Origin of the sequence: Streptomyces sp. NPDC021749 (assembly GCF_040640655.1) — a bacterium.
Taxonomy (GTDB): Bacteria; Actinomycetota; Actinomycetes; order Streptomycetales; family Streptomycetaceae; genus Streptomyces.
In genome coordinates, this window is record NZ_JBFACE010000051.1 from 1 (window position 1) to 48,812 (window position 48,812).

Consider the following 48,812-nt stretch of genomic DNA (forward strand, 5'->3'; position numbering starts at 1 on the left):
GCAGCCTGCATCTGGCACAACTGGACCACCGGCGCCAAGATCAAACGATCCCTGATCGCCTACGACCACTAAGAACATCGGACTCAATCATCTAGGGGCTCAGGACATTTTCCTTTCTTTTTCAAGAGCGTCCCCGGAACCGATGCCCAGCCGTTCGTCGAGCCAGTCGAAGACGCGCTGCTCGAAGCGGGCGCGGCCCAGCGGTTCGCAGTGCAGGTGGGCGCCTTCGGCCTCCGTGAAGCGGATCAGTTCCCCGGGGCCCGGAAGCGCCTCGTGGAGGCGTGCCGACGCGCCGGGCCAGAAGTGTTCGCCCTCGGGGTCGGTGATGAGCAGCGGGGTGGTGATCCGGTGGGCCACCGGCAGCACGGTGTACCGGGAGACCTCGGTGAGGAGGTCGAAGGGCGACTCGATGCCGTACGGCTTGGCCCGCCAGCGCCACATCGCCCCCAGCGTGGGGGACTCCGCCATCGCCTCGTGCAGGAGGCGGTCGAAGGTCTCACGGTCGCCGGATTCCCACAGTGCGCGCAGCTCAGGGCCCAGATGCGGCCACCAGCTCGCCGCCACCTCGACGACCCCGGGATCGGCGACCGCGGCGGCGATGCGGTGCTCGAACGCGAGCGCGCGGGGCACCCAGTAACCGGCCTGGCTGATCCCGGCGAGGACCAGCCGCTCGGCGTCGACGTCGGCGCGCGCGGTCAGGAAGTCGACGACCGGCGTGATCACCTTCTCCCAGTCGGGGCGGAAGGGGACCCCGTGCTCGAACAGCAGGGACTGCTGGCCGGGGCCGTCGAACAGCAGGGCGCGGTACCCGCGGTCCACCGCGGGCGCGCCGAGCAGCGTCCAGGCGGCCGAGATCGGGCCGTCGCTGCCGTTGTTGACGATCACCGTCGGCAGCGCTCCCGTACGGTCCGGCGGGCCGAAAAGGTAGCCGGGCAGCGTGCGGTCCTCGTACGGGATGGTGACCGGCTCGGCCGGCGGGTCCCCTGCGGCCGCGAAACGGCCGAAGCAGGTGCGGTGCTCCGCGAAGAGCTCACGGAGCCGGGCCTCGGGGTCGGGGCAGGCATCGACGGCCGCCAGCGCCATGCCGAGGTATCCGGCCGCCCGGAGGTACCCGTCCCGCGCGCTGACCGCGCGCCCCTGGGCGGCGCACTTCTCCGCCCGTGCGCGGACCGTCCGGCCGAGTCCGCCCCAGGCGCGCACCCAGGCCTCGCCCTCGCTCGCGCCGTCGCCGTTCTCGTCGCCGTTCCCGTCGTCCGCGTCCGCGGTGAGGGTGGCAGCGGTGGACAGCACCTCACCCACGTCCGCGCCCCGGCGCCAGGCCGAGCCCAGCGCGAGCAGGATCTCGTAGTTGAACTGGTCGTTCGCGCTGAAGCGGTACGTCATACGGCCTCTCCCGTGACGGTGCGCGGCCCACCGAACCCTTCCGCCCCCACACGCTTTCTCCCAGCGGCGGAACCGTCCGTTCCACCAGCCTAGGAGCGGCCCCCGCACCCCGCCCGGCCCCGCCCCGTGCGTAGCGATCACCGCACTCTGCGCGACTTCGCCCCGCAGCCCCTGGCCTGGCATGATCGCGGGCATGGCTGAACGCGTGATCGCCGCCTGTGACGGCGCCTCCAAAGGAAACCCGGGACCCGCGGGCTGGGCCTGGGTGCTCGCCGATGACGGGGAGACCGTCGTCCGCTGGGAGGCCGGTCCCCTCGGCACCGCCACCAACAACGTCGCGGAGCTCACGGCACTGGAACGCCTGCTCACGGCCACCGACCCGGCCGTGCCGATGGAGATCCGGATGGACTCCCAGTACGCCATGAAGGCCGTCACCACCTGGCTGCCCGGCTGGAAGCGCAAGGGCTGGAAGACCGCCTCCGGCAAGCCTGTCGCCAACCAGGAACTCGTCGTCCGCATCGACGAACTGCTCGCCGGCCGCACGGTGGAATTCCGCTACGTGCCCGCGCACCAGGTGGACGGCGACCGGCTCAACGACTTCGCCGACCGCGCCGCCAGCCAGGCCGCGACCGTCCAGGAGGCCGCCGGCAGCGCCCTCGGGTCGCCGGAGCCGCCGGCCGCACCGGACAGCGTCCGCCCGGCCGGCACCCGTCGCCGCACCACCTCCGGGCCCGCGGCGAAGACGGCCTCCTCGCCGCGCCGCCGCCCCTCCGGGACTTCCGGCCGCACGCTCAAGGCGAAGTTCCCCGGCCGCTGCCGCTGCGGGCGCTCGTACGCGGCCGGGGAACCCATCGCGAAGAACCCGGACGGCTGGGGCCACCCGGACTGCCGCGACGGCGTGGGCGCGGCCGCGGACTGACCCGGCCGCCCTCCACCGGGCTCCGGTAGGCGAACCAGGGCAGGAAGAACTGGGTCGTCGGGCCGACCGCGAGCGCGTACAGCACGGTGCCGGCACCGACGCTGCCGCCGAGCAGCCGGCCCACGACGAGCACGGTGATCTCGATCAGCGTCCTGACCAGCCGGAGCGAACGCCCGCTGGCGGCGGACGCACCGGTCATCAGCCCGTCCCGCGGGCCGGGGCCGCACCGCGCACCGACGTAGACAGCGATGGCGAACGCGTTGAGCAGGACGCCGCCCGCGAGCAGGCCGATCCGGGCGGCGAGCCCGGGGTGCTCGGGGAGGAGCCGGAGGCCGAGGTCGGACGAGGCCGCCAGGACCACGATGTTGGCGAAGGTGCCGAACGTCGGCCGCTGCCGCAGGGGGATCCAGAGGAGCAGGACGAGCGCCCCCACGAGACCGGTCAGGGTGCCGAAGCTCAGGCCGGTGCGCTCCGCCAGCCCCTCGTTCAGCACGCTCCAGGGACTGAGGCCCAGCCCGGCCCGCACCATGAGCGCAAGGCTGCCTCCGTAGAGGGTGAGCCCGAGGAACAGCTGGGGCAGGCGCCGCGACGGGCGCTCACCGAGGGGGACGTAGGTGAGCGGGGGAGGGGACGGCAACGGGGGCGGTGAGGGAGGCACGGCCTCCTGATGACGACGGTCCGGGTCCATGGTGGTGATGCCTCTCTCCAGGCCAATGAGGCAACTCTGTAGAGTGATCGGCCCGGAGAACACGGCCAATTGCAGGGGAATGGTGTGGTGGACGCAGATCCGTCGCGTTCCGCGGCCGGGGCGCCCCGCCCGGGCCGGACCGTGGGGGCCCGGCAGCTCGCCGCGTTGCTGCCCGACCCGGCGGGGGCCCGGCCCGCCTACCGTCATCTCGCCCAGGCCATCAGCACGTTGGTCCTCGACGGCCGCATCGCCCTGCACACCAGACTCCCCGCCGAACGGGAACTGGCCGTCGCGCTCGGCACGAGCCGGACCACCGTCACCGCCGTGTACGACCTGCTGCGCGAGGGCGGCTACGCGCGCAGCCGGCAGGGTTCGGGCACCTGGACGGACCTGCCCGAGGGCCGCACCCCGCGCGGCATCGCACGGCTCCTCGGCCCGCAGGACACCGCGATCGACCTGGCCAGAGCCGCCCCCGGGCTGCCCGAGCAGACACTCGTCGACGCCCTGGCCGAGGTCGCCCCGCGACTGGCCGAGCACGCCCCCACTCCCGGCTACCACCCCTACGGCCTGCCGGAACTGCGCGCCGCCCTCGCCGAACGCTTCACCCGGCGTGGCCTGCCCACCCTCCCGGAACAGATCCTGGTGACGTCCGGCGCCCAGCACGCCCTCACCCTCGTCATCGGGCTGCTGTGCCGGCCCGGCGACCGGGTCATGGTGGAGAACCCGTCCTACCCCAACGCCCTGGAGGCGCTGCGTCGCGCCCAGGTCCGTACCGTGTCGGTCCCGGTGACCGACGAGGGCTGGGACATCGAGATCATCGAGTCCACACTGCATCAGACCGTGCCCCAACTGGCCTATCTGATACCGGACTTCCACAATCCGACCGGGTGTCTCATGCCCGAGCCGGACCGCGTCCGCACCCTGCGCGCGGCCGGGCGCTCCGGCACCTGGCTGGTCATCGACGAGACCCTGACCGATCTCGCCCTCGACGTTCCCGCCCCGCCGCCGTTCGCCTCACACGCCACGCCCGGCGGAACCGGCAAGGTCATCACCATCGGATCGATGAGCAAGACCCACTGGGGCGGTCTGCGCATCGGCTGGCTGCGGGCCCCCGCCCGGCTGGTCACCGAACTCGCCGGTCAGCGCGTCGCCACCGACATGGGCGGTTCCGTCGTGGACCAACTGCTGGCCCTCGCCCTGCTGGCGCGGGCCGCAGAGCTGCTGCCGCCCCGCCTGGAACAGCTGCGCCGGCAACGCGCCGCCCTCGCCGCGGCGCTGGCCGAGCACACCCCGCGGTGGACTTGGCGCCTGCCGCCCGGCGGCCTGTCGCTCTGGGCCGACCTGGGCGAGCCGGTCGCCTCGGCCCTGGCGGAACGGGCGCTGGAGCACGGCGTCCGGATCGAGGGCGGTGCCTACTTCGCCACCGACCCGGGCGTCTTCGAACAGCGCCTGCGCATTCCCTACACCACCCCGCCGGACACCCTGCGCGAGGCGGTGCGGCGCATGGCCACCGCCCTCGCCGCCGACCTCACGGTCCCGTCCGCCGCCCGTCGGCCCCACTGGGTGGCGTGAGCGCCGCCGCGGTGGCCCGTACGAAGCCCGTCGGATTGTCGAGCATGATGTTGTGCCCGCAGTCCGGGACGGCGACGACCCGCACCCCGGCCCGGGTGAGGGCGTCGGCGCCGGGAAGCGGGCCGTCGGCCTCCGGCAGGAGGTAGCTGCGCGGGATCGCCAGCGTCAGCAGCAGCTCCCGCATGGTCGGCGAGGTCCCGCGTACGAGGTGAGTGGCACTGCGGTGCAGCGCTTCCCGGCCGGCCAGGCGCATGGTGGACCACCAGTGCGCCCCCGCCCGCTCGCCGAACTCCGCCCAGCCGGAGGCCAGGAACTCCTCCTCGGAATACGAGGCGATGTCCCGGCTGCCCCCGGTGCCGCGCGCCGCCACGAGCGGATCGAGATTGGCGTCGACGAGCACCAGACGGGACACCAGCCGCGGATGCCGGGCGGCCAGCACGATGGCCACCGAACCGCCCATGCTGTGCGCGATCAGCTCCGCACCGGCGACCCCTGCCGACTCCAGGGCGGCGGCCAGGGCATCGGCGTGCGACTCCAGGGTGTAGTCGAAGTCCGTGGGGCGGTCGCTGATGCCGTGCCCGAGCAGATCGATGAGCAGGGAGCGGTGGCCGGCCAGCCGGGGGTGCACCGCCACCTCGGCGAAGTAAGGGAGCGACGCGGCGCCCAGTCCGTGCACATAGACCCGGCAGGGACCGGCCCCCGGACATTCCACCCACCGCATCCGGTCGCCCCCCGGCGTCACCACGGCACTCCGCACAACCTGCTCCCCTCGCAGCGTTTCCCTTGCCCGCGTCGCTCCACGCGGCGGGCACCGCAGGGCACCGCATGCCCGTGCACAAGGTCATTCTGCCGGGCCCCTGCCGCGCCGTTCCGGAAGGGCCCCGGGCCGCCCCGGGTACCCCGATCAGGCCAGTTCCGGCTGAATGGCCTGCTGAACCCGGCCCGTCCCGGGGACGATGGTGAACAGCGACGATGTTCCCGGCACCAGGAGCCCCCATGACCACGGACCGCCACGGGCACGTGATGAGCGACACCGGTACCGAAGCCCTCCGCCACTACGAACAGGCCCTGGACGACCTGCTGTTCTTCCGGCCGCGGGTGGCGGACTCGGCCCGGGCCGTGCTCGCCGACTCGCCGCGGTCGGTGATGGGCCAGGCCCTCGCCGCGTATCTGGGCGTGCTCGGCACCGAGGAGAAGGACGCGGCCGAGGCCCGTACGGCCTTCCACGGCTTCCTCGCCGGCCTGGACGAGGGGAGACTGACGCCCCGTGAGCGGATGCACCTCGCCGCCGCGACGACCTGGCTGGACGGCGACATGCACGGCGCCGGGCGGATCCTCGGCGACCTCACCGTGGCCTTCCCCCGCGACGTGCTCGCCCTCATCGCCGGGCACCAGCACGACTTCCTCACCGGCGACGCCCAGCGCCTGCGCGACCGGGTCGGCGGGGCGCTGGACTCCTGGGACGAGCAGGATCCGCACCACGGCCCGCTGCTCGGCATGTACGCCTTCGGCCTGGAGGAGTCCGGCCACTACGAACGCGCGGAGGAGACCGGTCTGGCCGCCCTCGCCCAGCACCCGGACGACGTCTGGGGCATCCACGGCGTCGCGCACACCTACGAGATGCGCGGACGCTTCGCCGACGGCATCCGCTTCCTGGACGACCGCACCGGCAACTGGTCCGGCGACACCCTCCTCACCGTCCACACCTGGTGGCACTACGCCCTCTTCACCCTGGAGACCGGCAACACGTCCCGGGTCCTGGAGATCTACGACGCGGCCCTGCACCACGACGGGTCCCCGGGCGCGGCGATGGAACTCCTGGACGCCGCCGCCCTGTTGTGGCGGCTCCATCTGGCGGGCGAGCAACAGGGCGCCCGCTGGGCCCGGCTCGCCGACGCCTGGGAGCGCCGCGCGGACGGTCCGCACTACGCCTTCAACGACGCCCATGCCGTCATGGCCTACGTCGGCGCCGACCGCATCGACCGGGCGGAGCGCCTCGTCAAGGACCGGGAGAACTGGGTGACTTCGGCCCCCGCGGTCTCCAACCGGTGGATGACCGCGGAGATCGGCCTGCCGGTCTGCCGCGCCCTGATCGCCTACGGCCGGCACGACCACGCCGCGGCCGTGGAACACCTGCTGCCCGTCCGCCACCGCCTCAACGACTTCGGCGGCAGCCACGCCCAGCGGGACGCCCTCCAGCGGACCCTGGTCGAGGCGGCCTTGCACGCGGGCCGTACCGACCTGGCCGGCACGCTGCTCAGCGAGCGCAGTAACCTGCGCCCGGTGTGCCCGTACAACTGGTCCGCCAAGGCCCGCCTCGCCGACCTGCTCGGCGACCCCGCCCGGGCGGCCGCCGCACGCCGGCGCGCCACGGACCAGGCAACGGACCAGGCAACGACCTGAGCCGCACGAGACCAGGGGCAAGAAGTCATGGACAAATTACTCAGGTGGCTGGTGTGGGCGATGGGAATCGCCTGTGTGGCGATCGGGGCCTTCCATCTCGTGCTGGGAATCGCCTCGGTACCGGGCGAGGGCTCGGCCGGCCCGACCGTGGACAGCCGGGAGCGGTTCTACAACGCGGTCTTCCTCGGGTACGGCCTGGCCTGGATCTGGGCGGCCCGGCAGTCACCGATCCCGGCGAAGGCGGTGCGCGCGCTCGCCGGGATCTTCCTGCTCGGCGGGCTCGGCCGGCTGCTCTCCCTCGCGGTGTACGGCCCGCCGCAGTGGTTCCAGGTCCCGCTGACCGTTCTGGAGCTCGTGCTGCCGCCGGTGTACTTCTGGCTGGCGGGCGCGGAGGAACGGGCTCTGGCGGCGACCGCCGAGGGGCGGAACCGGGCGGCGACCGGGAAGCCCTGACCGGCGACCGTGCCGGACGCCTGACAGAACAGATTTTCGAATCGCTCGGTACGCTGGAGGCATGGGCACGCAACTCCAGGGCTCGCTCTTCGACCAGACCGACGAGATCCGACTCGGCCCGCTGTACGGCATACGCCGGACCGAGCTCGGCGACGGGGCCTGGATCGATCTGCTGCCCGGCTGGCTGAGCGGCGCGGACGCCCTGTTCGTACGGCTCGCCACCGACGTTCCCTGGCAGGCCGAGCGCCGCCAGATGTACGACCACGTCGTGGACGTCCCGCGACTGCTCGCCTTCTACCAGGCCGACGACCCGCTGCCGCACCCCGTCCTCACCGAGGCCAGGGACGCGCTCTCCGCCCACTACACCGACGAACTGGGCGAACCGTTCACCACGGCCGGGCTCTGCTACTACCGCGACGGCCGGGACAGCGTGGCCTGGCACGGCGATCGCACCGGCCGCGGCAGCCGGGCGGACACCATGGTCGCCATCCTGTCCGTGGGCGCGCCGCGGGACCTGCTGCTCCGGCCGCGTCGCGGCGGCAGCAGCGTCCGGCGGCCGCTCGGGCACGGCGATCTGATCGTCATGGGCGGCTCCTGCCAGCGGACGTGGGAGCACGCGATACCCAAGAGCACCCGGGCGGTCGGACCGCGGATCAGCATCCAGTTCCGGCCGCACGGTGTCCGCTGACCGGCCGGCCCGCCCGATGGCCGGCGACGCTGCCCGTGCCCGGCCGGCGACCCCGTTTTCACGACAACTTCCGCCGCGCGCTGACCGAAATGCGCCCCTCGGGCAACGTGGGTGCCGTCCTATCGGTCCTACCGCGCGGACTTCATCCTTCACCTTCCTTTGGGGGCAGAAATGCGACGGTTGGCGACAGCGGCCACGGTGGTCGTCCTGACGGGCGCCGGGGTGCTCGGGACGGCCGGAATGGCCGGCGCCGCGACCGGCCCGGCGGGCACGCACAGCACGGTCACCGCCTGCACGACGAACTGGGGGAGCCTCGACAAGTCGGCGACCGACGCGAGCGCCCAGCCGCTGAAGAACATCACCACCAGCCAGAACACCTGCTACGACCGCATGGTCTTCGACCTCGGCGGCGCCACCGGCAAGGTCGGCTACCACGTCGGCTATGTCGACGCCTTCCACCAGGACGGATCCGGCGAGAAGATACCGGTCCAGGGCGGTGCCATCCTCCAGGTCTACGTCTCCGCGCCGAGCTACGACCCGACGACCGGCAAGCAGACCTACGCCGGGACGGCCGGCAAGCCGCTGCCGGGCGTGAACATCAGCGGATACCGCACCTTCAAGGACACCCGCTTCGGGACGAGCTTCGAGGGCCAGACGCAGATCGGCCTCGGTGTCCGGGCCAAGCTCCCGTTCCGGGTGCAGCAGTCCGGCAACCAGCTCATCGTGGACGTCGCCCACACCTGGTGAGCCGGTCCCGGGCGGTGATGCGGTGACGCACGCTCCGCCAAGCGGACCCGGGTCGGCGCGGCCCGGGTCTGGCCACCGGGGCGTACGGGCATATATGCCTGTGCTGAGGCCCGTGCGCCTGCCGGTGCGGGTGTGGCGGGCCCCCGGGATCCGCGGAAGGAGCGGTGGCGATGGAACGGACCACGTGCTGTGTGGTGGGCGGCGGTCCCGCCGGAATGGTCCTCGGCCTGCTGCTGGCCCGGGCCGGCGTGGAGGTCACCGTCCTGGAGAAGCACGGCGACTTCCTGCGCGACTTCCGCGGCGACACCGTGCACCCCTCGACGCTGGCGCTGCTGGACGACCTCGGCCTGGGCAAGCGGTTCGCGGCCCTGCCGCAACGCCGGGTGACGAGCGTTCAGCTGCCCCTCGGGCCGGGCCGTTCGCTGGTCACCGTCGGCGACATCGGGGCGCTGCCGGGCAGGTTCAACTACATCGCGATGGTGCCGCAGTGGGACCTGCTCGACCTCCTGGTGGACGAGGCCCGGCAGGAGCCGTCGTTCTCCGTCCGGATGAACACCGAGGCGACGTCGTTCCTCATGGAACGGGGCCGAGTCACCGGCGTGCGGTACCGGACGTCCGACGGGCGGACCGGGGAGCTGCGGGCCACCCTCACCGTGGCCTGCGACGGCCGCGGCTCGCTGGCCCGGATGCTGCCCGAACTGGGGCTGGAGGAGTTCGCCTGCCCGATGGACGCCTGGTGGTTCCGGCTGCCGCGACGGGACGGCGATCCGCACGGGCTCGTGGGCGGCGTCGGCGACCGCTTCCTCACCGCCATGATCGACCGTGGCGAGTACTGGCAGTGCGCCGGACTCATCCCCAAGGGAACCGACCCCGAACGCCGCGCCGCCGGCCTGGACGCGTTCATGGGCCAGTTCACCCGGGCCGTTCCCTGGCTCGCCGACCGGGCGCACGCCGTGCAGTCCTGGGACGAGGTCAAACTGCTCGACGTACGCCTCGACCGGCTGCGGCGCTGGCACCGGCCGGGGCTGCTGTGCATCGGTGACGCCGCGCACGCGATGTCACCCGTCTTCGGCATCGGCATCAACCTCGCCGTGGAGGACGCGGTGGCCGCCGCACGGTACCTCGTCGAACCGCTGCGCGCCGGGGCGGTGGGCCTGCGGGACGTGCGCGGTGTCCAGCGCCGCCGGTGGCCGACGACGGTGCTCACCCAGGGCCTGCAACGGGTGGCGCACACCCGGGTCATCGAGCCGGTGCTGACCGGCCGGCCGCCGTTCGGCAACCCGCGGCGCGCCGAGCGGCTGGCCGAACTGCTCACCAGGTCACGCTGGTTGAACCGGGTGCCGGCGTACTTCCTCGCCTACGGCGCCCTGCGGGAACGCCCGCCGGCCGCCTCGGTGCGCTGACCGGCCCGCCGCACCGGCCGGTTCGTCGGTCCCGAAAAGCGTTTGACGTCTGCCGCCGCCCGGCGGTCGGATGACGCCCCATGAGCAGCACAGGGCAGATCCCTCCCGGCCGGTACCCGCTCGACGACGACCTCGTGGGGCGGCTGATCGCCGGGCAGTTCCCGCACTGGGCGGGGCTGGCGCTGGAGCGGTTTCCGTCCGGTGGCACGGTCAACGCCATGTACCGGCTCGGCGACGACATGGTCGTACGGCTGCCGCTGGTGCAGGGCGGGGCCCCGGACGTCTCGACGGAGCAGGAGTGGCTGCCCCGCCTTGCGCCGCTGCTCCCCACCGTCATCCCCGAGGTGCTCGCGGCCGGGCAGCCCGCCGAGGGATATCCATGGCCGTGGTCGGTGTACCGGTGGCTGACGGGGGAGAACCCCGAGGCGGGCGCGTTGAGCGAGCCGGTGCCGCTGGCCAGGGATCTGGCCGGGTTCGTGGCGGCGATGCGGAGCCTCACCTTCCGCGGGGCGCCGGCGGCCTACCGCGGCGGGCCGCTCGCCTCGCTCGACACACAGACCCGGTCGGCGATCGAGGCACTGCGCGGGATCCCGGAGGAGGCCGTGGACTGCGATGCGGTGGCCGCCGTATGGGAGGACGCGCTGCGGACCCCGCACTGGGACGGGCCGCCGGTCTGGCTGCACGCCGATCTGATGCCGGGCAATCTCCTGGTGACCGGCGGCCGGCTGACCTCCGTGATCGACTTCGGATGCATGGGGGTGGGCGATCCGGCCTGCGACCTGTTCCCGGCGTGGAACCTGCTGCCGGCCGACGCCCGGAAGGTCTTCCGCGAGGCGCTGGACGTGGACGAGGCGACCTGGATCCGCGGCCGGGCCCGGACGCTCTCCCAGGCGCTGATCGCGCTGCCGTACTACCGGCGGACCAACCCGACGATGGCGCGCAACGCCCGGCATGTGATCCGGGCGGTGCTGGGGGAGGGCTGAGGTTTCTGAGGTGGACTGGGCTTTCTGGGCGAGGCTGAGGTTCCTCAGCCCTCCTCCACGCCGTCGTCGGGCACCCAGCGCAGCACATCACCCGGCTGGCACCGGAGCGTGCGGCAGATCGCGTCGAGGGTGGTGAACCGCACGGCCTTCGCGCGGCCGTTCTTCAACACGGCGACGTTGGCGGGCGTGATGCCCACGGCAGCGGCGAACTCGCCGACGGACATGTTGTGTTGGGCGAGCTGCACTTCGAGGTCGACGATGATCGCCATCAGACCACCTCGGCCATCTCGGTCTGCAGATCCGTCGCCTTGCGCAGGAGGCTGCGCAGGACGACGACGAGCATGGCGAACGCCGCCCCCACGCCGACGCTCGCGAGCGCGGCGCCCAGGGCCCCGATGACCCGCATGCCGTCATCGGGCGAAGGGATCTCGGCCAGGGCCAGATGCCCGCTCACCCCGAGCGCCAGCAGCGTCGCCACGACCGACGCTCCGATGATGGTGTCGACCCAGCGGAAGGCCAGCGGACTGAAGAGCGCATCGCGTCGGACCATGGCGAGCAGCATCCACACCGCGACGAGCGCGACTTGGACGCAGCCGACGCCGACGATGGCGACCGTCACGTACGGCGTGGCGAACGGGGCGTAGGGCGGGAAGCGGTCGACCTCATCGGCCGCCGTCGTCGGGATGACCACGATCTGACCGAAGAGGCCGACGAGGATCGCCGCGGCGATGCCGGCTCGGAGCGCGAGGATGAAGAAGCGATGCATCTATCGATTGTCGATAGTTTTCGATCGAAAATCAATCGATGAGGGCTCCGGCCCCGTCGAGGATGCGGCGCAGGCCGAACGCGAACTGGTCGTCCGGGCCGACGCGCCGCTCTCCACGACCTCGCGGATGTACGGGCCCACGCTGGCCTGCCACTGCTCCTCGGTCAGGGCTCCGGCGGCGTGCTCGACCCCCGCCCGAGGACGGCCGCTCCTGGTACGTCCTCGCTCAGCGCCGACGCCCCGTAGGGGCCGCCGACCACCCATCCCTCCAACGGCCCACCTCCACCTGCCCCGCTCCCCGTCCCGCGGTAGACAGGAACGACGAGCCAACGCCCGCCGCGCGCATGCCGTCACCGCACGCATGCGCCGCACACGACGCACACGCCGCGGACGTGCCGGGCCTTGAGGGTGAGAGGAGTGACAGCGGACGGATGAACGTCGTCGTCGACCTCAATCGCTGTCAGGGTTACGCGCAGTGCGCCTTCCTCGCCCCCGAGGTGTTCATGATGCACGGCGAGGAGGCCCTGCTGTACCGCCCGGTCGTCCCGGAAGGGCAGCAGGAACGCGTGCTGCGCGCGGCCGCCGCCTGCCCGGTGCAGGCCATCCTCGTGGGAGAGGAGGCCGGTACCGGTGAACGGTGACCCACGCGACGGCCGGATCGTCATCGTCGGCGCCTCGCTCGCCGGTCTGCGGGCCGCCGAGACGCTGCGCGACGAGGGCTTCGCCGGCTCGCTGACCCTGATCGGCGAGGAGGCCCAGCCGCCGTACGACCGGCCGCCGCTGTCCAAGCAGGTGCTGCTCGGCCGGGTCTCCGCGGCCGACACCGGACTGCCGCGGCGTCGCCCGGTGGACGCGCACTGGCGGCTCGGCGTACGGGCCACCGGGCTCGATCCGCTGGGCAAACGCGTCCTGCTCGCCGACGGCACGGAGGAGCCCTACGACCGGCTGCTGATCGCCACCGGAACCCGGGCCCGGCCCTGGCCGAATCCGGAAGAGGCCGCCCTGGAAGGGGTGTTCACCCTCCGCACGAGCGGGGACGCGGCCGGGCTCGCGGCACGGCTGGACGCCGGGCCGCGCCGCGTCCTGGTCATCGGCGCCGGCTTCACCGGCTCGGAGATCGCGTCCGGCTGCATCGAGCGGGGCCTCGCGGTGACCGTCGCCGAACGCGGACCGGCGCCGCTCGTCGGCGCGCTCGGCGGCACGCTGGGCGCCCTCGCCGCCAAGCTGCAGCGCGCACACGGCGTCGATCTGCGCTGCGGTGTGACGGTCACCGCCCTGGAGAGCGACCGCGCCGGCCGGCTCATCGGCGCCCGGTTCTCCGACGGGACGCGGATCGACGCCGATGTCGCCGTGGTCGCCCTGGGCGCGATCCGCAACACCGAGTGGGTGGCCGAATCCGGCCTCGCCGCCGGACCGCGCGGGGTCACCTGCGACGCGGGCTGCCGGGCGTTCGACATGTACGGCATCGTCACCGACGACGTCTTCGCCGCCGGCGACGTCGCGCGCTTCCCGCACCCGCTCTTCGAGTACCAGCTGCTGTCCCTGGAACACTGGGGCAACGCGGTCGCCCAGGCCGAGGTGGCCGCCCACAACATGGTCAACCCCGGACCGCGCCGGCGTCCGCACCTGACCGTCCCGGCGTTCTGGTCCAGCCAGTTCGGCCTGAACATCAAGTCCGTCGGCGTCCCCACCTTCTCCGACCAGGTGGTCATCGCCCAGGGCTCCCTCAAAGACCTCCGGTTGGTCGCCGTCTACGGATACCGGGGGCGGGTCACCGCCGCGGTGAGCGTCAACCACGCCAAATCGCTGGAGTACTACCAGCGCCTGATCGAGACCGCGGCGCCCTTCCCGCCCCCGCCGGGCGCCGCCGACCAGGCCGAGTCCCCGGCCCCGGTCCCGTCCGACGTCCCCGACCCCAAGGTGCTCTCGCACGGCCCGACCGTCGCCCTCACCGGCCATCTGCCCGACCGTCGCCTGACCCTGGTCCAACCGGGCCGCTGAGACCACGGACGGACCACCGTCCCCCACCGCGTGAGGAGCCCCGCCCATGGCCGCGGACCCCGAGACCCTCTTCGAGCGGATCACGGACTACGCCAGCCGGCCCGACCCCTACCCGCTCTACGCCGAGCTGCGCGAGCACGCCGCGGCCCGGCAGCGGGACGGCAGCTACCTGGTCGGGCGCTACCACGACATCACCGCCCTGCTGCACGACCCGCGGATCAGCTCCGACCGCCGGCAACGCACCGAACCCGACGAGGTGGGGGACGCGGAGCAGGGCATGCCGCCGTCCTTCATCGGCATGGACGACCCCGAGCACCACCGGCTGCGCAGCCTCGCCATGCGCTCCTTCGGGCCGCCCCACAATCCGGGCCGGATCGACGCCCTGCACGGCGAGATCACCCGCCTCGTCCAGGAACTGCTCGCCCAGCTCCGGACCAAGGACCGCATCGACCTCGTCGACGAATTCGCCTATCCGCTCCCGGTCACCGTGATCTGCCGGCTGCTGGGCGTACCGACCGAGGACGAGCCGACGTTCCGCGGCTGGTCGGACGCGATCGTCTCCGGCTTCGACCCCACCCCGGGCGTGGACCCCGCCGAACGGCAGCGCGCGGCCGCCGACGCCCGCCGGGCCATGGGTCTCTACCTCGGTGAACTCGCCGCATCACGCCGGGACAGCCCCGGCGACGACATGCTCTCCGCATTCGCCACCGACCCGGGGCCCGACCACGGCGGGTTCAACCAGCTCGAAATCATGACGACCGCGGTGCTGCTGCTCATCGCCGGCCACGAGACGACCGTCAACCTGATCACCAACGGCATGCTGACCCTGCTGCGCCGCCCCGAGGCGCTGGAACGCCTCCGCAACGACCCCGGTCTGATGCCCCGGGCGGTCGAGGAACTCCTGCGCTACGAGCCGCCGGTGCAGATGCTGCCGCAGCGCACCCCGCTCGCCGACATCGAGGTCGACGGCGTCACCGTCCCGCGCGGCGCCCCGCTGATCCTCGTGCTCGCGTCCGGCAGCCGCGACCCGCGGCGGTTCCCCGACCCGGACCGTTTCGACCCGGGCCGCGAGGACAACCAGCACCTCGGCTTCGGGGGCGGGATCCACAGCTGCTTCGGCGCGCCGCTGGCCCGGCTGGAGGCCCAGGCCGCACTCACCGCCCTCGTCCAGCACCTCGCCAACCCCCGGCTCGTCGAGGACCCGCCCCCGTACCGCCGCAGTCCCGTCCTGCGCGGCCCCCGGCACCTGCTGATCGACCACGACCGGGCAGGTGGCTGAGGGACGCGCAGAACGGGGCGGAAAACCGGGAGGCGAGACCGGAGGACAATTCAGCCGGCCGTCACGCGGCCGTTCCGGAGTGCGTCATCCGGCCGTGCCGAAGTCCTGCGTCCAGTAATTCCCGGGCTGGGCGAGGCCGACACCGAGCTCCTTGAAGGAGCAGTCGAGGATATTGCGCTTGTGGCCGGGGCTGTCCATCCAGCCCTTCATCACGCTTTCCGGCGAGGAATATCCGTAGGCGACGTTCTCGCCGTACGCGCTCCAGTCGTATCCGGCGCGGGTGATCCGCTGGCCGGGGTCCGATCCGTCGGAACCGGTGTGGGACATGTTCCGGTGCGCGGCCATGTCCTTGCTGTGGTCCTGCGCGGCCTTCGTCAGCTTCGCATTGAGCTTCAGCGGGGAACAACCGGCCTTGCTGCGCTCGCTGTTGACCAGCTTCAGGATGCTGGCCGCCGTGCCCGAGGTCGGTGCGGTGCTGGGTGCCGCGCTGCTGGGTGCGGCGCTGCTCGGCGCCGCGCTCGGCGAGGCGGCGGTCTTGGCGGTGGTTCCCGCGCTCGGCTTGGTGTGCCAGCCGGCGCTTCCCGAGTGGTGGTGATGGGCGGCCCCGTGCCACTTCCCGTGGCCCCAGTGGTTTCCGTGGCCCCAATGGCCTTCGTCCGGTCCGTTCAGGCATGCCATGGCGGCGGTCGGCACGGCGAGTGCGCTGACGGCCAGGGCGCCGATGGCTATCTTCCGGTAATGCCTCGTCCGGCGGTGCTTCGTCATTGATGACCTCACTCGGTAATGGGGTTCGTCATTTTTGGAAAGCCTCGGCACACAAGCAAGGAAAGGCGGAGGGCTTGGCTACTAAAGCGCTTAGTAGCACCTCCCGGCCCTTGTCGTCGGCGGTGAGGTGTGCTGCCCGGTACCGGCAATTGCCGGGAATGCCTGTCACACCGTCAGAATTGCCGTCATGCTCGTGCCGTGGGGACGAAAGGGCGACGGGACGCATACCGTCCGCGGATCAGCGGGGAATCGTCACCTCAAGGCGGACAAATCCCCTATGTCGGTGGAAGGCCTTGCTACTAAGCGGACTAGTGGGAGTCACGGGAGGTTATGGCGGATGTCACAGGGCGGTGTCGGCGAAGGCGGCGGTCAGCTCTTCGGTGACCGCCCGGGCGCCCGGCGAGACCCACCGCCTGCGGTGCCGGACGAGCTGTACGGGCACGGGCGGGGCCTCGGGCCCGTGCACGGCGGCCAGTCGGCCGTCCGCCAGCTGCCCCTCGACCGTCACCTGCGGCAGCAGCGTCAACCCCAGGCCGGCCGCCACGCAGGACCGGGCGGCATCGATGCTGCCGAACCGGGTGATTCCAGGACGAGTTCCCGGTGCGCCCTGCAGGGCACGGACCAGCCGGTCGCTGTAGGAGCAGCCCTCCTCGTGGACGAAGAAGCTCTCCCGGGCCAGCTCCTCCCAGCCGGCCGTCCGCCCGGCGAGCGGATGGTCCGGTGCCGCGACGTACGTGAGCGGCAGCTCGGCGATCCGGTGGGCCAGCAGATCGCTCTCGTCCACCTCCGGCTCCAGCACCAGGACCAGATCGAGCCGGCCGCTGCGCAGCCCGTCCATCGCCGCCGCCGTCCCGACCGCGTTCAGATGGACCTCCAGCCCGGGATGGGCGCGCCGCAGGGCGGCGATCACCGACGGCAGCCGCGAGGCGCACAGCGAGTCCGCCGCCCCGATCGTGACCCGGCCCGCCACGGTCCCGCTCGCCGCGTCCCCGTGCCATGCCGAGGCCGTCGCCCGCAGCCTCGCCACCGCGTCGAGCACCGCCTCGGCCTCCTCCAGCAGCCGCAGCCCGGCGGCGGTCGGGACGGTCCCCGACGGCAACCGGTCGAACAGCGGCGTCCCCAACTCCTTCTCCAGGGTGCGGATATGGACCGTGACCGTGGACTGCGCGAGATGCAGGGCGCGGGCCGCCGCGGTGAAGCTGCCCGCCCGCGCCAGCGCCACGAACGATTCCAGAAGCCGGGTCTCCATCCCTCCACGCTATCGCGATGTCCGATGTGGTCCAGCAAGATTTATCGTTGGACGCGATGGCGGTGTCGGTGACACGGTGAACCCATGACGAACCACACGACCTCCGCCCCCGCCCCCCACACCCACCCCGCCGCCCCCGCGGACGTCGAGGTGCTGCGCTACTCCGCCTTCACCACCGACCCCTCGGGCGGCAACCCGGCCGGCGTGGTGCTCGACGCCGAGGCCCTCGACGACGCCCGCATGCTGGCCATCGCCGCCGAGGTCGGATACTCCGAAACCGCCTTCGTCACCGCGCACGACACCGCCGCCCGCCGCTACCGCCTGCGCTACTTCAGCCCCCTCGCCGAGGTCGCCTTCTGCGGCCACGCCACCATCGCCACGGCGGTCGCCCTCGCCTCCCGGACCGGCACCGGAGACCTGGTCTTCGACACCCCGGCGGGGGAGATCCGGGTGTCCACCACCGCGCAGGACGGCTCCGTGCGGGCCACCCTCACCAGCGTGCCCGCCCACTCCCGCCCGGCCGGCGACGCCCTCGTCGACACCGTGCTGCGGGCGCTGGACTGGAGCCGGGACGACCTGGACCCCCAACTCCCGCCGCACATCGCCTTCGGCGGCAACGACCACCTCGTCCTGGCCGTCCGCAGCCGGGCGCGGCTGGCCGCCCTCGACTACGACTTCGACGCCCTGGACGACCTCATGCGGCAGCACGGCTGGACCACGGTGCACCTGGTGCAGCGCCAAGCACCGGACCGCCTCGACTTCCACGCCCGCGACCCCTTCCCGGTCGGCGGCGTCGTCGAAGACCCGGCGACCGGCGCCGCCGCCGCGGCCTTCGGCGGCTATCTGCGCACCCTCGGCCTGATCACCGAGCCGGTGCGGGTCCACCTCCGCCAGGGCGAGGACATGGGCCGCCCCAGCGACCTGTACGTCGACATCGACCCCGACGACGCACGGATCAAGGTGACCGGCGCGGCCGTTCCGCTCCCGGAATAACCGCGGACGCCGGCAGGAATGCGCCCCGGCACCACCGGCGTTACGGATCATGCGGACGGCCTCCCGCCGTCCGCACCGCCGTTCAGCCGGCGGCGTCCCTGCAAGGAAAGGCAGTCATGAGCGCATCCTCGTCGTCCGGTGGAGTCACCGTCCGGTATGTGGGCGGCCCCACGGCACTCCTGGAGATCGCCGGGGTGCGGCTGCTGACCGACCCCACCTTCGACCCGCCCGGTGACTACCCCATAGGCGAGCGGAAGTTGGTCAAGACGGCGGGCGCCGCGCTGTCCCCGGAGGAGGTCGGCCCGGTCGACGCGGTGCTGCTCTCGCACGACCACCACCCCGACAACCTCGACCGCGCCGGCCGGGCGTACATCGCCCAGGCACCGCTGGTCCTGTCCACCGCCGCCGCGCGCGAACGGCTCGGCGACCCGGTCCGGGCGCTCGCCGACGGTGAGCGGATCACCCTGCCGCGCCCGGACGGCGGCACCCTCACCCTCACCGGCGTCCCCGCGCAGCACGGCCCCGACGGCACCGAGCACCTGGTCGGCGAGGTCACCGGTTTCGTGGTGTCCGGCGCCGGGCTGCCGACGGTGTACGTCAGCGGCGACAACGCCTCGCTCGACGTGGTCCGGGCGATCGCCGAGCGGTTCGGGCCGTTCGACGTGGCGCTGCTGTTCGCCGGCGGCGCGCAGACCCCGCTGCTCGGCGACGCCTACCTCACCCTCTCCAGCGAGCGGGCCGCCGAGGCCGCCGGCATCCTCGGCGCCCGCCAGGTGGTGCCCCTGCACTTCGAGCACTGGGGCCACTTCACCCAGGGCGGCGACTCGTTGGTCGAGGCCTTCCGGCGGGCCGGCATCGAGGACCGGCTGCGGCTGCCCGAGCCGGGGGAGCAGATCCGGTTGTGACCGTCCGGGCCGGCCGGCGCGTCAGGCCCGCGGGCCGGTGTTCCGGCCGGCCACCGGCACGTCCAGCGGCCGGGCGATGCCCACCACGTTCTCGTCCAGCCGCTGCAGATGCCGCAGCACGCGGAAGGTGACCGTCCCCGACCGCAGTGCCGGGGAGTCGCTCGCCTCCAGCATCGCGGCGATGCTGGCCCCGCCCTCCACCTCGCCCTCGACCGGCTCGTCCCGCACCCGCGCGGCGATCAGATCCAGGTTCCGCCCGATGCGCTTCCCGGCCAGCGCGAGCCGCGGATCGGCCGCGATGGTCCTGCTGTACGGCACGAGCTCGGCCGTCGCGGCCAGCGACCGGGCGTGATACGCGCAGGTCTCCAGCAGCGCCACCAGATACTGCGCGGTCTGCCGCCGCACCCGCAGCGGCGTGATCGGATGCGTCAACGGCCGGGTGGAGGCGCGCAGTTCGTCCAGCGCGGTGTCCAGATCACGGGCCAGGCCCAGCAGGTCGACGGCGGGACCACCGCTGAGCTGCTCGACCGCCGCGGACACCACCTCCCGCAGCCGCACCAGCACCGTGTCCAGGTGCTCGTCCGTACGCCGGTCGGTGTGGATCGGCAGCACCAGCACCGCGGCGATGATCCCGCAGACCGCGCCCAGCGCCGTCTCCTCGATGCGCAGCACCAGCACGGACAGGCTGTAGGTGTCGAGGAGGGTGTAGAGCAGACCGAGCATCGCCGTGACGAAGAACGACATCAGCGCGTACGACAGCGGCGCGGTGAAGAACATGCCGAAGATGCACACCAGCACCAGGGCGAACGCGGTCCAGGTGTGGTTGCCGACCAGTCCCGCCAGCGCGACACCGGCGACCACCCCGAAGACCGTGCCCACCAGCCTGCGGTAGCCCTTCACCAGGATCTCGCCCGTCGACGAGGTGTTGAGGAAGACCACCCAGCAGGTCAGCACCGCCCAGTACCAGCGCTGGCTGGACAGGAACTCCCCGCCGACGATGGCCAGCGCCGAGCCCACCGCGACCTGGAAGGCGGCCCGGGTGGTGGGCCGCTGCAACCCGGTGCGGTCGTCCTCGGGCTCGCCCTCCTCGCCCGTCCCGGCCCCGACGATCGCGAGGTCCTCGGCGTCGAACTCCTCCCGCGAGCGCGTGGTGGCCGGCGAGTCGTCGGACTCGTCCTGCGGCCCGTCCAGCGCCAGCCGCAGACCCAGCACGGCGCGCGCGGCCTCACCGATACCGCGGAAGGCGTCCTGGACGGCCGGCGAGGCCGGCGGCAGCTTGTCCTCGTCCCGGTAGCCGAGCAGCCGGTTGCGCACATGCGCCAGCGCCGTACCGCGGTCGTCCGGCGCACGCCGCGCCACCAGCAGGTTCAGCGCCTCCAGATCGCGGCGCAGCCTGGTGTGCACATCGCCCCCGGTTTCCAGCACGCTCACGGAGGTGGGCACCGGAGCGTGCGGGAGGTGCAGGGTGAGGGTGTCCGCGCGTTCGGCGCTGCGGGCGTTGAGCAGCAGCATCCCCAGCCGCTCGGCGGCGATCTCGGCATCCGCGACGCGGCGCTGCAGCAGCCCGGCCGTGGTCTCGTCCGGGGTGCCCTCCTCCAGGCGGCCCTGGATCATCAGCGCCGCCTCGTGCAGCCGCGCGGTGTCCCGGCGCAGATCGTCGAGGACGTCGTCCAACTGCCCGGGCTCGGCGTCCATGAGGGCGAGATGGGTGCCCACCAGCTGCGCCAGCCGCGCCCGGAAGGCGGCGCGCAGCCGGGCGAGGGTGCGCTGCGGGGTCTCCGGAACGACGGTGAACCGTACGACCGCGCTGCACGCGAAGGCGACGGCCAGCGTCAGCGCCAGCTGCGGCAGGGCCGGCACGGTGGCCCGCACGAACAGCGACACGAAGTAGACCTGGAACCCGACCAGTCCGAGCGCCGTGCCACGGTCACCGAACCGGCGCGCGTACACGGCACCGAAGATCAGCGCCAGGAAGGACAGATCGCCGGCGATGACGCTGGCGTGCAGCAGCGCTCCGAGGGACATCGCGGCGAGCGCGACGGGCAGTCCCAGCGCCAGCGTGACCGCCTGGCCCCGCACCTCCTTCTCCCGGATCGCGAAGGTCGCCGCCATCGCCGTCATCGCGCCCGCGACCATCAGGGTGACCCCGGTGTGGAGCAGCGCCAGGACGATCAGCGTGAGCAGGATCGCCCCCACCGTCCGCAGTCCCGCCATCAACCGCAGCAGCCCGGGATCGGAGGCCGCAAAGCGGTCCCACGTACCGGTCACAGCCCGTCGTATCGCTGACATCACGCCGCTCTACACTCCCGTTCCTCGCCCTGAGCAGGGACGTCTCAGCATCCCATGGCGGTTTTCCGGGGCCCCGGCCGGTCGGCGGCCGGATCCGGAAGACGGAGAAACGGGCGAATTGCGCTGTCCCGCGCGTGAGTGCGGTACGGCGTCGAATGCCCGCCCGGTGCCGTCGAATTCCCGCGGCCGGACACTGTCCCGAAGGGCATTGCCCACCCGTTCACTGCCCAAAGATTCAATACCCAGAAGACCGCGGACTCGGAAAACTCTTCTCCAGTCGATCGGAACTTCCGGTCCAGGTAAGGCCGCTACCGGACCCCCCTCCGGGTAGAGCCGTGCCGCACAGTTGATTTGAGGAGTCCTCATGCGCAACAAGATGCGAATAACCGCAGCAGCCCTGACCGCCGCCGTGGCCCTCGGCGTCGCCGCGCCGGCCGCCTCCGCCGCCACCGAGGCTCCGGCCCGTACCGCCGCGGTGCAGACCGTCACCGTCGACCAGGCCCGCACGGCCCTCTCGGCGAACGTGTCCCAGCAGCTCGCCGACGCCGCGGCCAAGACCGGTGGGGCCAGCACCGCTGCGCACACCGGTGCGAACCAGGTCACCCCGCACGGCATCATCGACAAGCTGCGGAAGAAGGCCCTGAAGGCCGCCTTCAAGCGCCTGCCGAAGAGCTGGCAGATCAAGCTCACCAAGTGGGCCAAGAAGGGCAAGGGCTACTTCACGAAGCAGTGGAACAAGCTTCCGAAGTGGATCCGCAAGACGCTGACGCTGGGCGGTCTCATCTCCACGAAGGTCGCCATCGAGTGGCTGATCGACATCATCCTGTGAATTCCCGCCGATAGCGGAATCCCAGGCTGAACGACGTGCGCCCCTGGTACGCTCCGGCGACCCGGGGCGCACGCCGTATATGCACCAATTCCCTTGGCGCCGCGGCGGGTTACCGGTCAACGGCAGGTCGCCGGGCGCACCGTCGACGGGCCCTTCCCGGGCTCGCCGCCGATCCCGGAACTCCGGCCGCCCGTCCCTTCACGTAACCGAGGAGCAATCATGGCGCACGAGACACAGCAGGCTTCCGGAACCGACGAATCACCGCTGAACCACACCTGGCCCGTACTGCTGTTCATCGTGGCGAACGTCGGCACCGGCTTCGCCGCCGACCGCCCGGTCATCTTCTGGATTTCCGCGGCCATCGGGCTTCTCGGCATTCTGGCCACGGTCGGCTGCCTCAAGAAGATGTGGAACATCCGGAACGAACAGCCCAGTTCCTATTTCTGGGGCCTGGTGCTCATCGCGTATTCGGTCTACCTCCTCTATTCCCTTGTCGACCATGTCGTCTGATACCGGATAAGGGGCCCGTCCTCGCTGTTCCTACTTCTTCAGCACACGGCTGACCGGGTTGAGCAGCTGGAACACCGACGTGAGGGAGGTGGCCGCCCGGGCCGCTTTTCCGGCGGGCCCCAGATCGTGCAGCTTGGCCAATTCGTCGTCCACGCTGAACAGCAGCGGGCGGTCCGTCTGTGAGGCGTTCGCGGCGGGATGGACGGCGGCGGTGGCCCCGGCAGCCAGCAGAACTGCGGCGAACGCACGGTTCATTTTATTCATGCCGTTCTCAACGACAGCGCGGCCCGATGGCAACCGCGGTCGCGAAACTCACACTTTATGATGCCCGGCCCGACCGCCGAGCCCCCCGGCCCACCACGACCCCCACGGGGGCTGAACCGTCTCCCTGTGCAAAAGACACCGGGGAGAACGCCGACGGCGAGAGCGGCACCGGCATGGTCTGGCGCCTGCCCGGCAGCCCGACCGGCCTGACCGGCACCGGCTCGGCGTACCACGGGGCTCCTGCGGCCCCCGCCGTACGGTTCGGGGCCCCGCTGGAGGGCTGAGCCGGCCCGCCGACCGCCGGTGTGCGCCCGGGGGCGGATTGCGTCGTCCTCCCCGGGGCGGCTTGCACCACGATGGTGTGGAACAGTTCCGTGGCGGCCCGGACGATGCCCAGGAAGTCCCGCATGGCCCTCGTGAACACCGGGAGCCTGCCCTCGACGATCGCCCGCCGGCAGTCGGCGCCCGCCTGCTTGCCCCGCCGCTGGAGCTGTGCCCACCGCTGCTGGGCCGCAGGGTCCGGAAGCGGAAAGTAGTGGCCGGCTTCCGTGGCGACCTGCTCGACGGCGACGCAGTGCGGACGTATCCGGCGGGTGGCGAAACCCCGGTCGGTGAGCGCCGACTCGTCCTGCAGCGCCGTGACGATGCCCAGGATCGCGGCCCCGAAGCGCCCCGTGAGGTTCCTCCCGCCGAGCCGCAGCCAGGCGTCCGTCTGCATCCCGAGGACCTGGGGTGAGGCGGCCGGGATCGCGTCCCGGGGCACCAGCCGCTCCTGCGTGAGCGACACCCGGCCGGTCCGTTCCGCGCCGCCGCGGGGCGGGCTCACCGTCGCGTTGAGCGCGAGGACGGCCACACAGGTCACACCGACCCACAACCGTCGCGCGACCACCTTCTCCCGCTGGGGCCCGGGCCGTCTCGACCTTCGTTCCGACGCCTTCCCAACTGATCTGCTACTACGGTGAGTTCGGCGATCGGCCGGCAGCGCCCACCGGACCACCCGCCGCGCTCCCATACCCAGCAGGGCGGCCGCGGCGGAGACGAAGATCCCGAGCCCCAGTACCAGGGGCAGCAGGATCCCGGTCAACGCCCAGATCCCGCCGGGATGCCAACTACACCGGGAACTCAGCGTGTTGAGCGGACCGAGGCAGCCGTCGAACGATCCGAGCAGGAACAGGCCGGCCAGCCCGGACAGCGCCGTCGTCCCGGCCGCCACGACGGCGAGGAGCAGCGGCCAACGGGCGGTGAACGCGGCGGTCACCAGGGCCGTGGCGGCCGCACCGCCGACCAGCACGATCAGCACGAAGGCCAGGAAGAGCAGCAGATAGGTGCCGTACCGCCGGTCGGCCGGCGGCTGCCAGGTGTGCATCGAGGCCATCACCGCCACGAAACCGGCCCAGCACACCAACGTGCCGGCACCGGCGGCACACAGCACCCGGCGCAGCGGCGGCAGGAACACCACCGGGGGCTCATGAGCCGGGCTGGACGCACCGCGCAGCGCACTGCGCATCCAGCGCGGTGCCGCCCCCTCCGCGTTCCTCCGCCGTACCCACCCGAGCAGCGGCAGCAGCCACAGCAGCGCAGCGGCCCACAGCATCATCGGGTCCGCGCCGATCGGCAGCAGCACCGGCAAGGCCATCGCGATCGCCGACAGCGCACCCTCATGACCGGGCACCGTGCCCGGCAGATCGCGCTCCAGCGCCTCCCGGATCCCGGTCCCGGAGTACGCCCACCCCATCGTCAGCACATGGCCGTCGGACTGCCACCAGGCGTACCACAGGGCGAACACCGCCCAGGTCGCGGTCAGCCCGAGCAGCATCGCCGGGCGCAGGGTGCGGCCCCGCCACCCACGCACCGACAGCTCCGCGTACTGCGCCGTCCAGCACAGGATGCCCACGCTCATCACGAGGAGCAGGGCGAACGCTTCCGGATGCCGGGGCAGCCATCGCGTGCTCCCGGACGTCGTGCTCATCAGCAACTCGCCGACGACGAGCCCCACCCCGAGCCACCACCCCGCACGCAGCCCCGACGGCACCCGCCCACCGGTCAGCACCGCACGCGCCACGCCGCGCCACAACGCCACCCCCGGAATCGCCGCGATCAGGCCCGCGAGGAGGGCCGTCAGCGGCCCGAGCGCCCATCCCTGCCGTACGCCCGGCAACAGATCGGCCAGCTGGTCGCCGACGATCGTCGAGGTGGCACCGGCCAGGAAGAGGGTGCCGGCATGGGGCGCGAACAGTTCCCGCGGATCGCTGAGCGCCGCCACCCGCCGGTCCCACGGGGGATGCGTCCGCCACAACGCGGCGAACGACCCCAAGAGGCGGAAGACGCGTGCGGACGGAGACGCGGTGGCGCCTGCGCCATGGAAGAAGCGTGAGACCCGGGACGGTCCGGGGTCTCGCCACGCCCCGGCATCCGCGCCCCAGGCAAGAGCGTCCAGATCCGCATAGGTCTCACGGGTCCGCAGGACATCCGCACGGGCGAGATGGACGAACGCGATCATCGCGGCCGACAGCACCAGTTCGTGCGCCATGCCGAGCCGCTCCGCAGGCCCGAGTACCGCGGACGCCGCGGAGGACGTGAGGTCCTTCGCGATCCAGACCAGGTACGCCGGCAGCACGGCGACGAGGAAGACGCGCCAGAGGGCGACCGTGGCATAGGTGAGGTCGACATCCCGATTGCGGAGGTGCGCGAGCTCGTGCAGGACCACCGCCCGGAAGCCCGCGGGATCGTGTCGTCTTTGCGCCACCAGCCCGCCGTGCAGACAGACCGTATAGCGCCGCAGCCGTCCGAAGACCACCGCGCTGGCCGTGACCTCCGCCGGCGCGATCACGAACCGCGGCGGACGACCGGACAGTCCGGCCACCTCGACCAGCTCGTCCAGCACCGCGCACAACTCGGCGTGCCCGTCGGAGTGTTCGGCGCCCCGTGCCGCGACGCGTTCCACCGGAACGACCCGTCCGCGGCGGCCCTTCCAGCGCGGCAGCACCCAGTAGAGCCCGCCCGCCGCGACGAGGAGCGAGCCGAGCACGACGACCGGGATCCACCCCGCGGCCGACGGGACGAAGCGGTCCAGACAGTTCCGGTACGCCTCACCGGCGCGCAGCGTGGTCAGCGCGATGCCCAGGTAGTCGCTGTCCGGGTTGGCCCCGCCCGCGAGCGCACACCCGACCCGGATGTTGCGGGGGTCGGCGACCGACTCGACGATCTTGACCGTCACAGTGGCACTGCTGGTCAGGAACAGCACCATCAGCAACACGAAGCGCAGTCCGGTCCCCGCCCCGAGGATCCGCTCATCCACGCCCAGGCCCGAAGGGCGCGCCGGTACCCCGTGCCCACCACCCTCCATGACGGCCGCCCCTACGCCTGCGCCTCCGGCCCCGGCTGCCCGGAACCGCCGTCCCCGCCCTCCTGCGCGACCTGCCGCCCCGGTGGCAGCACCAGCCGTGCCACCACCCGCTCGGCCAGCGCGGTCGCGGTCGCCGCCGGCAGCCCGCTCTCCGCCCCGAGCTCAAGGATCCGCTGCCGCACCGACTCCAACTGCTCCGCCGTCAGCGGCGGAACGACCCGGACCGCCGCGGGCCTGCGCGCCACCCTGCGCAGCCACGCCTTCGACCGACGGCCCACGTTCTCGACTGCCGCGCCCGCCGCTCTCCGCACCGCCTCGTCCAGGGCCAGCCACACCACCGGCGTCACCAGTGCCGTGACCTCCTGCACCCCGAACCCGAGCGGCTCACGGGCCCGTCCCCGCCCCCTCAGCCGTGCCACGGCCCGCTCGTCGCCGATCCGCAACAGCCCTTCGACCAGGAGCCTTTCGTCCGGTGCGACCTCACCGGCCACTTCCCGGACCACGTCCCGCACCGGGACCCCGTTCCGGCCACCCCCGGCCCCCGCGCCCCGACCGACCGCACCACCAGCGGCCCCCCGCACCGAGCTCATCCGCCCCAGCCCCCTCGTCGCCGTCAACCTCACCCCGAACGAACGACCCACCGCCTCCACATCGTAGTGACGCGGTCTCTCGGGTGCCCCCGACAGTGGGTTTCCCGTCTTGGCAAGATGGCCGCAACCGGGGAGATCCCGGGGAAGTCCGCGAAAGGACCCCAGGCACATGGCCGTCGTTCACCACACCACCCTCAGGCCCGGCAAACTGGAGCTGCTCACCTCATGGTTGCCCACGCAGCCCTGGTACCTCGGCGCCGGGAGCGCACCGCTCCTCACCAAGGCCGGTGGCTTCCGGCTGGACGATCCGGACGGTGAGGTGGGCCTCGAATTCCTGGCCGTCACCGATGCGTCCGGGGAGCGGCCCGTCACGTATCACGTACCGCTCACTTACCGAGGCGGCGCGCTGGAGGGCGGTGAGCACGCGCTCGTCGGCAACATGGAGCACGGGGTGCTGGGGCGCCGGTGGATCTACGACGGAGTCCACGACCCGGTCCTGCTGGCACAGCTCTTCGCCCTCCTCACCGGCAAGGCCGAGCCCCAGGACCAGAACGTGAGCGACGCCGTCGACCCGTCCGTCACCGCCTCGTTCACCGCCTCCCGCGCAGAGGCGGGCGTCAGCGGCGGCTCCGCCGTGGTCACGCACGGGGAATGGATCAACGGACCGCACGGCACCGATGTCCTCGTCGCGATGGACGCCACCAGGCACCTCACCCTCCACATCCACCGCGTCCTGCGGCCACAGGACGACGGCACGTCAACTGCCGTGGGCAGTACGGGGATCGGGCACGTCACCACCGTCTGGAACCAGCCCGACGGCACCACGGCCCGCGGCCCGTTCGTCACCGTCCATGACGGCGCGCCGGCCTGCCCTGCCGAGTAGCTGCCGAGTTCCGGGGGACTACTGCTCGCCGCGCGGATCGCGCCAGGTAGCCTGCCTCGGTCAACGCTCCGTTGATCTTTCGCCGGAGTCGAGCAGTCCACCATGGGGGACCCCAGCATGTCCGCACCGCCGCCGTACCAGAACCAGCCGCCGCACCAGCAGTACGGCTATGCGCAGCCGGTCCAGCCGCCCGTCCAGCAGCCGTACGGTCCGCCTCAGCAGCCGTACGGGCACCCGCAGCCGCCCAACGGCCCCCAGCGGCCCCCGCAGCGCAGCCCGTTGCGGGGGCTCATCACCGCCGTCATCGTCCTGGCCGTCTTCGGCGGCGGGGCCTGGTACGTGTGGGACTACAACACCAACCCCAACGGCGGTAAGGCCAAGGAGGAAGCCGAGCGGGTCGCCCGGCGCGAGGCGGCGGACAAGAAGTACAACCCGAAGATCGGCGACTGCGTCAAGGTCAAGGACCCCGAGGGCGAGCCGGTGACGCTGATCGTCGACTGCGGCTCGGCCGATGCCGAGTACAAGTTGGGCGAGCGGCTGGACGGACCCGCCCAGAAGTGCGGACCGAAGTACGACTACGGCATCGAGTACGTGGGCCGGCACACCGCCAGCTACACGTTGTGCTTCACCAAGGTCTGACCCGCCGCGAGGCCTGCTGAACAGGGGGACGGGCAGGGACGTCGATGCCGCGGTGTTCGACGTGTTCGGGACGTTGACCGACTGGCGGTCCGGCGTGACGGAGGCGCTGGCCGCGGTGCGACCGGACTGCAGACCGACTGGAGCGCCGTCACCGACGCCTGGCGCCGCCGGTACCGGCCGGCGCTGCTCAGGGTCGTGACCGGCGAACTGCCCTGGCTGCCCTTGGACGGGCTGCACCGCATTGGTCCGGTCGTACAAGCCCGACCCGCGGGTGTACCTGTCGGCCGCCGAACTGCTCGGTGTGGAACCGCGCCGGCTCCTGATGGTCGCCTGCCACCCCGACGAACTGGCGGCGGCCGCCTACGCCGGACTCCGCACCGCGTACCTCCCCCGCCCGCTGGAATGGGGCCCGGACGCCGCGCCCGTCCCCACCCCCACCGGCGTCGACCTCGTGCCGTCATCGCCCCGGCGCTGAACGCCAACGAGCGACGGTAGAGCGGAAACGCCTGGCGGGGCGGGAGGACCGCCGGGCTCGCCGCCCCGCCAGGTTGAGCCGGTGCCGTGGGCCCGGTGCTCAGCCGATCAAGGGGATCCAGCGCTGGTCGTCGGACCCGGTGCACGGTGCGAGGGACACCGCGCTGCGGTTGCCGGCATCGGCGATGCAACCCCTGGCGAACTTACGGCTGATGAGGGCCGAACCCTCGTCTCTGTTCGCGTAGTCCCAGTACTGGGCCTGAATTCCGGAATTGCAGTCCTCCAACGCAATCTGCTGCCCTATACCCTTGGCCGTGACGCACCGGCCGGGGTGGTGGGCGCTTTCCAGCTGATAGCCCTGGAACCGTCCGGACTTCAGGAAGAAGTCCTGAGTTCCGGAGATGTCGGGAGACCAGGACTTGAGCGTGTCGTTTCCGAAGGCGTCGAGGTTGCGGTCGCTGCCGACGTTCTGGAACGTGTACCGCACGTCCGGCCGGATCGTCGGGACGGTCGCCGCCTGCGCGCTGCCGGTGGCCAGCAAACCGATGCTGAGCAGGGTGGATGCGGACAGAACGGCGGCGATGGCCTTGCGACTTGCCACGGGCTCCTCCTGACCTGGTGACGTCGTGCGCCGCACGGAGACGTCGTACGCGTCACGCGAAAAGGTTGGTTGTGCACTTTCCCAAGGCATGTGCCTCGGCAAGGAACCTACGGTCGGCCGGGGCCCGCCCGGAAGTCGCGTTCCGGACGTCGAATGGGCGGAGCGGTTTCCCGTTCAAGGGTTTTGCATTCCCAGAGGCGCAGTTTCCGGGCAAGCGGGCATTCGGACTGTCCGAAGGCCGTGCGTACGGAATGCCGGCCGGTTCGGCCGAATGCGGAGAATTTCCGGCCAGTACTCGGTCGTCAGTATGCGGGCCCGGGCGGGAGGGGATAGAGGGCGGCGGGGTGAGGGCGGCGCACGGCGCGCCCTGCCTCACCCGCGGAGGAGGGACGGGGGCTCTGAGGGTTGCGTCGTCATCAGGCCGTGAGCGAGGCGGCGTTCCTCCTGCCCCTCGGCAGGAAATGGTGAGCGAGGGCACCGGCGTACGTGGCCGGATCCCGGCAAAGCGTGACATCGGCCCAGGTGTCGGCGTAAAGCTGCCGGAGCACTCACCTTGTCCGTGAGGTGAGAGTGCCGGCGGGGATGTGACTGCGGGCCGTGCTCGTGATGCGGTAGCGGCCGTTCGGCACCTGCGCGGCGGTGACATGGACGGCGAGCGGACCGGCCCACTCGTAGTCGCGTTTCATGGCGTGCTGCGCCAGTACGTCGGTGAGTCGCTGTCCCACCTGCCCGCCGCGCGCGGCCAGTTCGGCGTGGACCTCCGGTGCGAGTTCGACCGTGTACTCATTGGGGACGAGCACGCGGTGCTCGTTGCAGACGATCGCGTGCTCGTCGCATTCCCGCCGTAGGTCGTCGCACAGCTCGACGGGGTCGTTCCCGGAGATCTTGGCGATCAGTGCGCTCTCGCACTCTTCCACCACGTGTTCCATCTGTTTCAGGAGTCCCATGGGAAGGCGCGTGCCCGGCAGTGGTGTGCATATGCGGACACAGGAACTCCATCTGAACGTACAACCCTTCACGATCTTCACAGGTCTCGTGAGTCGGAGTCAGCGGACTCCAGACCGATCCGGGTCCCGTCGGCCGTCTTCCACGCCGGCGGTGCCCCTTTCCCATTCGAGGAACACATGCGCATTCGTGCCACTGCCGCCGCACTGTCCGGCGCCCTGGCCCTATCCGCCCTCGCGATCCCGGCCGCACAGGCCGCGGACGCCCCGGGCGCCGGCGCCGCCAAGGCGCAGCTCTCGCCGTTCGTCGCGCAGTCCCCCGCCGTGGCAGGGGCGGACGAGACGCGGGGAGACACCAAGATCACGAAGGTCACCGTCAACGGCGGCAAGGACATCGTGGTCGGCACCAGCCTGAAGAAGACGTACACCGTCTCGGTCACCGCCACCGACCCGGTCGGTATCTATGACGGTTACGCCTTCCTGTGGCACGGTACCGACCTGGATTCCAAGACCGGTGTGGACGGCGCCATGACCCCGAGCGCCAAGCACGGCACCTGCAAGCAGGTCAACGCCACCACCTCCACCTGCTCGGTCACCCTGGTCGCCGACCCCGACCGCAACATCTACGGCAACCTGCTCGCCGGCCGCTGGCACGTCTACGCGGCCGCGGTCGGCAAGGACGGTGACCTCACCGTCAAGGACACCTACAAGTCCGGGTGGGTGAAGCGTGCCGCCAAGCTGACCACGAACGCCGGTCCCGAGCCGGTGAAGAAAGGCGCGCCCCTCACCGTCACCGGCGCCCTGACCCGGGCGAACTGGGACAACGACACGTACGGTGCGTACGGTGGGCAGTCCGTGCAGCTGCAGTTCCGCAAGGCGGGCGCCAGCAGTTACAGCACCGTCAAGACCGTTACGTCGGACAGCCGCGGCAATCTGAGGACGACCGTGAAGGCGACGGGCGACGGCTCCTGGCGCTATGTCTTCGCCGGCACGCCGACGTCATCGGTGGCGACGTCCACGAGCGACTACGTCGACGTGAAGTAACGCGGCGATCTGAGGCAGGGGTGCGGGCGCGGCGGCCGGTGTGGCCGCCCCGCCCGCACTCACCGGTGCTCAGCGCGGGGGCCGGGTGTCGGCCCCCGCGGTGGCTCACGCCCCCGTGACCCCGTCGATGCGCTCGCGGAGCAGGTCCGCGTGGCCGTTGTGGCGCGCGTACTCCTCGATCATGTGCACCAGGATCCAGCGCAGGGACACGCCCTTGCCGCCGACATGGCCGGCCTCTCGGTCCGACAACTGCCCGGAGTCGTCCAGGGAACGGCCCGCGATCAGCTCGCGGCTCCGGGCGACCTCCGCCCGCCAGACCGCCAGCGCCTCGTCGATCCCGCGCCCGGGAACGAGCTCGAAGCCGTCGCCCGCTCCCTGACCGTCGGCTCCACCGTGGTCATGGCCGTGGTCGTCCGCGAAGGCCGCGGGAACGTCCTGGCCGGCGAACACCCGCTGGAACCAGTTGCGTTCCACCTCCGCCATGTGCTGCACCAGGCCCAGCAGCGTCATCGAGGACGGTGGCACTGACGCCAGCCGCAGCTGACGGTCGTCCAGCCCCTCGCACTTGAGCGGGAGCGTGGCGCGGTGGAAGTCCAACCAGGCCTCCAGCGTGGCGCGTTCATCGGCGAGCGGTGGCGGTACGGTGCGTCCGTCGGGTGTCATGACCATGGGCCATACCCTCGCACACGGGGCGAGGGGCGAGGGGCACGGTGGCACCCGGCGACCGTCAGCGCCTTCTCTCACTCCTCGATGGCGCCGCCGATGCGTCGGAGATGCTGCCGGAAGGTGTAGGTGGGGTCGGTGCTGCGGCGGGCCAGGTAGTCGTCGAAGGACGTTTGGTGGCGCAGCGTCCGGCCGGCGCGGATCGTGCGGGCCTGTTCGCGTTCCGTCCGCCGGATCCGGTGTGCGGTGCCGAGGACTTCCTCGGCGTGCTCGGCGGCGAGGAACACCACTCCGTCGTCATCACCGAAGACCAGGTCGTCGCGGCCGACCAGGTGCTCCCCGAACCGTGCCGTGGTGAGCGCCGCCGCCTCCCGTTCGTCGAGCCGCACCGGGCCGGGCGGACAGGCGCCGTAGCTGAACACCGGGGGGCCGATGTCCACCAGCTCGGAGGTGTCGCGGTGCAGGCCCCACACCACCAGCCCCGCCACGCCCGCCGCTTCGGCCTCCAGGACCGTCAGATCACCGATACACGCTTCGTCCGTCCGTCCGCCGTTGTCGATGACCAGTACGTCGCCCTCTTCCGCCCGGGCGAAGGCCTCCAGGAACACGTCCACGCTGCCGTAGTGCCGCGCCGGCAACGCGCGGCCCGCGACCCGCTGACCCGGGACGACGGGGCCGATGCCGGCCGGAGCCGTGCGCAGCGGGACGTGGCAGCGGAGGCACGCATCGGCCACCAGCGGCGTGGACAGATCGGTGAAGGAACTCAGCATGGTGCGTTTCCCGCTCTCTGACGTGCGGCTTCGAGACCTGATGGCCCGTGACTCTACGCATCGACGCGCAACCGGGTGGGGCATCCGCCCTTCTCGTCCGGCTTCGGGGGAAACCTGGCGGCCCGTCAGCCCGTCATCGAGGGTGGGGCCGGCCGCCGTTGCCGCGAGTCCCTCCGCATCCCGTCACGTCCCTTCAGGAGTCGATCGCCATGCCCGCCAGGTCCACGCTTCCCCTCCGTCTCACCGCTTTCGCTGCCTTCGGCGGCGCCGCGCTCTCACTCGTCGCCGCCCCGGGGGCCGTGGCCGCTACGACCACCAAGGCCCCAAGTGCCGCCGTCCTCAAGGTCGGTTACACCGCCAAGGAACGCCGGGAGGCCCTTGCCTACTGGACGCCGGCCCGGATGAAGGCCGTGGGGAAGTCCGTGGACATGGGGCCGACCGGGCCGAAGTCCCTGCCGTGGAGAGGCACGGCCATGAAGACCGTCGGGCGGCTCTTCTTCGTCAACGGTGACGGGGCCGACTCCTGGTGCACCGCGACCTCCGTCGACGGCGCCAACCGCTCCGTCGTCATGGCCGCCGGGCACTGCGTGCGGCGCCCGGCGTCGCCGGTCACCACCTACATCGACATGGTCTTCGTGCCCGGTTACAGCAAGGGGAAGCAGCCGTACGGTGCCTTCGCGGTCCGGGCGACGTTCACTCCCCGTACCTGGGCCGAGGACGCCGTCAACGACGTTGCGGCGCTGACCGTGGACGCCGATGCCAAGGGGCGTGCGCTGGGCGACGTGGTGGGCGGCCAGCGCATCGCCTTCAACCGCCGGGTCGGGGGGAACACCGTCGCCTTCGGCTACCCGGCCACGCGCCCGCAGCGCGGTGAGGAGCTCCTGCACTGCACCGGTACGGCGAAGCCGGCGCCTGAGAACGAGCAGGCCGTCCCGTGTGACCTGGGCGGAGGCGCAAGCGGCGGCCCCTGGCTGGCCGACTTCGACCGTGCCACCGGCGAGGGCGTGCTGGTCTCGGTCAACAGCCACGGCGACGGCCCGGAGCGCGGCACCCATATGTACGGTCCGGTGCTGGGCGCCACGGCCAGGGCGGCGTACGAGCAGGCGCAGCACGGCTGACCCCTGGGCGGGCCCGCACCGCACGGCAACGGCGGGGCGGGCCTCGCTGCCCCTCCTTCCTCACCGCCCGTGCTGGAGGAGTCCTTCGGTGAAGTCCTCGGTCGCCGGTGCGTGCCGCGAGGTGAAGGGGCACCGCCAGTCCTCCTCCGTGAAGCGACCGGAGAAGTGCCGTGCGGGCTGCTCGTATTCATACACGGTGAAGCTCGGATTGACGGAACCGTTGTTCTTGGTCTCACGTCTGCGAATGGCGTCCTGCATCGAAGAGAACTTCTCCCCGAGCAGCATGAACTGCGCAAGGGAGTTGAAAGCGATGGCCGACGTCGAGAAGCGACGGCTCGCCCTGGACGCGCCCGGGTGCATTCCCACGACGAAGAAGGCGTGACCGCCCGTATGGAATCCGAAGTTCGGTGTGCCGGGATCGGACGAGGCGCCCTTGTCCAGGCCGAAGGACCGGCTGTCGATGTCGTGCATGAGCTGGAGATGCCGCCATATCAGCCCCTCATAGGCGGGTTCGTCCACGTTCCCCGGCTCGTCGAACGTCGCGACGAACGTACGGAAGCTCTGGTCCGACAGCAGTGGCCGCACCTCCTCCACGTAGGCGAGAAGGTCGCGGTAATTCTCCTGGGCCGAGCTCTCCTCGCCCATTCTTCGGTAGTGCCGGTGCGTAATGGTGTCGCGTTTGAGGGCGGCGCGGGCGCCCAGGCAGCTGAACTCCCGGGTCTGAATGAAGCGGTCCAATTCGCTGCGTACGGCTGCGGGGCTGCGCAGGGCGGTGTCGGGTTCGGTCATCGTGGAACCTTGCCTTGGCTTGGCTGGATAGGGGCGGCTGGTGTCGGAGGCGCGGACGGGCCGGACGGGTCCCCTGGCTCAGGGGTGTCGGAGACGTGCCTGTGGGGAGGCCCGGGCGCGGTGGCTGCTGTGCTTCGCCCTCCCGGGGCGTGATCAACAGCTGACCGAATCGACACTGAGGTGTACGTGTCCACCAGGCAATACCAAAAACGGACAAAGTGTGGTTCATGGCCCCATCCATCCCAGGATGGACGACCGGGTCCGGCCGTGGGAGGCGTCTGCGTCGCAGCCGGTGTCGTATTTCCGTGGCGATATGGGCCGGCCGTGTCTCAACTTGCCGAAATGGTACGGGGGTTGGAGTTCGGTATTCCTTCGCACGCCTTGCCCTGATCGCGTGCCGATGATGATCACCAGGTCGCCAACTCCGCGCCACCCCTCGTCGGGCCGGTCGACCCGCCGCCCAGTCCGCCCGCAAATACCCCGAACCTCGACCCCAAGCAATACCCGCCAGGCCAATTTATCCGCCGTGAATGTTCAAAATTTCGCCAACTCGAATTCCAGGATTGCCGGCCCGTGTGGGTGATCGGCCGGTAGCTCTCCGGTATGCAGGGGCGGCTGTGAGGCTCAACTGGGCGCGCTACGCGGCCAAATGCCCGGACAGTAAATCCCTGTATTAGGCATGCATTTCCGCCGAATGTAACTATTCAGTCAACGGCTCTTTGCAGGGCTCTGAATGCTCTCTAGTCTGAGGCAACTTTTCGGCCAGTTCTGTCTTGAAAGGCCCCCCATGGCAAGCGTTGACGAGCTCACGCCCCTGAAGGCACCACGCTCATCAGGTTCACTCCGCAGGGACGTAGGACTGATCGGCCTCATGTGGGCCTCGGTCGGCTCCATCATCGGGTCCGGTTGGTTGTACGGAGCCCAGAAGGCCGTAGTGGTGGCGGGTCCGGCCGCGCTGATCTCCTGGGTCATCGGCGCGATCGCGATCGTCCTCCTGGCGCTGGTGCACGCCGAGCTCGGGGGCCTCTTCCCGGTGGCCGGTGGTACGGCGCGCTATCCGCACTACGCCTTCGGCGGCCTGGCCGGCATGTCCTTCGGCTGGTTCTCCTGGCTCCAGGCGGCGACGGTGGCCCCGATCGAGGTCGAGGCCATGATCGGCTACGCCGGTCACTGGAAGTGGGCCCAAGGATTCCTGAACGCGAACGGGACCCTCACGACGAGCGGCTTCATCGTCGCCGTCATCCTCATGGCGGTCTTCGTCTCGGTGAACTTCCTGGGCGTGCGGGTGCTGGCGCGCACCAACAGCGTCGCGACCTGGTTGAAGATCGCCGTACCCCTCGGGGCGATCTTCGTCATCGCGGTGACCAACTTCCACCCGCACAACTTCACCGCGCAGGGCTTCGCGCCCTTCGGCGCCAAGGGCGTCCTCAGCGCCATCAGCAGCAGCGGCATCATCTTCGCGCTGCTCGGCTTCGAGCAGGCCATCCAGCTCGCGGGGGAGAGCCGCAACCCCAAGCGCGACCTGCCGCGCGCCACGCTCGGGTCGGTGGCGATCGGTGCGGCCATCTACATCCTGCTCCAGGTGGTCTACATCGGCGCACTGCCGCTGGCCTCCTTCGCGCACGGCTGGGCCAAGCTGGACTACCCCGGCATCAGCGGCCCGTGGGCCGGTCTCGCCACCACGGTCGGTCTGGGCTGGCTGGCCTGGGTGCTGTATGTGGACGCGATCATCTCTCCCGGTGGCACCGGTCTGATCTACACCACCTCGACCTCGCGCATCTCCTACGGCCTGAGCAAGAACGGCTATGCACCCCGGCTGTTCGAGAAGACCGACCGCCGCAGTGTGCCGTGGTTCGGCCTGATCATCTCGTTCGTGACCGGTGTGATCTGCTTCCTGCCCTTCCCGAGCTGGCAGGAGCTGGTCTCCTTCATCACCTCGGCGAGCGTCCTGATGTACGCCGGTGCACCGCTGGCGTTCGGCGTGTTCCGTGACCGCCTGCCGAACCACCAGCGGCCGTACCGCCTGCCCGGTGGCAATGTGATCTCGCCGCTGGCCTTCGTCGTCGCGAGCCTGATCATCTACTGGGCCGGCTGGGAGACCCTCCAGCGGCTCGGCTGGGCGATCGTCATCGGGTACGTACTGCTCGGCGGCTACGCCTGGTACGCGACGAAGAAGCGGCTGCCGAACGCTCCGCGACTGGACTGGAAGGCCGCGCGGTGGCTTCCGGTGTACCTGATCGGCATGGGCCTCATCTCCTGGCAGGGCGGCTTCGGCGGCCAGAGCCACATCCCGCTCTGGTGGGACATGGTCATCGTCGCGGCGTTCGCCGTGGGGATCTACTACTGGGCCCGCGCCTCCGCCGTCCCGGCCGAGGAGATCGAGCAGAACATCGAGGAGGTCACGGTCGTGGACGGGGGCGGCCACTGACCGCACTCCACCCGCCACCTGCATAGGGACGAGCTGATGGGTCCGGCCGGTTTTCCGGCCGGACCCATCGGTTTGTGCATCGGGCTTCCGCTTCCCTGTCGGTTTCTGTCGGTTTCTGCCTCGTCACCGCCGGGATGCCGAAGCGCAGCTTCTGCTATCCGTCTGCCTTCGCCTCCCCGTCCGCCGGTGCTGCCTTCGCCCCCTTGAGCACCGCCAGGGCGGCCTCCAGGTACTCCTGCGTCGCTGCCTTGCTGATGCCGGCGTCGGTCAGCACGCCCGAGCCGTTCTCGTGCTCCAGGAGTGCCAGCAGGATGTGTTCGGTGCCGATGTAGTTGTGGCCCAGGCGCAGGGCCTCGCGGAAGGTGAGTTCGAGGGCCTTCTTCGCCTCGGCGTCGAACGGGATGAGCGCGGGAACCGGTCCGGTGGAGGGAGGCACGGCCGCCTTCGCCGCCTCCCGGACGGCGTCCAGCGACACATCCTGCGCGAGGATCGCCTTCCCCGCGAGCCCATCGGGTTCGGCGAGCAGCCCGAGGACGAGGTGCACGGTGCCGATCTCACCGTTGCCCGCCGCGTGGGCCTCTTTCTGGGAGGCCACCACGACGTTCCTCGCCCGCGGGGTGTACCGGCTGAAGCCCTGGTTCGGATCGAGGTCCGAGTCACCCGACGCCTTCGGCACGAACCGCTTCTGAGCGGCCTGGCGGGTGACGCCCATGCTCTTGCCGATGTCCGTCCAGCTGGCGCCGGACCTCCGGGCCTGATCCACGAAGTGGCCGATCAGGTGATCGGCGATGTCGCCGAGGTGGTCAGCGGCGATCACCGCGTCGGTGAGCTGGTCGAGGGCGTCCGTGTGGGCCTTCTTGATGGCCTCGATCAGGTCGTCGAGGCGCACGGGATGGGTGGGTCCGACTGAATTCGTCATGTGACAACCGTAGGTTGACACCGGAGAGGGTGTCAACCCGTGGTTGACGGAGGTCGTGTCCGGTGAAATCAGGAAGGGTCGCCCCCGGGCGGGCCTCGCACGCCATACCGCCGGGGAACGAACGGGCGGCGCGGCGGCATCCGCACCATGCGGCCGGCCGCTGACGGTCTGCGCCGCCCCGGGCCCCGGCGCCCCGGGCACTCCCACGTACCGACGCCGCAACGCGCCGAGGCGCCAACGCGCCCACGTCCCGAGGCGCCGACGCGCCCACGCCCCAACGCAAGCGTCCCGGCGCCGGCGCCGACCTCGATGTCCGTCATGTCCATCGAGGTCCGCGCGGTGCCGGGACGCCCTGTTGCCCGGTGCCCGATGCCGTGAGCCGGCTCGTGGCTACTTCACGTTCACGCCCGCCCAGGCGGCGCCGACCGCCTTGTACTCGGCGCTGGTCGTGCCGTACAGGTCACCGGCCGCCTTCAGGGTCGCGGTGCGCGCGGCCTTGTAGTTGGTGGTGGAGGTCATGTACGTGGTGAGGGCCTTGTACCAGATCTTCTCGGCCTTCGCCCGGCCGATGCCGGTGACCTTCGACCCGTCGACGGTCGGGCTGTTGTAGCTGACGCCGTTGATGGTCTTGGCGCCGCTGCCCTCGGACAGCAGGTAGAAGAAGTGGTTGGCGACGCCGGACGAGTAGTGCACGTCCTTGTTGCCGACCGTGCTCGACCAGTAGTCCGCCGACCCGCCGTCCTTGCTGGGCTTGTCCATGTAGCGCAGCGGGGTGCCGTCGCCGTTGATGTCGATCTTCTCGCCGATGAGGTAGTCGCCCTGGTCCGTGGCGTTCTTGGCGTAGAACTCGGCCGAGGTGCCGAAGATGTCGGACGTCGCCTCGTTGAGGCCACCGGACTCGCCGCTGTAGTTGAGGCCGGCGGTGGCCGCGGTGACGCCGTGGCTCATCTCGTGGGCGGCCACGTCGAGGGAGGTCAGCGGGTGGGTGTTGCCGCTGCCGTCGCCGTACGTCATGCAGAAGCAGCCGTCGTCCCAGAACGCGTTGACGTAGCTGTTGCCGTAGTGGACGCGGGAGTACGCGCCCTTGCCGTCGTTGCGGATGCCGTTGCGGCCGAAGGTGTTCTTGTAGAAGTCCCAGGTGACAGCGGCGCCGTAGTGGGCGTCGACGCCGGCGGTCTGCCGGCCGCCGCCCCAGGTGTCGTCCGCGTCGGTGAACAGCGTCCCGGTGCCGGACGTCCGCTGGTTGAGGTCGTACGTCTTGTGGCCGCCGCGGGCACCATCGGTGAGCTGGTAGGTGGTGCTGCTCTTCGTGGTGGTCAGCGGGACCGTGCCGCTGTAGGTGCTGGTACCGGTGCCGGTCTCGATGGCCTCGTTCTCGAACAGCTTCTCGCCGGTGGCCGCGTCCGTGATGACGTGTAGCCGGCTGGGGGTGCCGTCCTTCTGGGTGCCGGTGACGACGGTCTCGTACGCCAGGACCGGCTTGCCCGATGCGGCCCAGATCACCTTGCGCGGCGTGCCGGAGGTGCCGGTCTTGGTGTCCTTCTTCGCCGCGGCAGCGCTGAGGGCGCTCTTCTTCGCGGCGGAGGGAGCGAGGGCGGCGGTCGTACTGGCCACGGATATCCGGGCCTTGGTCGCCTTGGTGACGCTGCGGGCGCCGTTCTCGGCCTGGTGCACCACCAGGTCACCGCCCAGCACGGGCAGGCCGGCGTAGGTGCGGTCGTAGCGGGTGTGCACCGTGCCGTTCGCGTCCTTGATGACGTCCCGGACGACGAGCTTCTCCTTCGCGCCAAGGCCGATCTTGGCGGCGACCGTGGACGCACCGCTCTGCGCGTCCTGCAGCGCGGACGCCCGCTGCGCTGCGGAGAGTTGGACCGCCGACGCGCCGGTCGCGCGGTCCGCCTGCGCACTGGCCGATCCGGCCTGGACGCCGACCGCGACCATCGCGGCGGAGGCGACCAGGGCGGCAGCGCGCAGGGTGTACTTGCGGGGGGTGGACGAAGTCCGTCTCAACTCGGTCTCCCTTGTGAGGACCGCGGGGTCGCGGCCCAAGAGGTGGGGCCGGGCAGCTGAGGGGTGGGGTGCCCGGTGGAGGAGTGAATCGACCGAAGATTGCCACGAGTTGAGATCGATTGACAGATGTTCAACAAGCAAGAAACTGCGAATTTACGAAAGGAGAAGGTTTCCTGACAGGTTTTGTCCTGCCGTGCGTGTCTTGTGGATGGCCGGCCGTGCCCCCGGAACCCGTTGACCCGCCCCCTCCTGCTCACACCCACCACGTCCCACATGACGCACACCCGCCGCGTCCGGCAGGAGCAGAGCGCAGCGGCGCGCTCACCCCTCGTGTGCCGTCCGGGACCCTTTGCCGTCCGAGGAGCATTCCTGCACCTGCCAACCACAGCGCGGCCCCATAGGCTGAACGCCAAGGGACGAGGCGAGGCACTGGGCGGTGCGTGCCCATGGCACTACGGCACCAACTGATCAAGGCAGGGCCCGAGGCGGTATGGGCCGTACTCGCGGACGGCTCCCGCTACCAGGACTGGGTGGTGGGGACGGTCCATTCGCACCCCAAGGACGACCGGTGGCCGCGGCTCGGCGCCGCGCTGGAGTACACGTTCCGGGTGGGGCCGTGGGAGCTCGACGGCCAGACCATCGTCCGGTGCAGCGAACCACCCCGGCGGCTTGAGCTGGAGATCGACAGCGGACGGCTGGGCACCGCACGCATCGCCCTGGAACTGCGCCCATGGGGCGAGCACACCGTCGTCATCGCCGACGAGCACCCGCTGACCGGCCCGAGCGGACGGCTGCACAATGCGGGCGTCGACATGCTGCTCCAGCTGCGCCACCGCCGCATGCTCGGCAACCTGGCCAGAGTGGCGGAAGGCGCCGACCAGGGATGAGCCCGGGGCACCGGGAGAGGCAGGAGCCGCGCGGTCAGTCGGCGGGCTTCTCCCAGACGGAGACGTGCCGGTGGCTCTCGCTCGTGAAGGGGCCCTTCCCCCACCCGTCCCACCGCTCACGCAGCCGCAGCCCCGCCAGCTGAGCCATCAGATCGAGCTCCGAGGGCCAGACGTAGCGGAAGGGGATCGACCGGTACTCCCCGCGGCCGTCGACGACGTCGACGTAGTTCGAGCTCATGGCCTGGGTGGCGACGTCGTACACATCGAAGGCCCAACTGGTCGGGCTCGTATGGAAGGGCACGACGTTCTGGCCGGGCGGTAGCTTGCGCAGCTCCGGAACCCCGACCTCGATGACGAAACAGCCTCCCGCTTCGAGGTGGGCGGCGACGTTGCGGAAGCACGCCACCTGTGCCGCCTGTGTCGTCAGATTCATGATCGTGTTGAACACGAGATACGCGAGGGAGAACGTCCCCGGCACGCGCGTCGTCGCGAAGTCGCCGACCGTCACGCCGATCGCGTCAGCGCCCGGCTTGGCCCGCAGCCGCGCGACCATCGCCCGTGACATGTCGATACCGTGCACCGGAACCCCGCGGTGCGCCAGCGGCAGGGCGATGCGCCCCGTGCCGATGCCCAGTTCAAGGGCGCGGCCGGCACCGGCCAGATCTGCCAGTACGTCGACCGTTTCGGCTACGACGTCCGGGGCGAACATGTCCCCCGACGACTCGTCGTACCTCGCGGCGACCCGCTCCCCGAAATACCCGTCCGCCTCGTACACCTCGTCCTTGTCGTCCACCGCGCGACCGTACTGCGGAGCCGTCCCCTCCCGCTCCTCGTTTTCGGCGGCCCGGGCCCGGACCCCGACGGTCCACCCGCCGGGGCCCACCCATGTCACCGTTACCCGCGGTCGGGCGCCGGCACGCCAACGGGCGCGGCCGCAGGGGCCGTTCAGCGGCGCATCGGCCGGTCGAGGAGGGGCGTGAGCTCGGCGTCGGTCGCCGGCCTGAGCGTCGTCAGCAGGTGCCGGGCCGCGGACAGCCCGGCGCGGCCGTCGCCCTGGACGGTCACCGTGTGGACCAGGCCGTCGCGGCGCAACCGCAGTTCCCTCCGCTTGTCATCGCCGTCGTACGCGACCAGTTGGCGGCCGCCGCCGTCGTCCGCGCAATGGATCGGTTCGCCGAACGGGACGGGGCAGCCGCGCGCATCGGTGCGCCGGGTGTCATGCCCGATCCGCTCCACGGAGAGGTGCAGTTCCGGGGCGCCGGGCCGCGTGTAGGTCGCGCCGAAGCCGCTCTCGCTCGCTCCGGCGTCTTCCAGCGCGTATCCGGAAGGCGTTTCACCGACCCGCAGCAGGGCGCGGTCCACGTCGTTGGCGGTGAGCCACTCGGCGAGCGTGGGCGGCTGGGCCGCCTCCCAGGTGAGGTACGAGCCGCCGGCCGCGAGCAGGACCGCGGCGGCGAGTGTGACCAGCCGGGTCCGCGCGCCCGGGAGGAAGAAGGCGGCGCCCAGTGCGTGACAGACGCCGCCCCAGGGATACAGGAGACCGGTGACGTACAAGCCGTCGTCGTGCAGGTTCGCCGCGACGGCCGCCACTGCCCCCACCGTGCCGCACGCATACACGCCCGCCGCCCAGGCCCACCGTCCGCGCGCCCGGCGGGCGAGCGGCACGAACCCGCGGACGGACGTGGCGAGGGCGGCGAGCGACGCGATGCCGAGGGCCGTCCCGAGGACCAGGACGGCCACGAGCGCCGCGGTGCTGTCGGCGAAGAGCGCAACCAGCACCGCCTGGAACTGGACGGCGGTCAGCACACAGCCGACGAACGCAACGGCTGCGAGGTGGGCGACGAGGCGCCCCGCTTCAGTCTTCCGGGCCATACTTCGTGATCACGTGGAGGCGGGCGCCGCGGTTCCGAGGGCCGGTCTCACGTCCGGAATTCCGCCGGCAACTGCAGTGCCATGGCCTTGAGTCGGCGGCCCGCCCGCTGCGCGCCACCGGCGTCGAACGGGGCCGCGGGCCGTACTCGACGGCGAGCTGGAGGGCCTTCGCGGTCTGCTCCAGAGGGGTGTTCCGCTCATGGCCGAGGACGGTAGCGCCCTCGCCGGGGCGTCGAACGGACGGGGCCCTCACCTGGCGCGCGGGCACCGCGCGGGCACCGCGCAGGCGGCACAGGCGCGAACACCCCGGCGAGTGCGGAGCGTGCTCCAGGGGCCGCGTGGGTAGGGCGCAGGGGTGATATCGGTGTATGCGGCCCGGTTGGGCGCGGAGCCCTGTGTCAGCCGGGGGCCCGATCAGAGGTATTACGCGGCGAGCACCATGAAGATCGCCGTGCTCGCGGCCCTGTGTCGCAGCGGCCTCGACCTGGACGCGCCCGTGCTGGTGGAGAACTGCTTCACCTCGGCCGTACCCGGACCCGCGTACCGGCTCCCGCCTGACAGGGAGGTCGACGCCGGGACCTGGCGGATGCTGGGACGGCGGGTGCCGTTGCGGTGGCTGGCGGAGCGCATGGTGCAGCACTCGTCGGACCTGGCGACGAACATCTGCCTGGCCCAGGTGGGTGTCGAGGCGGTGGCGGAGGTGTGGCGGCTGGCCGGCGCCCGGCACAGCGTGACCCGGCGCGGCATCGAGGACGCCGGGGCCCGTGCGGCGGGCGTGACGAATCTGGTGACCGCCGCGGACCTCGTGCGGCTGCTGTGCTGGTTGCCGTCCGAGCAGCTGGAGCTGCTCGCCGGGAACGTCCACCGGGAGGACCTGGCCGCCGGTCTGCCGGACGGGACGTGGGTCGCGTTCAAGAACGGCTGGGTGCGGGGGGTGCGGCACAGCGCCGGGATCGTCCGCCCGCCCGATGCGGCCCCCTACGCGGTCGCGATCTGCTACGCCGGCCCCCTGGCCTCGGGGGAGGCCTTCGGCGACCCCGCCGCCCGGATGCTCGCCCGTGTCTCCGCCCGCTTGTGGGAGCGGCGCCATGACCTGGTGACGGTCCGGGCCACCGGTTCGCCGCCACGGGCAGCGGACTGAGCGCCGTGACGACAGGACCCCGCGCGTTCCGGAGCTCGCGCTGGACTCACTGCCGGAGACCAACCCGTCGGTCAGCTCGCGCAGTTGCTGCATGGGGGCGGCGGCCCGGGTGCGTCTGGTGGAGCCGGTCGGGCGGGGCGAGGCCGTCCCTGAGCGGGGCGGAAAGGAGCGGGTCACCGCTGGGCGGCCACTGGTGCGGGTGCGTAGTGGGTGGTCCAGCCCCGGCGGAGGTCCCAGGTGCCGCCGTCCCGCGCTGCGCCGCGCAGCCCGTGGACGGTGTCGGCACCGGCGAGTTGCTCCCGCGTACCCGGCGCGGGACCGGCGGTGGGACCGTTCATGCCGCATCGTGGAAGACGAGGCCGAGCGTCCGTCGCACCCCGGAGCGGACGGTGCTCACCCCGTGCCGCATGGGCCCGACGGACCAGCCGCGCCGGGAGGCCACCGGCCGGTCGCGGGTGGTGAAGACCAGCGCATGGCCCTGGGGGAGCGTGGTGGACGACCCCCGGGACTGGGCGCGGGGCCGCTGTTCGGTCATCAGGAACTCGCCACCGGTGAAATCGGCACCGGGGGCGTCGAGACCGATGACGACCTGCAGCGGGAACACCATCTCGCCGAAGACGTCGCGATGCAGCGCGTTCCAGTCGCCCGCGCCGTAACGCAGCAGGATCTGGGCGGACTTGGACTGCCCGGCCCGGTGGCAGGCGGCGAGCCACCGCCCCAGGTCGTCCGGCCACGGGGCCTCCCGCCCGAGCTTGGCGGCCCAGTCGCGGGCGATCGGCAGCAGGTGCGGGTAGAACGCCTCGCGCAGCTCGCGGACGGTGTCCGGCAGGTCGTGGGTGAAGTAGCGGTACCGGCCGGAGCCGAAGCGGTGGCGGGCCATGTCGACGGTCGAGCGGAAGCGTTCGGCGTCGTCGTACAGGGCGGCGATCTCGCGGCACCGGCCGGGTGTGAGCAGCGGCCCGGTCAGCGCGCTGCCGTACTCGTTGACCTCGTCGGTGAGGGTGGTCCAGTCGGTGGCGTCGACCCGTGCGGTGAGGCTGCCGTCCGGTCGGCGGGCGTCGGTCATGGCGGCGGTCCTTCGTCGCGTGTCGTGGATGCATCGTCGTGGAGAGGTGTCGTCATGGATTCCTCCTCCACGAGAAGTCTGCGACGCGGGACGCACCGGGACCGGCGGTATTCGGACGTGACGGCGGGAGGCACACGATGACGTGCGGCGGGCCGTGAGGTGCGGGTCTGGATGGTCGACAGGAGGTTTGGCGGCCAACGGTTGCGGCTACACAGTGAGGCGCGGTGATGGGACGGAACCCGCCGCCGGCCGCCAGTGTCTTCGGAGGGGCGATGTCGCAGCTGGACCAGGACCGGCGGCGAGAGCCGCAGGACGCCTCCCGGAATCCGCGCGTCAAGGCAGGCAACACCATCCGGAAGTACGTGACGACCACCGATCACAAGGTGATCGGCAACATGTATCTCGTCACGTCCTTCGGCTTCTTCCTGTTCGCCGGCATTCTGGCGATGCTGATGCGCGCGGAGCTCGCCAGACCGGGCATGCAGATCGTCAGCAATCAGCAGTACAACCAGCTGTTCACCATTCACGGCACGGTCATGATGCTGCTCTTCGCGACCCCGACGTTCGCCGGGTTCGCCAATGCCGTCATGCCCCTGCAGATCGGCGCACCCGACGTCGCCTTTCCCCGGCTCAACGCCCTGACGTACTGGCTCTTCCTCTTCGGCGGGCTGATGGTGGTGTCGGGTTTCGTCGTGCCGGGCGGATCGGCTCCCTTCGGCTGGTTCGCCTACGCGCCGTTGAACAGCGAGGTGTTCTCGCCGGGCGCCGGCGGCAATCTGTGGGCGGCGGGCCTGGTCGTCGCCGGTCTCAGCACCACCCTCGGCTCGGTCAATTTCGTCGCCACCATCATCACGCTGCGCGCCCCCGGAATGACGATGTTCCGGATGCCGATCTTCACCTGGAACATCCTCTTCACCTCCATCCTGGCGCTGCTCGCCTTTCCCGTGCTCACCGCCGCACTCCTCGCACTGCTCGCCGACCGGAGGCTCGGTGCGCACGTCTATGACGCGGCCAATGGCGGGGCGCTGTTGTGGCAGCACCTTTTCTGGTTCTTCGGCCACCCCGAGGTCTATATCGTCGCGCTGCCGTTCTTCGGCGTGGTGACCGAGATCGTGCCCGTCTTCAGCCGCAAACCGGTCTTCGGATACGTCGGTATGGTCGGCGCGACCATCGCCATCACCATGCTGTCCGCCACGGTGTGGGCGCACCACATGTTCGCCACGGGCGCGGTGCTGCTGCCGTTCTTCTCCCTGATGTCCTTCCTGATCGCGGCACCGACCGGGGTGAAGTTCTTCAACTGGATCGGAACGATGTGGCGGGGCAGCCTGTCGTTCGAGACCCCGATGCTCTGGGCCGTCGGATTCATGGTCACCTTTCTCCTCGGGGGCCTCAGCGGCGTACTGATCGCCTCACCACCCCTGGATTTCCAGGTCACCGACACGTACTTCATCGTCGCGCATCTGCACTACGTGCTGTTCGGCACGATCGTCTTCGCGATGTTCGGCGGCTTCTATTTCTGGTGGCCGAAGTGGACCGGCCGGATGCTCGACGAGCGACTGGGCAAGATTCACTTCTGGACGCTGTTCGTCGGCTTCCAGGCCACCTTCCTCGTCCACCACTGGCTCGGTGAGATGGGCATGCCGCGCCGCTACGCCGACTACCTCGCCGCCGACGGCTTCACCCTGCTGAACACCATTTCCTCGATCGGTGCCTTCCTGCTGGGCCTGTCGACCCTGCCGTTCCTCTACAACGTCTGGAAAACCGCGAAATACGCCCCCAAGATGGAGGTCGACGACCCCTGGGGATTCGGGCGGTCGCTGGAATGGGCCACCTCGTGTCCGCCGCCCCGCCACAACTTCGTGGCGCTTCCCCGGATCCGCTCCGACTCGCCCGCCTTCGACCTGCACCATCCCCAGTACGCCGAACTCCCCCAGGAGCGACGCGGAACGTCCGAACCGACCCCGGACACCCTGGGAGACCAGCAGAAATGAAAGCCGAGGCGTATCTCTTCGCGGGCGTGGCCCTTTTCTTCCTGCTCACCGACGCGGTGTACATCTGGTTCGCCCGGGAACCGGCCGGCATTGCCGCGCTCACGGTGTCCTGCTTCATGGCGGTCGTCATCTCGTTCTTCTGCGCCGTGAACTACCGCCGCAAGGGCGAACGCCCGGAGGACCGGCCGGAATCGGAGATCCACGAGCGCAGCGGTCCGCTGGACTTCTTCCCGCCGCACAGCGGCTACCCGATCGTGGTCGCACTGGGCGTGGCACTGCTCGGACTGGGCCTGGTCTACGCGGCGTGGCTGCTCCTCATCGGCTTCGGCGTCACCGTGGCCGCGGTCTTCGGAATGGTCTTCGAATTCGCCCGCCGCGATGACTGAACGGGCCCGCCGGGCGCTCCTCGGCCTACCGGGGAGGCCGCAGCGGCGCGGTGGGCAGGCCGGCACGGTCCCGTAGGCCGCGCAGGAAGTCTTCGAGGGCCTCCTGGGAGCCGTACCGGGGCGCCCAGCCCAGTTCCCGCCCGGCCCGGGCGGTGTCCATCAGGGGCAGCCGCAGCACGGCGTCGAAGAGGTGCGGGGAGGCCGGCAGCAGGCGCAGATGCCAGGCGCCCGACAACAGCGCACGCGGCGGCCCGGCCGGCACCCGTACGACCCGGGCTCCCAGGAGGTCGCCGAGCAGCGCGGCGTCGACCACCGGCCCGGCGGCCAGGTTGAAGGCCCCGGCGACCGGACGCAGGACGGCCAGCCGGTAGGCGTCGGCGGCATCGTCGGCGTGCAGCACCTGGAACCGCAGACCCGGCAGGTCGGGGACGACGGGGAAGAGCCGCTTGGACGCCAGGGCGCGCGGCGGCGTGAATCCGGCGAACAGTCTGCTCTGCGCACAGGCCGCGGCCCGCTGGAAGATGAAGCCCGGCCGCAGCCGCACCACGCGGATCCGCGGATGCGCGCAGGCGAAGCCGTCGAGGTAGCGCTCCAGATAGGCCTTCTCGCGGCAGTAGGCGGCATCCGGCCAGCCGTGCGTGGGCCACGACTCGTCGACCTGCCGATCCTTGGGGCCGGGCGAATAGGCGCCGACCGACGAGGCGTACACCAGCGTGTTGACCCCGGCCGAAGCCACCGCCTGGAACACCCGGATGCCGCCCAGCACGTTGTTCCGCCAGGTGGTGACCGGGTCACGGGTGGGCTGGAACAGCCAGGCGAGGTGAATGACCGCATCGGCGCCGGCGAAGTGCCCGGTCAGGTCGTCGTCGGTGACGTCCGCGGTGGCCCATGCCGTCCCGGGGCAGGACCACCGCGGCACCCGCCGCGCCAGCCCCAGCACCGACGCGACCGCGGGCTCGGCGCTGAGCGCCCGTACGACGCTCGTGCCCACGTTGCCGGTGGCACCGACGACCACGACGCGCAGCCCCGCCGCGTCCCGGGGGGAGTCGGCAGTCATGGGTTCCTCCTAGTACTGCAACCGCATGTGGTGTGACTGTGTGGGGTGGGGCTCGTTGGTGTGACTGTGTGAGAAGTCGCTGACGGTTGAGCAGATCGAGTCGTG

Annotated in this window: 47 protein-coding genes and 1 pseudogene; 25 read left to right on the plus strand and 23 right to left on the minus strand. The window is 71.3% G+C overall.

The genetic code is table 11. From position 1 onward, the window contains the following. Positions 1-99 precede the first annotated feature (99 nt). A complete protein-coding gene (locus tag AB0G35_RS32920) occupies positions 100-1,383 on the minus strand; it encodes a dipeptidyl aminopeptidase (RefSeq protein WP_360957087.1) in 1,284 nt (427 codons plus the stop codon). A gap of 181 nt (positions 1,384-1,564) precedes the next feature. Here AB0G35_RS32920 and AB0G35_RS32925 point away from each other — a divergent pair, with 181 nt between their 5' ends. Further along, positions 1,565-2,302 (plus strand): ribonuclease H, encoded by a 738-nt coding sequence (locus tag AB0G35_RS32925; protein ID WP_360957090.1) that lies wholly within the window; start codon positions 1,565-1,567, stop codon positions 2,300-2,302. A gap of 25 nt (positions 2,303-2,327) precedes the next feature. Here the strand turns inward: AB0G35_RS32925 and AB0G35_RS32930 are convergent. Continuing rightward, a pseudogene (locus AB0G35_RS32930) lies at positions 2,328-2,990 on the minus strand (hypothetical protein); the annotation flags it as partial. An 84-nt stretch (positions 2,991-3,074) separates the two neighbouring features. On the opposite strand from AB0G35_RS32930, the gene AB0G35_RS32935 reads away from it, so the two are divergent. Continuing rightward, complete coding sequence (locus AB0G35_RS32935) at positions 3,075-4,562, plus strand: PLP-dependent aminotransferase family protein (RefSeq protein WP_360957093.1); 1,488 nt, start codon at positions 3,075-3,077, stop codon at positions 4,560-4,562. On the opposite strand, the gene AB0G35_RS32940 is transcribed toward AB0G35_RS32935, so the two are convergent. Beyond that, on the minus strand, positions 4,519-5,319 hold the full coding sequence (locus AB0G35_RS32940; RefSeq protein WP_360957096.1) for an alpha/beta hydrolase: 801 nt from the start codon (positions 5,317-5,319) through the stop codon (positions 4,519-4,521). The genes AB0G35_RS32935 and AB0G35_RS32940 overlap by 44 nt on opposite strands. Positions 5,320-5,558: 239 nt before the next feature. Between AB0G35_RS32940 and AB0G35_RS32945 the strand changes: the two genes are divergently transcribed. From AB0G35_RS32945 to AB0G35_RS32970, 6 genes are all read left to right on the plus strand, one after another. Next, a complete protein-coding gene (locus AB0G35_RS32945; RefSeq protein ID WP_360957099.1) occupies positions 5,559-6,965 on the plus strand; it encodes a tetratricopeptide repeat protein in 1,407 nt (468 codons plus the stop codon). Between the two features lie 27 nt (positions 6,966-6,992). After that, positions 6,993-7,418: a DUF4345 domain-containing protein gene (locus AB0G35_RS32950; RefSeq protein ID WP_360957101.1), complete on the plus strand. Its 426-nt coding sequence runs from the start codon at positions 6,993-6,995 to the stop codon at positions 7,416-7,418. A gap of 61 nt (positions 7,419-7,479) precedes the next feature. After that, positions 7,480-8,106: an alpha-ketoglutarate-dependent dioxygenase AlkB gene (locus AB0G35_RS32955; RefSeq protein ID WP_360957104.1), complete on the plus strand. Its 627-nt coding sequence runs from the start codon at positions 7,480-7,482 to the stop codon at positions 8,104-8,106. 171 nt (positions 8,107-8,277) lie between these two features. Then, positions 8,278-8,853: a hypothetical protein gene (locus AB0G35_RS32960; RefSeq protein WP_360957107.1), complete on the plus strand. Its 576-nt coding sequence runs from the start codon at positions 8,278-8,280 to the stop codon at positions 8,851-8,853. A gap of 170 nt (positions 8,854-9,023) precedes the next feature. Further along, positions 9,024-10,256 (plus strand): FAD-dependent oxidoreductase, encoded by a 1,233-nt coding sequence (locus tag AB0G35_RS32965; RefSeq protein WP_360957110.1) that lies wholly within the window; start codon positions 9,024-9,026, stop codon positions 10,254-10,256. 80 nt (positions 10,257-10,336) lie between these two features. After that, complete coding sequence (locus tag AB0G35_RS32970; RefSeq protein ID WP_360957113.1) at positions 10,337-11,239, plus strand: aminoglycoside phosphotransferase family protein; 903 nt, start codon at positions 10,337-10,339, stop codon at positions 11,237-11,239. Positions 11,240-11,283: 44 nt separating this feature from the next. Here AB0G35_RS32970 and AB0G35_RS32975 read toward each other — a convergent pair whose 3' ends face one another. Then, complete coding sequence (locus AB0G35_RS32975) at positions 11,284-11,508, minus strand: helix-turn-helix transcriptional regulator (protein WP_360957116.1); 225 nt, start codon at positions 11,506-11,508, stop codon at positions 11,284-11,286. After that, entirely contained in the window at positions 11,508-12,005 is a 498-nt protein-coding gene (locus AB0G35_RS32980; RefSeq protein WP_360957119.1) for a DUF2975 domain-containing protein, read from the minus strand. The genes AB0G35_RS32975 and AB0G35_RS32980 overlap by 1 nt, the downstream gene beginning before the upstream one ends. A gap of 431 nt (positions 12,006-12,436) precedes the next feature. On the opposite strand from AB0G35_RS32980, the gene AB0G35_RS32985 reads away from it, so the two are divergent. Genes AB0G35_RS32985 through AB0G35_RS32995 form a run of 3 tightly spaced genes read left to right on the plus strand, consistent with a single transcriptional unit; the run spans position 12,437 to position 15,285 of the window. Beyond that, entirely contained in the window at positions 12,437-12,646 is a 210-nt protein-coding gene (locus tag AB0G35_RS32985) for a ferredoxin (RefSeq protein WP_360957122.1), read from the plus strand. Continuing rightward, a complete protein-coding gene (locus AB0G35_RS32990) occupies positions 12,636-14,006 on the plus strand; it encodes an FAD-dependent oxidoreductase (protein ID WP_360957125.1) in 1,371 nt (456 codons plus the stop codon). Before AB0G35_RS32985 ends, AB0G35_RS32990 begins: the two co-directional genes overlap by 11 nt. Before the next feature lie 46 nt (positions 14,007-14,052). Then, positions 14,053-15,285, plus strand: a complete 1,233-nt coding sequence (locus AB0G35_RS32995) for a cytochrome P450 (protein WP_360957128.1) — start codon at positions 14,053-14,055, stop codon at positions 15,283-15,285. Between the two features lie 84 nt (positions 15,286-15,369). Here the strand turns inward: AB0G35_RS32995 and AB0G35_RS33000 are convergent, their stop codons facing one another. Both AB0G35_RS33000 and AB0G35_RS33005 read right to left on the minus strand, forming a co-directional pair. After that, entirely contained in the window at positions 15,370-16,050 is a 681-nt protein-coding gene (locus tag AB0G35_RS33000; RefSeq protein ID WP_360957130.1) for a CAP domain-containing protein, read from the minus strand. A 340-nt stretch (positions 16,051-16,390) separates the two neighbouring features. Beyond that, entirely contained in the window at positions 16,391-17,299 is a 909-nt protein-coding gene (locus AB0G35_RS33005; RefSeq protein ID WP_360957133.1) for a LysR family transcriptional regulator, read from the minus strand. Between the two features lie 84 nt (positions 17,300-17,383). Here AB0G35_RS33005 and AB0G35_RS33010 point away from each other — a divergent pair, with 84 nt between their 5' ends. After that, on the plus strand, positions 17,384-18,292 hold the full coding sequence (locus AB0G35_RS33010; RefSeq protein ID WP_360957135.1) for a PhzF family phenazine biosynthesis isomerase: 909 nt from the start codon (positions 17,384-17,386) through the stop codon (positions 18,290-18,292). A 116-nt stretch (positions 18,293-18,408) separates the two neighbouring features. Next, positions 18,409-19,197 carry an MBL fold metallo-hydrolase gene (locus AB0G35_RS33015; RefSeq protein WP_360957138.1) on the plus strand — a complete coding sequence of 263 codons (789 nt, stop codon included), beginning with the start codon at positions 18,409-18,411 and terminating at the stop codon, positions 19,195-19,197. 21 nt (positions 19,198-19,218) lie between these two features. On the opposite strand, the gene AB0G35_RS33020 is transcribed toward AB0G35_RS33015, so the two are convergent. Next, complete coding sequence (locus AB0G35_RS33020; RefSeq protein WP_360957141.1) at positions 19,219-21,486, minus strand: FUSC family protein; 2,268 nt, start codon at positions 21,484-21,486, stop codon at positions 19,219-19,221. Positions 21,487-21,850: 364 nt separating this feature from the next. On the opposite strand from AB0G35_RS33020, the gene AB0G35_RS33025 reads away from it, so the two are divergent. Both AB0G35_RS33025 and AB0G35_RS33030 read left to right on the plus strand, forming a co-directional pair. Next, positions 21,851-22,315 carry a hypothetical protein gene (locus AB0G35_RS33025; RefSeq protein ID WP_360957144.1) on the plus strand — a complete coding sequence of 155 codons (465 nt, stop codon included), beginning with the start codon at positions 21,851-21,853 and terminating at the stop codon, positions 22,313-22,315. Between the two features lie 219 nt (positions 22,316-22,534). After that, a complete protein-coding gene (locus AB0G35_RS33030; protein ID WP_360957146.1) occupies positions 22,535-22,825 on the plus strand; it encodes a hypothetical protein in 291 nt (96 codons plus the stop codon). Positions 22,826-22,855: 30 nt separating this feature from the next. On the opposite strand, the gene AB0G35_RS33035 is transcribed toward AB0G35_RS33030, so the two are convergent. The 3 genes from AB0G35_RS33035 to AB0G35_RS33045 all read right to left on the minus strand — a co-directional run bounded on the left by AB0G35_RS33035 (position 22,856) and on the right by AB0G35_RS33045 (position 26,947). Beyond that, the gene (locus AB0G35_RS33035) at positions 22,856-23,080 is read right to left on the minus strand and encodes a hypothetical protein (protein WP_360957148.1); all 225 of its coding nucleotides are present in this window, start codon (positions 23,078-23,080) and stop codon (positions 22,856-22,858) included. Between the two features lie 64 nt (positions 23,081-23,144). Next, the gene (locus tag AB0G35_RS33040; protein WP_360957151.1) at positions 23,145-26,387 is read right to left on the minus strand and encodes a M48 family metalloprotease; all 3,243 of its coding nucleotides are present in this window, start codon (positions 26,385-26,387) and stop codon (positions 23,145-23,147) included. 59 nt (positions 26,388-26,446) lie between these two features. Then, complete coding sequence (locus AB0G35_RS33045) at positions 26,447-26,947, minus strand: hypothetical protein (RefSeq protein ID WP_360957154.1); 501 nt, start codon at positions 26,945-26,947, stop codon at positions 26,447-26,449. 247 nt (positions 26,948-27,194) lie between these two features. Between AB0G35_RS33045 and AB0G35_RS33050 the strand changes: the two genes are divergently transcribed. The 3 genes from AB0G35_RS33050 (at position 27,195) to AB0G35_RS33060 (ending at position 29,022) form a co-directional block, all read left to right on the plus strand. After that, on the plus strand, positions 27,195-27,908 hold the full coding sequence (locus AB0G35_RS33050; protein WP_360957156.1) for a 1,4-alpha-glucan branching protein: 714 nt from the start codon (positions 27,195-27,197) through the stop codon (positions 27,906-27,908). A 102-nt stretch (positions 27,909-28,010) separates the two neighbouring features. Next, positions 28,011-28,547 carry a hypothetical protein gene (locus AB0G35_RS33055; protein WP_360957159.1) on the plus strand — a complete coding sequence of 179 codons (537 nt, stop codon included), beginning with the start codon at positions 28,011-28,013 and terminating at the stop codon, positions 28,545-28,547. A gap of 241 nt (positions 28,548-28,788) precedes the next feature. Further along, the gene (locus AB0G35_RS33060; protein WP_360957162.1) at positions 28,789-29,022 is read left to right on the plus strand and encodes a hypothetical protein; all 234 of its coding nucleotides are present in this window, start codon (positions 28,789-28,791) and stop codon (positions 29,020-29,022) included. Between the two features lie 99 nt (positions 29,023-29,121). On the opposite strand, the gene AB0G35_RS33065 is transcribed toward AB0G35_RS33060, so the two are convergent. Together AB0G35_RS33065 and AB0G35_RS33070 are read right to left on the minus strand one after the other, a co-directional pair. Beyond that, positions 29,122-29,622, minus strand: coding sequence for an RICIN domain-containing protein (locus AB0G35_RS33065; protein ID WP_360957165.1), 501 nt, complete (start codon positions 29,620-29,622; stop codon positions 29,122-29,124). Between the two features lie 548 nt (positions 29,623-30,170). Continuing rightward, a complete protein-coding gene (locus AB0G35_RS33070; RefSeq protein WP_360957168.1) occupies positions 30,171-30,569 on the minus strand; it encodes a DUF3662 domain-containing protein in 399 nt (132 codons plus the stop codon). A gap of 177 nt (positions 30,570-30,746) precedes the next feature. On the opposite strand from AB0G35_RS33070, the gene AB0G35_RS33075 reads away from it, so the two are divergent. Further along, positions 30,747-31,610 (plus strand): calcium-binding protein, encoded by an 864-nt coding sequence (locus AB0G35_RS33075; protein ID WP_360957171.1) that lies wholly within the window; start codon positions 30,747-30,749, stop codon positions 31,608-31,610. 105 nt (positions 31,611-31,715) lie between these two features. Here AB0G35_RS33075 and AB0G35_RS33080 read toward each other — a convergent pair whose 3' ends face one another. Both AB0G35_RS33080 and AB0G35_RS33085 read right to left on the minus strand, forming a co-directional pair. Beyond that, positions 31,716-32,279 (minus strand): DinB family protein, encoded by a 564-nt coding sequence (locus AB0G35_RS33080; RefSeq protein ID WP_360957174.1) that lies wholly within the window; start codon positions 32,277-32,279, stop codon positions 31,716-31,718. A gap of 71 nt (positions 32,280-32,350) precedes the next feature. Then, positions 32,351-33,043, minus strand: coding sequence for an RraA family protein (locus AB0G35_RS33085; RefSeq protein ID WP_360957176.1), 693 nt, complete (start codon positions 33,041-33,043; stop codon positions 32,351-32,353). A gap of 209 nt (positions 33,044-33,252) precedes the next feature. On the opposite strand from AB0G35_RS33085, the gene AB0G35_RS33090 reads away from it, so the two are divergent. Beyond that, a complete protein-coding gene (locus AB0G35_RS33090; protein ID WP_360957179.1) occupies positions 33,253-34,161 on the plus strand; it encodes a peptidase in 909 nt (302 codons plus the stop codon). A gap of 60 nt (positions 34,162-34,221) precedes the next feature. Here the strand turns inward: AB0G35_RS33090 and gntA are convergent, their stop codons facing one another. Beyond that, positions 34,222-34,950 carry a guanitoxin biosynthesis heme-dependent pre-guanitoxin N-hydroxylase GntA gene (gene gntA, locus AB0G35_RS33095; RefSeq protein ID WP_360957182.1) on the minus strand — a complete coding sequence of 243 codons (729 nt, stop codon included), beginning with the start codon at positions 34,948-34,950 and terminating at the stop codon, positions 34,222-34,224. 787 nt (positions 34,951-35,737) lie between these two features. Here gntA and AB0G35_RS33100 point away from each other — a divergent pair. Next, positions 35,738-37,378: an APC family permease gene (locus AB0G35_RS33100; protein WP_360957185.1), complete on the plus strand. Its 1,641-nt coding sequence runs from the start codon at positions 35,738-35,740 to the stop codon at positions 37,376-37,378. 154 nt (positions 37,379-37,532) lie between these two features. Here the strand turns inward: AB0G35_RS33100 and AB0G35_RS33105 are convergent, their stop codons facing one another. Both AB0G35_RS33105 and AB0G35_RS33110 read right to left on the minus strand, forming a co-directional pair. Then, complete coding sequence (locus tag AB0G35_RS33105; protein WP_360957188.1) at positions 37,533-38,297, minus strand: Clp protease N-terminal domain-containing protein; 765 nt, start codon at positions 38,295-38,297, stop codon at positions 37,533-37,535. Between the two features lie 390 nt (positions 38,298-38,687). Then, positions 38,688-40,307, minus strand: coding sequence for a M4 family metallopeptidase (locus AB0G35_RS33110; RefSeq protein ID WP_360957191.1), 1,620 nt, complete (start codon positions 40,305-40,307; stop codon positions 38,688-38,690). A gap of 446 nt (positions 40,308-40,753) precedes the next feature. On the opposite strand from AB0G35_RS33110, the gene AB0G35_RS33115 reads away from it, so the two are divergent. Beyond that, on the plus strand, positions 40,754-41,194 hold the full coding sequence (locus AB0G35_RS33115; RefSeq protein ID WP_360957194.1) for an SRPBCC family protein: 441 nt from the start codon (positions 40,754-40,756) through the stop codon (positions 41,192-41,194). A 34-nt stretch (positions 41,195-41,228) separates the two neighbouring features. Here AB0G35_RS33115 and AB0G35_RS33120 read toward each other — a convergent pair whose 3' ends face one another. Both AB0G35_RS33120 and AB0G35_RS33125 read right to left on the minus strand, forming a co-directional pair. Next, the gene (locus AB0G35_RS33120; RefSeq protein WP_360957216.1) at positions 41,229-41,969 is read right to left on the minus strand and encodes a class I SAM-dependent methyltransferase; all 741 of its coding nucleotides are present in this window, start codon (positions 41,967-41,969) and stop codon (positions 41,229-41,231) included. 170 nt (positions 41,970-42,139) lie between these two features. Further along, positions 42,140-43,066, minus strand: coding sequence for a hypothetical protein (locus AB0G35_RS33125; protein ID WP_360957196.1), 927 nt, complete (start codon positions 43,064-43,066; stop codon positions 42,140-42,142). A gap of 364 nt (positions 43,067-43,430) precedes the next feature. On the opposite strand from AB0G35_RS33125, the gene AB0G35_RS33130 reads away from it, so the two are divergent. Further along, positions 43,431-44,207: a serine hydrolase gene (locus tag AB0G35_RS33130; RefSeq protein ID WP_360957199.1), complete on the plus strand. Its 777-nt coding sequence runs from the start codon at positions 43,431-43,433 to the stop codon at positions 44,205-44,207. A 173-nt stretch (positions 44,208-44,380) separates the two neighbouring features. On the opposite strand, the gene AB0G35_RS33135 is transcribed toward AB0G35_RS33130, so the two are convergent. Together AB0G35_RS33135 and AB0G35_RS33140 are read right to left on the minus strand one after the other, a co-directional pair. After that, entirely contained in the window at positions 44,381-44,545 is a 165-nt protein-coding gene (locus tag AB0G35_RS33135; RefSeq protein ID WP_360957202.1) for a hypothetical protein, read from the minus strand. Beyond that, positions 44,542-45,273: a 2OG-Fe(II) oxygenase gene (locus tag AB0G35_RS33140; RefSeq protein ID WP_360957205.1), complete on the minus strand. Its 732-nt coding sequence runs from the start codon at positions 45,271-45,273 to the stop codon at positions 44,542-44,544. Before AB0G35_RS33140 ends, AB0G35_RS33135 begins: the two co-directional genes overlap by 4 nt. Before the next feature lie 272 nt (positions 45,274-45,545). Here AB0G35_RS33140 and ctaD point away from each other — a divergent pair, with 272 nt between their 5' ends. After that, a complete protein-coding gene (gene ctaD / locus AB0G35_RS33145; RefSeq protein ID WP_360957208.1) occupies positions 45,546-47,264 on the plus strand; it encodes a cytochrome c oxidase subunit I in 1,719 nt (572 codons plus the stop codon). Further along, positions 47,261-47,650 carry a cytochrome c oxidase subunit 4 gene (locus AB0G35_RS33150; RefSeq protein ID WP_360957210.1) on the plus strand — a complete coding sequence of 130 codons (390 nt, stop codon included), beginning with the start codon at positions 47,261-47,263 and terminating at the stop codon, positions 47,648-47,650. Before ctaD ends, AB0G35_RS33150 begins: the two co-directional genes overlap by 4 nt. Positions 47,651-47,675: 25 nt before the next feature. Here the strand turns inward: AB0G35_RS33150 and AB0G35_RS33155 are convergent, their stop codons facing one another. After that, positions 47,676-48,707 carry an NAD-dependent epimerase/dehydratase family protein gene (locus AB0G35_RS33155; protein ID WP_360957213.1) on the minus strand — a complete coding sequence of 344 codons (1,032 nt, stop codon included), beginning with the start codon at positions 48,705-48,707 and terminating at the stop codon, positions 47,676-47,678. Positions 48,708-48,812: the final 105 nt, after the last annotated feature.

What these genes read in the sequence shown, in the direction of transcription:
- AB0G35_RS32920 (WP_360957087.1), bottom strand. Translation starts at nt 1,383, where the DNA reads ATGACGTACCGCTTCAGCGCGAACGACCAGTTCAACTACGAGATCCTG.
- AB0G35_RS32925 (WP_360957090.1), top strand. Translation starts at nt 1,565, where the DNA reads ATGATCGCGGGCATGGCTGAACGCGTGATCGCCGCCTGTGACGGCGCC.
- AB0G35_RS32945 (WP_360957099.1), top strand. Translation starts at nt 5,559, where the DNA reads ATGACCACGGACCGCCACGGGCACGTGATGAGCGACACCGGTACCGAA.
- AB0G35_RS32950 (WP_360957101.1), top strand. Translation starts at nt 6,993, where the DNA reads ATGGACAAATTACTCAGGTGGCTGGTGTGGGCGATGGGAATCGCCTGT.
- AB0G35_RS32955 (WP_360957104.1), top strand. Translation starts at nt 7,480, where the DNA reads ATGGGCACGCAACTCCAGGGCTCGCTCTTCGACCAGACCGACGAGATC.
- AB0G35_RS32960 (WP_360957107.1), top strand. Translation starts at nt 8,278, where the DNA reads ATGCGACGGTTGGCGACAGCGGCCACGGTGGTCGTCCTGACGGGCGCC.
- AB0G35_RS32965 (WP_360957110.1), top strand. Translation starts at nt 9,024, where the DNA reads ATGGAACGGACCACGTGCTGTGTGGTGGGCGGCGGTCCCGCCGGAATG.
- AB0G35_RS32970 (WP_360957113.1), top strand. Translation starts at nt 10,337, where the DNA reads ATGAGCAGCACAGGGCAGATCCCTCCCGGCCGGTACCCGCTCGACGAC.
- AB0G35_RS32975 (WP_360957116.1), bottom strand. Translation starts at nt 11,508, where the DNA reads ATGGCGATCATCGTCGACCTCGAAGTGCAGCTCGCCCAACACAACATG.
- AB0G35_RS32980 (WP_360957119.1), bottom strand. Translation starts at nt 12,005, where the DNA reads ATGCATCGCTTCTTCATCCTCGCGCTCCGAGCCGGCATCGCCGCGGCG.
- AB0G35_RS32985 (WP_360957122.1), top strand. Translation starts at nt 12,437, where the DNA reads ATGAACGTCGTCGTCGACCTCAATCGCTGTCAGGGTTACGCGCAGTGC.
- AB0G35_RS32995 (WP_360957128.1), top strand. Translation starts at nt 14,053, where the DNA reads ATGGCCGCGGACCCCGAGACCCTCTTCGAGCGGATCACGGACTACGCC.
- AB0G35_RS33000 (WP_360957130.1), bottom strand. Translation starts at nt 16,050, where the DNA reads ATGACGAAGCACCGCCGGACGAGGCATTACCGGAAGATAGCCATCGGC.
- AB0G35_RS33005 (WP_360957133.1), bottom strand. Translation starts at nt 17,299, where the DNA reads ATGGAGACCCGGCTTCTGGAATCGTTCGTGGCGCTGGCGCGGGCGGGC.
- AB0G35_RS33010 (WP_360957135.1), top strand. Translation starts at nt 17,384, where the DNA reads ATGACGAACCACACGACCTCCGCCCCCGCCCCCCACACCCACCCCGCC.
- AB0G35_RS33015 (WP_360957138.1), top strand. Translation starts at nt 18,409, where the DNA reads ATGAGCGCATCCTCGTCGTCCGGTGGAGTCACCGTCCGGTATGTGGGC.
- AB0G35_RS33020 (WP_360957141.1), bottom strand. Translation starts at nt 21,486, where the DNA reads ATGTCAGCGATACGACGGGCTGTGACCGGTACGTGGGACCGCTTTGCG.
- AB0G35_RS33025 (WP_360957144.1), top strand. Translation starts at nt 21,851, where the DNA reads ATGCGCAACAAGATGCGAATAACCGCAGCAGCCCTGACCGCCGCCGTG.
- AB0G35_RS33030 (WP_360957146.1), top strand. Translation starts at nt 22,535, where the DNA reads ATGGCGCACGAGACACAGCAGGCTTCCGGAACCGACGAATCACCGCTG.
- AB0G35_RS33035 (WP_360957148.1), bottom strand. Translation starts at nt 23,080, where the DNA reads ATGAACCGTGCGTTCGCCGCAGTTCTGCTGGCTGCCGGGGCCACCGCC.
- AB0G35_RS33050 (WP_360957156.1), top strand. Translation starts at nt 27,195, where the DNA reads ATGGCCGTCGTTCACCACACCACCCTCAGGCCCGGCAAACTGGAGCTG.
- AB0G35_RS33055 (WP_360957159.1), top strand. Translation starts at nt 28,011, where the DNA reads ATGGGGGACCCCAGCATGTCCGCACCGCCGCCGTACCAGAACCAGCCG.
- AB0G35_RS33070 (WP_360957168.1), bottom strand. Translation starts at nt 30,569, where the DNA reads ATGGGACTCCTGAAACAGATGGAACACGTGGTGGAAGAGTGCGAGAGC.
- AB0G35_RS33075 (WP_360957171.1), top strand. Translation starts at nt 30,747, where the DNA reads ATGCGCATTCGTGCCACTGCCGCCGCACTGTCCGGCGCCCTGGCCCTA.
- AB0G35_RS33080 (WP_360957174.1), bottom strand. Translation starts at nt 32,279, where the DNA reads ATGGTCATGACACCCGACGGACGCACCGTACCGCCACCGCTCGCCGAT.
- AB0G35_RS33085 (WP_360957176.1), bottom strand. Translation starts at nt 33,043, where the DNA reads ATGCTGAGTTCCTTCACCGATCTGTCCACGCCGCTGGTGGCCGATGCG.
- AB0G35_RS33090 (WP_360957179.1), top strand. Translation starts at nt 33,253, where the DNA reads ATGCCCGCCAGGTCCACGCTTCCCCTCCGTCTCACCGCTTTCGCTGCC.
- gntA (WP_360957182.1), bottom strand. Translation starts at nt 34,950, where the DNA reads ATGACCGAACCCGACACCGCCCTGCGCAGCCCCGCAGCCGTACGCAGC.
- AB0G35_RS33100 (WP_360957185.1), top strand. Translation starts at nt 35,738, where the DNA reads ATGGCAAGCGTTGACGAGCTCACGCCCCTGAAGGCACCACGCTCATCA.
- AB0G35_RS33105 (WP_360957188.1), bottom strand. Translation starts at nt 38,297, where the DNA reads ATGACGAATTCAGTCGGACCCACCCATCCCGTGCGCCTCGACGACCTG.
- AB0G35_RS33115 (WP_360957194.1), top strand. Translation starts at nt 40,754, where the DNA reads ATGGCACTACGGCACCAACTGATCAAGGCAGGGCCCGAGGCGGTATGG.
- AB0G35_RS33125 (WP_360957196.1), bottom strand. Translation starts at nt 43,066, where the DNA reads ATGGCCCGGAAGACTGAAGCGGGGCGCCTCGTCGCCCACCTCGCAGCC.
- AB0G35_RS33135 (WP_360957202.1), bottom strand. Translation starts at nt 44,545, where the DNA reads ATGAACGGTCCCACCGCCGGTCCCGCGCCGGGTACGCGGGAGCAACTC.
- AB0G35_RS33140 (WP_360957205.1), bottom strand. Translation starts at nt 45,273, where the DNA reads ATGACCGACGCCCGCCGACCGGACGGCAGCCTCACCGCACGGGTCGAC.
- ctaD (WP_360957208.1), top strand. Translation starts at nt 45,546, where the DNA reads ATGTCGCAGCTGGACCAGGACCGGCGGCGAGAGCCGCAGGACGCCTCC.
- AB0G35_RS33150 (WP_360957210.1), top strand. Translation starts at nt 47,261, where the DNA reads ATGAAAGCCGAGGCGTATCTCTTCGCGGGCGTGGCCCTTTTCTTCCTG.
- AB0G35_RS33155 (WP_360957213.1), bottom strand. Translation starts at nt 48,707, where the DNA reads ATGACTGCCGACTCCCCCCGGGACGCGGCGGGGCTGCGCGTCGTGGTC.